At 68.3% G+C, this 53,872-nt stretch carries 62 protein-coding genes, 1 tRNA gene and 2 pseudogenes (1 of these 65 running past the window's edge); 48 read left to right on the top strand and 17 right to left on the bottom strand.

The features are described from left to right. Window positions 1-261: the end of an NAD-binding protein gene (locus GQS65_RS11445; RefSeq protein WP_158204780.1), read on the top strand. Its footprint begins 918 nt before the window's first position; the window shows 261 of its 1,179 coding nt (coding positions 919-1,179); its start codon lies off the left edge, out of view; the stop codon is at window positions 259-261. Window positions 262-583: 322 nt separating this feature from the next. Here the strand turns inward: GQS65_RS11445 and GQS65_RS11450 are convergent, their stop codons facing one another. After that, entirely contained in the window at window positions 584-2,041 is a 1,458-nt protein-coding gene (locus GQS65_RS11450) for an HPP family protein (RefSeq protein WP_158204781.1), read from the bottom strand. A gap of 94 nt (window positions 2,042-2,135) precedes the next feature. On the opposite strand from GQS65_RS11450, the gene GQS65_RS11455 reads away from it, so the two are divergent. Next, window positions 2,136-2,579, top strand: a complete 444-nt coding sequence (locus tag GQS65_RS11455) for a hypothetical protein (RefSeq protein WP_158204782.1) — start codon at window positions 2,136-2,138, stop codon at window positions 2,577-2,579. Between the two features lie 12 nt (window positions 2,580-2,591). Here GQS65_RS11455 and GQS65_RS11460 read toward each other — a convergent pair whose 3' ends face one another. The 4 genes from GQS65_RS11460 to GQS65_RS11475 all read right to left on the bottom strand — a co-directional run bounded on the left by GQS65_RS11460 (window position 2,592) and on the right by GQS65_RS11475 (window position 5,517). Beyond that, entirely contained in the window at window positions 2,592-3,317 is a 726-nt protein-coding gene (locus GQS65_RS11460; RefSeq protein WP_158204783.1) for a nucleoside phosphorylase, read from the bottom strand. 71 nt (window positions 3,318-3,388) lie between these two features. Beyond that, window positions 3,389-4,048: an HAD family hydrolase gene (locus GQS65_RS11465; protein WP_158204784.1), complete on the bottom strand. Its 660-nt coding sequence runs from the start codon at window positions 4,046-4,048 to the stop codon at window positions 3,389-3,391. 60 nt (window positions 4,049-4,108) lie between these two features. After that, the gene (locus GQS65_RS11470) at window positions 4,109-4,627 is read right to left on the bottom strand and encodes a hypothetical protein (RefSeq protein ID WP_158204785.1); all 519 of its coding nucleotides are present in this window, start codon (window positions 4,625-4,627) and stop codon (window positions 4,109-4,111) included. After that, window positions 4,624-5,517: a DUF63 family protein gene (locus tag GQS65_RS11475; protein ID WP_158204786.1), complete on the bottom strand. Its 894-nt coding sequence runs from the start codon at window positions 5,515-5,517 to the stop codon at window positions 4,624-4,626. Before GQS65_RS11475 ends, GQS65_RS11470 begins: the two co-directional genes overlap by 4 nt. Window positions 5,518-5,587: 70 nt before the next feature. On the opposite strand from GQS65_RS11475, the gene deoC reads away from it, so the two are divergent. The 3 genes from deoC to GQS65_RS11490 all read left to right on the top strand — a co-directional run bounded on the left by deoC (window position 5,588) and on the right by GQS65_RS11490 (window position 8,673). Beyond that, the gene (gene deoC, locus GQS65_RS11480) at window positions 5,588-6,217 is read left to right on the top strand and encodes a deoxyribose-phosphate aldolase (protein WP_158204787.1); all 630 of its coding nucleotides are present in this window, start codon (window positions 5,588-5,590) and stop codon (window positions 6,215-6,217) included. Window positions 6,218-6,289: 72 nt separating this feature from the next. Then, window positions 6,290-7,540 (top strand): tRNA (N(6)-L-threonylcarbamoyladenosine(37)-C(2))-methylthiotransferase, encoded by a 1,251-nt coding sequence (locus GQS65_RS11485; RefSeq protein ID WP_158204788.1) that lies wholly within the window; start codon window positions 6,290-6,292, stop codon window positions 7,538-7,540. A 203-nt stretch (window positions 7,541-7,743) separates the two neighbouring features. Next, window positions 7,744-8,673, top strand: a complete 930-nt coding sequence (locus GQS65_RS11490) for a hypothetical protein (RefSeq protein WP_158204789.1) — start codon at window positions 7,744-7,746, stop codon at window positions 8,671-8,673. Window positions 8,674-8,695: 22 nt separating this feature from the next. Here the strand turns inward: GQS65_RS11490 and GQS65_RS11495 are convergent, their stop codons facing one another. Beyond that, window positions 8,696-9,640 carry a cation diffusion facilitator family transporter gene (locus tag GQS65_RS11495; protein WP_158204790.1) on the bottom strand — a complete coding sequence of 315 codons (945 nt, stop codon included), beginning with the start codon at window positions 9,638-9,640 and terminating at the stop codon, window positions 8,696-8,698. A gap of 98 nt (window positions 9,641-9,738) precedes the next feature. After that, a pseudogene (locus GQS65_RS11500) lies at window positions 9,739-10,271 on the bottom strand (HIT family protein). A gap of 246 nt (window positions 10,272-10,517) precedes the next feature. On the opposite strand from GQS65_RS11500, the gene GQS65_RS11505 reads away from it, so the two are divergent. After that, complete coding sequence (locus GQS65_RS11505) at window positions 10,518-10,718, top strand: DUF7835 family putative zinc beta-ribbon protein (protein ID WP_158204791.1); 201 nt, start codon at window positions 10,518-10,520, stop codon at window positions 10,716-10,718. 167 nt (window positions 10,719-10,885) lie between these two features. Here GQS65_RS11505 and map read toward each other — a convergent pair whose 3' ends face one another. Both map and GQS65_RS11515 read right to left on the bottom strand, forming a co-directional pair. Beyond that, the gene (gene map / locus GQS65_RS11510; RefSeq protein WP_158204792.1) at window positions 10,886-11,779 is read right to left on the bottom strand and encodes a type II methionyl aminopeptidase; all 894 of its coding nucleotides are present in this window, start codon (window positions 11,777-11,779) and stop codon (window positions 10,886-10,888) included. A gap of 344 nt (window positions 11,780-12,123) precedes the next feature. Continuing rightward, a complete protein-coding gene (locus tag GQS65_RS11515; RefSeq protein ID WP_158204793.1) occupies window positions 12,124-13,047 on the bottom strand; it encodes an isoaspartyl peptidase/L-asparaginase in 924 nt (307 codons plus the stop codon). Window positions 13,048-13,233: 186 nt separating this feature from the next. On the opposite strand from GQS65_RS11515, the gene GQS65_RS11520 reads away from it, so the two are divergent. Both GQS65_RS11520 and icd read left to right on the top strand, forming a co-directional pair. Beyond that, window positions 13,234-13,935, top strand: coding sequence for a hypothetical protein (locus tag GQS65_RS11520; RefSeq protein WP_158204794.1), 702 nt, complete (start codon window positions 13,234-13,236; stop codon window positions 13,933-13,935). A 105-nt stretch (window positions 13,936-14,040) separates the two neighbouring features. Beyond that, on the top strand, window positions 14,041-15,300 hold the full coding sequence (icd, locus tag GQS65_RS11525; RefSeq protein ID WP_158204795.1) for an isocitrate dehydrogenase (NADP(+)): 1,260 nt from the start codon (window positions 14,041-14,043) through the stop codon (window positions 15,298-15,300). Here icd and GQS65_RS11530 read toward each other — a convergent pair. Further along, complete coding sequence (locus GQS65_RS11530) at window positions 15,203-16,237, bottom strand: hypothetical protein (RefSeq protein WP_158204796.1); 1,035 nt, start codon at window positions 16,235-16,237, stop codon at window positions 15,203-15,205. The genes icd and GQS65_RS11530 overlap by 98 nt on opposite strands. Before the next feature lie 83 nt (window positions 16,238-16,320). Next, entirely contained in the window at window positions 16,321-16,659 is a 339-nt protein-coding gene (locus GQS65_RS11535; RefSeq protein ID WP_158204797.1) for a cupin domain-containing protein, read from the bottom strand. A 70-nt stretch (window positions 16,660-16,729) separates the two neighbouring features. On the opposite strand from GQS65_RS11535, the gene GQS65_RS11540 reads away from it, so the two are divergent. From GQS65_RS11540 to GQS65_RS11560, 5 genes are read left to right on the top strand one after another with little or no spacing between them, the layout of a single operon-like run. Continuing rightward, entirely contained in the window at window positions 16,730-17,257 is a 528-nt protein-coding gene (locus GQS65_RS11540; RefSeq protein ID WP_158204798.1) for a DUF5817 domain-containing protein, read from the top strand. Between the two features lies 1 nt (window position 17,258). Beyond that, window positions 17,259-17,717, top strand: a complete 459-nt coding sequence (locus GQS65_RS11545) for a hypothetical protein (protein ID WP_233265116.1) — start codon at window positions 17,259-17,261, stop codon at window positions 17,715-17,717. Between the two features lie 38 nt (window positions 17,718-17,755). Then, complete coding sequence (locus GQS65_RS11550) at window positions 17,756-17,926, top strand: hypothetical protein (protein ID WP_158204799.1); 171 nt, start codon at window positions 17,756-17,758, stop codon at window positions 17,924-17,926. 30 nt (window positions 17,927-17,956) lie between these two features. Next, on the top strand, window positions 17,957-18,163 hold the full coding sequence (locus GQS65_RS11555; RefSeq protein ID WP_158204800.1) for a hypothetical protein: 207 nt from the start codon (window positions 17,957-17,959) through the stop codon (window positions 18,161-18,163). Between the two features lie 27 nt (window positions 18,164-18,190). Beyond that, window positions 18,191-18,562, top strand: a complete 372-nt coding sequence (locus GQS65_RS11560) for a hypothetical protein (RefSeq protein ID WP_158204801.1) — start codon at window positions 18,191-18,193, stop codon at window positions 18,560-18,562. Between the two features lie 246 nt (window positions 18,563-18,808). On the opposite strand, the gene hmgA is transcribed toward GQS65_RS11560, so the two are convergent. Continuing rightward, a complete protein-coding gene (hmgA, locus tag GQS65_RS11565) occupies window positions 18,809-20,059 on the bottom strand; it encodes a hydroxymethylglutaryl-CoA reductase (NADPH) (RefSeq protein WP_158204802.1) in 1,251 nt (416 codons plus the stop codon). Between the two features lie 144 nt (window positions 20,060-20,203). Next, a complete protein-coding gene (locus GQS65_RS11570; RefSeq protein ID WP_233265117.1) occupies window positions 20,204-20,794 on the bottom strand; it encodes a GNAT family N-acetyltransferase in 591 nt (196 codons plus the stop codon). Window positions 20,795-20,878: 84 nt separating this feature from the next. On the opposite strand from GQS65_RS11570, the gene GQS65_RS11575 reads away from it, so the two are divergent. The 6 genes from GQS65_RS11575 to nadC all read left to right on the top strand — a co-directional run bounded on the left by GQS65_RS11575 (window position 20,879) and on the right by nadC (window position 29,099). After that, complete coding sequence (locus GQS65_RS11575) at window positions 20,879-21,724, top strand: formate/nitrite transporter family protein (protein WP_158204803.1); 846 nt, start codon at window positions 20,879-20,881, stop codon at window positions 21,722-21,724. Window positions 21,725-21,873: 149 nt separating this feature from the next. Next, complete coding sequence (locus GQS65_RS11580; protein WP_158204804.1) at window positions 21,874-23,490, top strand: amidohydrolase; 1,617 nt, start codon at window positions 21,874-21,876, stop codon at window positions 23,488-23,490. A 213-nt stretch (window positions 23,491-23,703) separates the two neighbouring features. Further along, a complete protein-coding gene (locus GQS65_RS11585; protein ID WP_158204805.1) occupies window positions 23,704-25,290 on the top strand; it encodes a CHRD domain-containing protein in 1,587 nt (528 codons plus the stop codon). A 366-nt stretch (window positions 25,291-25,656) separates the two neighbouring features. Next, a complete protein-coding gene (nadA, locus tag GQS65_RS11590; protein ID WP_158204806.1) occupies window positions 25,657-26,787 on the top strand; it encodes a quinolinate synthase NadA in 1,131 nt (376 codons plus the stop codon). A gap of 1 nt (window position 26,788) precedes the next feature. After that, on the top strand, window positions 26,789-28,297 hold the full coding sequence (locus tag GQS65_RS11595) for an L-aspartate oxidase (RefSeq protein ID WP_158204807.1): 1,509 nt from the start codon (window positions 26,789-26,791) through the stop codon (window positions 28,295-28,297). Next, window positions 28,287-29,099: a carboxylating nicotinate-nucleotide diphosphorylase gene (gene nadC / locus GQS65_RS11600; protein ID WP_158204808.1), complete on the top strand. Its 813-nt coding sequence runs from the start codon at window positions 28,287-28,289 to the stop codon at window positions 29,097-29,099. The genes GQS65_RS11595 and nadC overlap by 11 nt, the downstream gene beginning before the upstream one ends. Before the next feature lie 30 nt (window positions 29,100-29,129). On the opposite strand, the gene gpmI is transcribed toward nadC, so the two are convergent. Next, the gene (gpmI, locus tag GQS65_RS11605; RefSeq protein ID WP_158204809.1) at window positions 29,130-30,680 is read right to left on the bottom strand and encodes a 2,3-bisphosphoglycerate-independent phosphoglycerate mutase; all 1,551 of its coding nucleotides are present in this window, start codon (window positions 30,678-30,680) and stop codon (window positions 29,130-29,132) included. A gap of 94 nt (window positions 30,681-30,774) precedes the next feature. Further along, window positions 30,775-31,086, bottom strand: coding sequence for a thiamine-binding protein (locus GQS65_RS11610; RefSeq protein ID WP_158204810.1), 312 nt, complete (start codon window positions 31,084-31,086; stop codon window positions 30,775-30,777). A 154-nt stretch (window positions 31,087-31,240) separates the two neighbouring features. Here GQS65_RS11610 and GQS65_RS11615 point away from each other — a divergent pair, with 154 nt between their 5' ends. Together GQS65_RS11615 and GQS65_RS11620 are read left to right on the top strand one after the other, a co-directional pair. Continuing rightward, window positions 31,241-32,164 (top strand): DUF4349 domain-containing protein, encoded by a 924-nt coding sequence (locus GQS65_RS11615; protein WP_158204811.1) that lies wholly within the window; start codon window positions 31,241-31,243, stop codon window positions 32,162-32,164. 60 nt (window positions 32,165-32,224) lie between these two features. Beyond that, window positions 32,225-33,298 carry a YihY/virulence factor BrkB family protein gene (locus GQS65_RS11620; RefSeq protein WP_158204812.1) on the top strand — a complete coding sequence of 358 codons (1,074 nt, stop codon included), beginning with the start codon at window positions 32,225-32,227 and terminating at the stop codon, window positions 33,296-33,298. Here the strand turns inward: GQS65_RS11620 and GQS65_RS11625 are convergent. Continuing rightward, the gene (locus GQS65_RS11625) at window positions 33,194-34,309 is read right to left on the bottom strand and encodes an orotate phosphoribosyltransferase (RefSeq protein WP_158204813.1); all 1,116 of its coding nucleotides are present in this window, start codon (window positions 34,307-34,309) and stop codon (window positions 33,194-33,196) included. The genes GQS65_RS11620 and GQS65_RS11625 overlap by 105 nt on opposite strands. A gap of 442 nt (window positions 34,310-34,751) precedes the next feature. After that, a tRNA-Gly gene (locus tag GQS65_RS11630) sits at window positions 34,752-34,822 on the bottom strand. 201 nt (window positions 34,823-35,023) lie between these two features. On the opposite strand from GQS65_RS11630, the gene GQS65_RS11635 reads away from it, so the two are divergent. The 27 genes and pseudogenes from GQS65_RS11635 (at window position 35,024) to GQS65_RS11765 (ending at window position 53,829) form a co-directional block, all read left to right on the top strand. Continuing rightward, complete coding sequence (locus GQS65_RS11635; RefSeq protein WP_158204814.1) at window positions 35,024-35,920, top strand: putative RNA uridine N3 methyltransferase; 897 nt, start codon at window positions 35,024-35,026, stop codon at window positions 35,918-35,920. Between the two features lie 5 nt (window positions 35,921-35,925). Further along, entirely contained in the window at window positions 35,926-36,927 is a 1,002-nt protein-coding gene (locus tag GQS65_RS11640; protein ID WP_158204815.1) for a 50S ribosomal protein L3, read from the top strand. Further along, the gene (gene rpl4p, locus GQS65_RS11645; protein WP_158204816.1) at window positions 36,924-37,679 is read left to right on the top strand and encodes a 50S ribosomal protein L4; all 756 of its coding nucleotides are present in this window, start codon (window positions 36,924-36,926) and stop codon (window positions 37,677-37,679) included. The genes GQS65_RS11640 and rpl4p overlap by 4 nt, the downstream gene beginning before the upstream one ends. Further along, the gene (locus GQS65_RS11650; protein WP_158204817.1) at window positions 37,676-37,927 is read left to right on the top strand and encodes a 50S ribosomal protein L23; all 252 of its coding nucleotides are present in this window, start codon (window positions 37,676-37,678) and stop codon (window positions 37,925-37,927) included. The genes rpl4p and GQS65_RS11650 overlap by 4 nt, the downstream gene beginning before the upstream one ends. Window position 37,928: 1 nt before the next feature. Next, window positions 37,929-38,663, top strand: coding sequence for a 50S ribosomal protein L2 (locus GQS65_RS11655; protein ID WP_158204818.1), 735 nt, complete (start codon window positions 37,929-37,931; stop codon window positions 38,661-38,663). Continuing rightward, on the top strand, window positions 38,660-39,088 hold the full coding sequence (locus GQS65_RS11660) for a 30S ribosomal protein S19 (RefSeq protein WP_158204819.1): 429 nt from the start codon (window positions 38,660-38,662) through the stop codon (window positions 39,086-39,088). The genes GQS65_RS11655 and GQS65_RS11660 overlap by 4 nt, the downstream gene beginning before the upstream one ends. Before the next feature lie 2 nt (window positions 39,089-39,090). After that, window positions 39,091-39,552 carry a 50S ribosomal protein L22 gene (locus GQS65_RS11665; RefSeq protein WP_158204820.1) on the top strand — a complete coding sequence of 154 codons (462 nt, stop codon included), beginning with the start codon at window positions 39,091-39,093 and terminating at the stop codon, window positions 39,550-39,552. After that, window positions 39,552-40,631, top strand: a complete 1,080-nt coding sequence (locus GQS65_RS11670; RefSeq protein ID WP_158204821.1) for a 30S ribosomal protein S3 — start codon at window positions 39,552-39,554, stop codon at window positions 40,629-40,631. Before GQS65_RS11665 ends, GQS65_RS11670 begins: the two co-directional genes overlap by 1 nt. Next, window positions 40,631-40,851, top strand: a pseudogene (gene rpmC, locus GQS65_RS11675) (50S ribosomal protein L29). Before GQS65_RS11670 ends, rpmC begins: the two are co-directional and overlap by 1 nt. After that, a complete protein-coding gene (locus GQS65_RS11680) occupies window positions 40,852-41,196 on the top strand; it encodes a ribonuclease P protein component 1 (RefSeq protein WP_158204822.1) in 345 nt (114 codons plus the stop codon). Continuing rightward, entirely contained in the window at window positions 41,187-41,615 is a 429-nt protein-coding gene (locus tag GQS65_RS11685; RefSeq protein WP_158204823.1) for a 30S ribosomal protein S17, read from the top strand. Before GQS65_RS11680 ends, GQS65_RS11685 begins: the two co-directional genes overlap by 10 nt. Next, window positions 41,615-42,013: a 50S ribosomal protein L14 gene (locus GQS65_RS11690; RefSeq protein WP_158204824.1), complete on the top strand. Its 399-nt coding sequence runs from the start codon at window positions 41,615-41,617 to the stop codon at window positions 42,011-42,013. Before GQS65_RS11685 ends, GQS65_RS11690 begins: the two co-directional genes overlap by 1 nt. 2 nt (window positions 42,014-42,015) lie before the next feature. Next, entirely contained in the window at window positions 42,016-42,372 is a 357-nt protein-coding gene (gene rplX, locus GQS65_RS11695; protein WP_158204825.1) for a 50S ribosomal protein L24, read from the top strand. Further along, window positions 42,369-43,160 (top strand): 30S ribosomal protein S4e, encoded by a 792-nt coding sequence (locus GQS65_RS11700; RefSeq protein ID WP_158204826.1) that lies wholly within the window; start codon window positions 42,369-42,371, stop codon window positions 43,158-43,160. Before rplX ends, GQS65_RS11700 begins: the two co-directional genes overlap by 4 nt. Next, complete coding sequence (locus tag GQS65_RS11705; RefSeq protein WP_158204827.1) at window positions 43,157-43,675, top strand: 50S ribosomal protein L5; 519 nt, start codon at window positions 43,157-43,159, stop codon at window positions 43,673-43,675. The genes GQS65_RS11700 and GQS65_RS11705 overlap by 4 nt, the downstream gene beginning before the upstream one ends. A gap of 1 nt (window position 43,676) precedes the next feature. Continuing rightward, on the top strand, window positions 43,677-43,847 hold the full coding sequence (locus tag GQS65_RS11710; RefSeq protein ID WP_158204828.1) for a 30S ribosomal protein S14: 171 nt from the start codon (window positions 43,677-43,679) through the stop codon (window positions 43,845-43,847). Beyond that, a complete protein-coding gene (locus GQS65_RS11715) occupies window positions 43,847-44,239 on the top strand; it encodes a 30S ribosomal protein S8 (RefSeq protein WP_158204829.1) in 393 nt (130 codons plus the stop codon). The genes GQS65_RS11710 and GQS65_RS11715 overlap by 1 nt, the downstream gene beginning before the upstream one ends. After that, window positions 44,236-44,814, top strand: coding sequence for a 50S ribosomal protein L6 (locus tag GQS65_RS11720; protein WP_158204865.1), 579 nt, complete (start codon window positions 44,236-44,238; stop codon window positions 44,812-44,814). The genes GQS65_RS11715 and GQS65_RS11720 overlap by 4 nt, the downstream gene beginning before the upstream one ends. Next, window positions 44,814-45,773 (top strand): 50S ribosomal protein L32e, encoded by a 960-nt coding sequence (locus GQS65_RS11725; protein ID WP_158204830.1) that lies wholly within the window; start codon window positions 44,814-44,816, stop codon window positions 45,771-45,773. Before GQS65_RS11720 ends, GQS65_RS11725 begins: the two co-directional genes overlap by 1 nt. Then, the gene (locus GQS65_RS11730; protein WP_158204831.1) at window positions 45,766-46,212 is read left to right on the top strand and encodes a 50S ribosomal protein L19e; all 447 of its coding nucleotides are present in this window, start codon (window positions 45,766-45,768) and stop codon (window positions 46,210-46,212) included. Before GQS65_RS11725 ends, GQS65_RS11730 begins: the two co-directional genes overlap by 8 nt. A gap of 1 nt (window position 46,213) precedes the next feature. After that, window positions 46,214-46,768 carry a 50S ribosomal protein L18 gene (locus GQS65_RS11735; protein ID WP_158204832.1) on the top strand — a complete coding sequence of 185 codons (555 nt, stop codon included), beginning with the start codon at window positions 46,214-46,216 and terminating at the stop codon, window positions 46,766-46,768. After that, window positions 46,765-47,397, top strand: coding sequence for a 30S ribosomal protein S5 (locus GQS65_RS11740; RefSeq protein ID WP_158204833.1), 633 nt, complete (start codon window positions 46,765-46,767; stop codon window positions 47,395-47,397). Before GQS65_RS11735 ends, GQS65_RS11740 begins: the two co-directional genes overlap by 4 nt. Beyond that, a complete protein-coding gene (gene rpmD, locus GQS65_RS11745; RefSeq protein ID WP_158204834.1) occupies window positions 47,394-47,858 on the top strand; it encodes a 50S ribosomal protein L30 in 465 nt (154 codons plus the stop codon). Before GQS65_RS11740 ends, rpmD begins: the two co-directional genes overlap by 4 nt. Further along, entirely contained in the window at window positions 47,855-48,346 is a 492-nt protein-coding gene (locus tag GQS65_RS11750) for an uL15m family ribosomal protein (RefSeq protein ID WP_158204835.1), read from the top strand. Before rpmD ends, GQS65_RS11750 begins: the two co-directional genes overlap by 4 nt. A gap of 215 nt (window positions 48,347-48,561) precedes the next feature. Continuing rightward, window positions 48,562-50,040 (top strand): preprotein translocase subunit SecY, encoded by a 1,479-nt coding sequence (gene secY / locus GQS65_RS11755; RefSeq protein WP_158204836.1) that lies wholly within the window; start codon window positions 48,562-48,564, stop codon window positions 50,038-50,040. A gap of 151 nt (window positions 50,041-50,191) precedes the next feature. Beyond that, window positions 50,192-52,429 (top strand): N-6 DNA methylase, encoded by a 2,238-nt coding sequence (locus tag GQS65_RS11760; protein WP_158204837.1) that lies wholly within the window; start codon window positions 50,192-50,194, stop codon window positions 52,427-52,429. Between the two features lie 155 nt (window positions 52,430-52,584). Further along, complete coding sequence (locus GQS65_RS11765; RefSeq protein ID WP_158204838.1) at window positions 52,585-53,829, top strand: AI-2E family transporter; 1,245 nt, start codon at window positions 52,585-52,587, stop codon at window positions 53,827-53,829. The last annotated feature ends 43 nt before the right edge of the window (window positions 53,830-53,872 follow it).

Raw genomic sequence — 53,872 nt, forward strand, 5'->3', positions numbered from 1 at the left:
GGCATCGAGCGCGCACAGGCGCTCATCACCGCCACGGAGGACGACGCACAGGACGCGCTCGCGGTACTCACCGCGCGGGAACTCAACCCCGACATCCGTATCGTCGCCGCGGCGTCGGACGCGAGCAACCAGCGAAAGCTCAAACGGGCGGGCGCGGACACCGTCATCAGTCCCGCCGTCCTCGGCGGCCACCTGCTCGCGCTCTCGGCGTCGGGGGGTACCGACGCCGAACAGATCGCGGCACGCGTCCTCAGGGAGTGAGCGGCCGGTCGAGTCCCTCGACCGTCAACACCGCGTCGACGAGCAGCGCCAGTCCCGTCGAGTAGTCGTCGGTCGTCCCGACCGTCCGGACGGTCCGCCACGCTCGCCGTGCTCGTTCCGGTCGTCGTCGGTCCGCTCGCGTGTGCGCGGTGGACCTCCACGACGTACCGGCGGTGGCCGTCGTTCTCGTCGGGGACCATCGCCACCTCCACCGCCTCGGGAGTGTCGACCCCGACGAACGTCGTGTTCGTCGAACAGGTGGGGCCGTGTACAACGGTCCTCGCGGGCGTTCGGAGGTGTCGAAACTGTGGGTGGATGTCGGTCAGAACCGGAAGTTCCGGTCGACGATGACCACGTCACAGTCGAGGTCACGGACGCGCTCGAAGGTGGGACGGGAGACGAACCGGGAGGCGGCCGACCGGTCCTGGCTCGCGCCCATGATGACGAGGTCGTAGCTCGGTGCGTTCGCCTCGAGGAAGGTGGTGATGTCCGACCGGGAGATACGCGTCTCGACGGCGGCGGTGGTCGTCTCGACGAGGTCACGGAGCATCGTCTCGGCGTGGCGACGGCTCTCCTCGCTCTCGATGCAGTGACAGAGCGCGACCCGGCCGGTGTGACCGGAGAGTCTGCCCGCGAAGTCCAGCATCTCGTGGGCGACGTCGCCCGCCTTCCGAACGGGGACCATGACGTGTTTCCAGCGCGTCCGGCCGTCACACGAGCGGTGGACCACGACGTCCACGTCGCCACGGAGCAGGTCCCGGACGAACGGCGAGAGGGACCCTCGACTGGTCTCGTAGGGCGCGGCGATGAGGTCGCAGTTGGTGTCGTGGGCCGTCCGGACGACCGTCGAGGCGGGGTTCTGCCCCTCGCTGGCGACGACCACCTCACACGGGACGCCCACCTGCGTTCGGATGGCGGCCGCGCGGCCTTCGAGGTCCGTCGCCGCTCGTGCGACCGCCCGGTCCTCGGCACGCTGTGTGCCCTCGGCCGTCGACGACCGCCCACCGTCGGCCGCCGTCCGCTTCCCGTCGGAGGCGTCGGCGGACGCGTCCACCGACTCTTCGTCGACGAGGTCCAGCAGGACGACCTTCCCCGCGTCGTGGGCGGCGGCCAACCGCGCGCCGAGCATCGCCGTCGCGCCCGGTTCGTGGCCGCGCATCGGGACGAGAACGTGGTCGTCGCCTTTCGTCGACTGGTAGAGGTAGCGAGCGCGTTCGGCGTACACGTGCCGCCGCCAGAGGACGAAGACGGTGGCGACGACGGCCGAGGAGACGGCGATGCTCAGCACGTAGAGCACGCGCGACCCCGGCACGCCGTCGGTGACCAGCACGAGCAACGCCGAGGAGAACGCCGCCGGGACCTCCACGTCGAGCAGCCACGTCACCAGTCCAGTCAGGAACACCGCGAGCGCCGCGCTCCCGGCACCGACGGTCGTCGGTTCGGTCGCGTAGAACAGTTCGCCGACCCGGTACGCCACCAGGCCACAGACGGCCCCGAGCGTCAGGCCGGCGACGAACCGGACCGGCGAGGAGTGTCGCCCGGTCGGGTCGGCGAACAGCGTGTACGCTCCCGCGGCCAGCGGCGGGAACAGCAGGAACGAGAACGCCGGCACCGCGTTGGAGACGCCGGTGACCAGCGCCAGGACGAGCGGGACGAACAGGAGCGCCGAGAGACGGATGAGGTTGCGCGTCGTCTCCAGCCACACCCGAAGCTCCCTGAGCTCTCGACGTTCGACGCGCCTGAGTCGTCGCACGGCCTCGCGGAGCCGCTCGCCTCGCATGGTGGGTGTGCGACGGCCACCGATGATGTGCGTTTCGCCCGACGTGGCCGGCTCTCACCCGAAAGCGTATGCTGGCAGACACGAGTGTCCGAGTATGCGTGCCCTCCCCGTACTGCTCGTCTGCTGTGTCCTGCTCGCCGGCTGTGTCTCTGGACTCACGTTGCCCGGTGAGTCACCGAACACCGAGACCGACAACGGAACCGTCTACGTGGTCGAATCGGGCGAGACGGTCCGCGTCGGCGTCGGGTTCGACGGGGTTCGTGAACTCCACCCCGAGTCCACCGACAGCGAGGCCATCGCGTTCGAGTCGGCGTCGTTCTCGCCTGGCTCCTCCTCGGTCGCGCAGTCGCTTCCGCCGTACTACGTGTGGGATGCCCGGACCGACGTGGAGGGTATCGTCGAATATTCGGTCGCCGAGGACGCCGAATCGGGCGACTATCCGGTGACGGTCACCGCGTGGTCGGACGGGGACCACAGCCACGAGAACGGAACGACAGAGCGAATCGTGATTCGCGTCGTCGAGAACGAGAGCGGCTGAGAACGGGCGAACTTACAGCTGTGTCGTCGCCGTCAGCGCGATACCGATGGCGCGTTCGACGTTGTTCTTCGCCTTCTCGGGGAGTTCCTCGCCCTCCGTCTCGCCTTTCTGCGTGCCCTCGACGAGGTTCCCGTCCACCGTACAGATAGCGCCGGCGCGCAGGCCCTTCCGGCGAGCGAGCGTGAACACCGTCGCGGCCTCCATCTCGACGCTCAGGATGCCCGCCTTCTCCCACTCGGTGACGTACTCGTCGGTCTCGGCGTAGAACGCGTCGTCGGAGGCGATGGGGCCGACGTGGACTTCCTCGTCGTTGGCTTCCGAAGCGTCCACGAGTTCGGTGAGGACGTCGTAGTCCGGGACCGCAGGGTACTCGACGGACTCGTAGCGTTTCGAGGTGCCCTCGTTCTTCGCCGCGCCGGTGGCGACGACCATGTCGCCGATGTCGATGTGGCTCTGGAGCGCTCCGGTGGTCCCGACGCGGATGAACGTCTCGACGCCGATTCGAGAGAGTTCCTCGACGGCGATGGCGGCGGAGGGACAGCCGATACCGGTCGAGCAGATGGTGAGTTCGCGGCCCTCGAACTCGGCGTTGACGAGTTTGTACTCGCGGTTCTCCGCGACCGTCTCGACGTTCTCACAGTGGCCTGCGATGCGGTCGACGCGGCCGGGGTCGCCGGGGATGAGCGCGATGTCGGTCACGTCGCCCGCCTCGGCGAGGATGTGGGGTTGTTTGGCCATGGTCGGTCGTTCTCGCCGTGCGGGAAAAGTACGCCGGGTTCCGGTAGCGCCGACGGCCTCCGGGGGACGACTCAGTCGGACCCGAACAGGTCGCGCAGACGGGGGACCTCGGCGGGTGCGTCGAGCGTGTAGGTCGCTCGCCCGTCCTCGCTCCCGACCAGCACCGTCTCGAAACCCAGTTCCAGCGCCGGTTCGAGGTCACCGTCGACGCTGTCACCGACGACGACGTAGCGCTCGCCGGGGAGCGTTCGCGCCGCGAGACGGAGCAGGGCGGTGTCGGGTTTGAACGCCCGTGCTTCGACCGGCGAGACGAGCAGGTCGACGCTCGACGAGAGGCCCGCCCGGTCGACCTTGCGGCGCTGGACGGGGCCGTGCCCGCCGGTGACGACGGCGACCGGCGCGTCACGCGAGAGAGCGGCGAGCGTCTCGCGGACGCCGTCGGGGACGGACATCGCGTCGAGTTCGGCCCGGAGGAGCGCACGCGTGAACCGCTCGGGGTCGACCGACAGACCGTGAACCGAGACGAGGTCACGGGTCGCCGCGAGGAACGGGTCGTGGTGGAACGCGGTCGCGTGCTCGCGGATGGCCTCGCCGAACGTCGCCAGCAGGTCGTCGCCCGGTTCGACGCCGTGGTCGACACAGACCGCCGCGAAGATGCCCGGCGGTCGCGGGTCGTAGGTGACGAGCGTCTCGTCGAGGTCGAACAGGAAGACGATGGGAGTGTCGGACATGCTGACGACCGTCGTCACGGGGTAGCCACGAGAGCGAGATACGTCCGCCGGTTCCCGTCTTCAGGCGAGCAGGAACGAGAACGCCGGGACGAACAGGAGGAGTGCGACGACGAAGACGCCGACGGAGACGGCCCACGAGCGCCGGACCGTCGCGGCGACCGCTCGCTTCCCGCCGCCGTAGCGCGGGAGCACGCCCCGAGCGAAGAAACTGTAGAGAAACAGGCCGACGAACGCTCCGGCGAGCAGGTGGGAAACGAGCGGGACCTCGGCGACGGTGACCACCGCCGGGACGACGGCGTCGAGGACCAGCGCAACGAGCGCGTAGAGCACGCCGGCGAGGATGCCCGCAGTGTAGTGGACCGAGCGGGCCTGCTCCGGTCGTAACGAGTTCGGTGGCTCGTCGTAGAGGACGCCCGCGGCGACGAGCGGCGGCGTCGACCCCTCGTCGAGGCGGCCCATCGGCAGGTCCATCACGAGTGCGGCGAAGAACCCCCCGAGCATGGCGACCGGAACCCACAGCGTCGGCGAGATGGCTATCGGCACCGCGAGAGCCGAAGCCGGGAGTGTCCCGGCCGTCATGGCAGCGAAATCGGGCAGGCAGCCGTGAGCGAGGCGGCGAGCGGGGCGACCGCCGCGGTCGTCGGCTGGGCCGGCGAGATACTGAACAGGACGATGTTGTGGACTCCCGGCCCGAGACCGACCGCCGCGACGGCCGCCAGCAGGAGGTAGCCCTCGCTCGGGACCTCCTCGACGTAGTCCGCGACGAAGACGACGATGGCGGCCGCGAGGGCGAGTTTCAGCAGGACGAACAGCCACGCCGTCCCGAGAAACGGTTCCGTCGGCAGCCCTTCGCCCAGGGTGATGATGGCTGCCGACAGCGGCGTCTGCTCGCCGAAGCCCAACTGGTCGACGCCGACGGCCGTCGACAGCCCGTCGAGGACGTGTGCGAAGACGACGAGGACGCCCGCCCACCCGGTGATTCGGGTGGCGTCGGGGGCCAGTCGACCCAGCGCCCCCCACGTGAGGGCGGTCAGCACGACGGCACCGACGAGCGCGGCCCCCGGCCAGGCGATGTCGAGCGTCGTGCGCGTGATGCCGACGACGAGCGCCAGGCCGAGCACCGCGAGCACCAGCCCCGCCCCGGAGACGACCAGGACCATCGAGGCGAGTTCCCGGCCGCCGAGCAGCGACGACAGACCCCAGACGAACCCGAGGAGCGCGAACACGGTCAGGTAGACGATCGGCGACCCGAAGAACGGCGCGACGACGTCCGGAAAGACGTCGACCTGGTAGAGTGCGTACAGTCCCGCACCGACGACCATCCACGGCGTGAGCGCCAGCACCGTCACCTCCCGGACGGAGGGGCGTGCCAACCCGAGCGCCAACAGCGCCAGTGCGACCCCGCCGGCGACGACGAGGAGATATTGCACCGGCGGGAGCGAGAACCCCGACGGCAACAGTTGTAGCATACCGACCACTCTGTGGACACCTCCGAAAGGTTTGTGAATCGCTTTTGTACGGCGAGTCGCAGGTGGGGGTATGGACTACGACGAGTTCGCGGCCAGTATCGACCACACCGTGCTCGGTCCGGAGACGACCCTCAACGACGTGGAGACGCTCGTCGCCGAGGCCGAGGAACACGGCACCAACGTCTGCATCCCGCCGTGTTACGTCGCCGACGTGGACACCGACGTCACCGTCGCCACCGTCGTCGGGTTCCCCCACGGACAGCACGCGACCGGCGCGAAACACGACGAGGCCGAGCGGGCGTGGCGCGACGGCGCGGACGAACTCGACCTCGTCATCAATATCGGCCGACTGAAAGCCGGCGACGACGAGGCCGTCCAGGAGGACGTCGAGGAGGTCGTCGCCGCCACCCCGCTGCCGGTGAAGGTCATCATCGAGACGGCGCTGCTCACCGACGACGAGAAGCGCCGCGCGTGCCAGGCCGCGAAGGACGCCGACGCCACCATGGTCAAGACGTCGACCGGGTTCGCCGAGGGCGGTGCGACCATCGCGGACGTGGAACTGATGAGCGAGTACCTGCCCGTCAAGGCCTCGGGCGGGGTCGGAAGCTACGAGGAGGCGATGGCGATGCTCGACGCCGGTGCCGTTCGTATCGGTGCGTCGTCGGGCGTCGACATCGTCACCGGTCACCCGGACGCCTGAGTCGGGTCCCGTTCGCGGGGGACGGTCGCGGAACGTCGCGTTTTTGCCCGCGCGGACCGCATCCCCGCCAAGATGGCCCGCTACCACATCGAGACCTACGGCTGTACCGCCAATCGCGGGGAGAGCCGCCACATCGAGGCGGCCCTCCGCGACGGCGGCCACCACCGTGCGTCCGGCCCCGAGGAGGCCGACGTCGCCATCCTCAACACCTGTACGGTCGTCGAGAAGACCGAACGCAACATGCTGACGCGGGCCAAGGAACTCGAGGACGTCACGAAAGACCTCATCGTCACCGGCTGTATGGCGCTCGCACAGGGTGAGGAGTTCCGCGAGGCCGGCGTCGACGCACAGGTCGTCCACTGGGACGACGTGCCGAGCGCCGCACTCAACGGTGAGTGCCCGACGCTCACGCCCGACACCGAACCCGTCCTCGACGGCGTCGTCGGCATCCTCCCCATCGCTCGCGGCTGTATGAGCGACTGTTCGTACTGCATCACCAAGCAGGCGACGGGCCGCATCGACAGCCCCAGCGTCGAGGCGAACGTCGAGAAGGCGCGCGCGCTCGTCCACGCAGGTGCGAAGGAGATTCGCGTCACGGGACAGGACACCGGCGTCTACGGCTGGGACCAGGGCGAGCGCCAACTCCACACGCTCCTCGACCGTATCTGCGACATCGACGGCGAGTTCCGCGTTCGAGTGGGTATGGCGAACCCGAAGGGTGTCCACGGCATCCGCGAGGAACTCGCGGGGGTGTTCGCCGACAACGAGAAACTCTACAACTTCCTGCACATCCCCGTCCAGTCGGGGAGCGACGACGTACTCGGCGACATGCGCCGCCAGCACCAGGTTCGGGAGTTCGAGGAGGTCGTCGAGACGTTCGACCGCCACCTCGACCACTGGACCTGCTCGACGGACTTCATCGTCGGCTTCCCCACCGAGACGGACGCGGACCACCGACAGAGTCTCGACCTGTTCGAGCGCGTCCGTCCCGAGAAGGTCAACGTGACGCGCTTCTCGAAGCGGCCCGGCACCGACGCCGCCGACATGAAGGGTCTCGGTGGGACGCTGAAGAAGGAACGCTCGAAGGAGATGGTCGAACTGAAGATGGGCCTCCTCCGGGAGGTCCACGAGTCGATGGTCGGCGAGCGCCACGAGGTGCTCTGTGTCGAACAGGGCACCGGCGACTCGGTGAAGTGCTACGACGAGGCCTACCGGCAGGTCATCGTCACGGACGCGGAGGCGAGGGGTGTCGAACCGGGTGACCTCTTGGAGGTCGAAATCACGAGCGCACAGAACGTTTACTGCTTCGGCGAACCGCTGTAGACGCCTCCGCTCGCCGACCGGTTCTCGACGCTACTCCTCGTCCCGAGCGGCCGCACTCGGGCGTTCGCTCGACGCCCCGTGGCACCACGCCACACTTCACCACGCAACGTGTGCCGTGATCGCATCGGCCGTGAGAACGGTCCGGTAAAGCGACGTTTTCACTCTACGCAACGGGCATGCCCCCGACGTCGGAAGGTGAATCGATGAGTCTCCGACGACGTGACATTCTGACGATCGGAAGCGCTTCGGCCGTCGCAGCGCTGGCTGGCTGTCTCGGTTCGACCGACGACGACACCTCCGGAAACGACAGTACGAACGACAGCGCGAACGACTCCTCGGCGGGGAGCAACCAGTCGGTCGACGAGTTCGAGACGACGGACCTCGGCCAGGACGTCTCCGTCGACGGCACCTCCGTCGCCGTCAGCGCCCCCGACGTCCGTACCTCGCTCGTCTCCGAGACGGGCCGCAAGGAGTTCGCCCTGACCAACAGCGTCGGGAGCCACTACCTCCTCGTCCGCGTCGACGCCGGCGAGGGTGGTCCCGCTCCCGAGACGTTCACACTGGTGACCGAGTCCAGCGGCAACTACGACCCCTCGACGCCGACGAACGGCAACCCGCTCGCCGAGCGCGGTGCCGCGTACGACCCCGAGAACGGCGTCTCGGGTGGCTGGCTCGCGTTCACCGTCCCCGGCGGTATCGACTACTCGTCGGCCGCCGTCGCCGTCGACGGTACCGAGACCGGGTGGGCGCTGGGCGAGGCGGTCGTCTCCTCGCTCTCCGAGGCCGTCCCGTCGTTCACCCTGGAGAGCGTCGACGCCCCCGAATCCGTCTCGGCGGGCACGCAGTTCGACGTGACCGTGACGGTCGCAAACGGGTCGTCGACCGACGGTACGCTCCGCGGACTGGTCGACATGTCCACACCGAACTCGACGGTCAAGCCGTTCAGCGTCGACGTCGCCGGCGGTGAGACCGCGACCTACACCGAGCAGTTCTTCGCGCCGACGACGGCCGAAGAAGTCGCGTTCACGCTCCGAACCGACGGCGGGAACCAGTCCGTGAGCATCGCCATCGAGGGCGGTGGGGCGAACGGGACGAACGCGTCCGGGAACGCGACGAACAGCACCGGTAACTGAAACCCGCGACGCTCGCGGCCGCTCACTGCCGGTCAGACCCCAACCGTCGTGCGGGCGGCGTGTCCTCGGCGGTGATTCGCTCGCCGTCCTCTTCTTTCCACTCCCCGAGCTCTCGCGGGTCGAGGTGGACGAACACGTCGTCGACGGCGTCGACGGCGCGTATCTCCCGGACGACCGCCGTCTCGATGTCGTGGGCCTCGCCGAGCGTCAGGTCGCCTTCGATTTCGAGGTGGAGGCTGACGTCGACCTCCGGGCCGACGTGGTGGGCGACCACGTCGTGGACGCCGTGGACGTCCGGGTGGGTGAGTGCCCGCTCGATGATGTCCTCGTGGAGTTCCTCGTCGGGGGCCCGACCGACGAGGTAGCCGACGTTGTCCCGGCCGATCTCGTAGCCCGTGTAGAGGATGCCCAGCGCGACCACGCCGCCCGCGAGCGGGTCGAACACCGGGTAGCCGAGCGCCGCCCCGAGCACGCCGACCAGCGCAGCGCTCGCGGTGAGGATGTCCGCCCGGTTGTCGAGAGCGGTCGCCCGGAGCGCCGGCGAGCGATGGGTGTCGGCCATCCGAGCGCAGTACCGATAGAGGAGGTACTTCACGACCGCACTGGCCGCGAGGACGCCGGCGGCCAGCGGCCCGGCGACGGCCGTCCCGCCCGCGAGAACCGACTGGACGGCCTGCCAGAGCACGCCGACGCCGGCGACGGCGATGCCGATGGCGACGACCAGCGAGACGAACGGTTCGATGCGCTCGTGCCCGTGTGGATGCCCGTCGTCGGCCGGTTGGGTCGTCAGGTAGAGGCCGGCGACGATGACGAGACTGTACGCGGTGTCGGCGAGGCTGTTGATGGCTTCCCCACCCACCGCGAGACTGTCCGTCGAGAGGTAGACCGCGCCCTTCGCGAGCGCCAGCAGGAGGTTGACGCCGAGGACGAGCACTCCGACCCGTCTGAGCGCCGTGACGCGGTCCATATCGCCCCGTTAGACACTCCGAGGTAAAGGCGCTGTGGGCTGTGCCGGACGAATCCCGGAGTTAGACGGGTCGAAACTTCGACCCGGAGGCGGGGTGCTCACCGGAGTCTGACCGCGCCCGAGTCACCGACCGTCGCCCCCTCCTGGGCGGCGAACGCCTCGTGGAGACGGTCGTAGGTGTCCTCGACGGCCTCGACGATGACCTTCGTCCCGCCGACGACGGGCATGAAGTTGGTGTCGCCGTCCCAGCGCGGGACGACGTGGGTGTGGAGGTGGTCTTCGATGGACCCGCCGGCGGCCCGCCGAGGTTCAACCCCGCGTTGAACGCCTGTGGCGAGAGCGCCGTCTCCAGTGCGTCGAACGTCCGCTGTTTGAGGCGGGCGTGGTCGAGCAGTTGCTCGTCGGAGAGGCCCCGGTAGTCCCCGCCGTGGTCGTAGGGGATGACCATCGCGTGGCCGGGGTTGTACGGGTAGTTGTTGAGCAGGACGAAGCTGTGGTCGCTGCGGGCGACGATGCGGTGTTCCCGGTCGGTCCCGTCTCCGGGTAACGAACAGAACACACAGCCGTCGTCCTCGCCCGCCTCGTCGCGTTCGACCCACTCGATGCGCCACGGCGCGAACAACTGGTCCATACCACACACCCTCTTTGGGGTATCCTAAGCGTGTCCCTCGGCGGTGAATCGGGGGTCTGGGCTCCGTTTAGCTCTTGTGGCTGTACTCGCCGAAACGACCGTAGAACGGTGGAAAAACAGTTGTGAACGGTTCCACCTCGACCGTGGCGAACCGAGTGAAAACCGCACGACTGCGGACGGTTTCGTCGATGAACGGCCTCCAACGGTTTGCTCCCTTTATACCACCCCAGTCAGTACGCCAGAGCGATGGCAGCGACACAGAACAGTCGGAACGACATGACCGAAGAGTGCGCCGAGTGCGAGTCGGAGACGGCTCACTCCGTCTCGCTCCAGATTCGCACCGAGAGCACGAAGGCAGAGAACGCCCAGTTCTCCCGCGAACCCTACCGCGTCAGCACCTGTCTCGTCTGCGGTCACGAGGCGGCCCTGCGTATGAACAACGCGTAAGCGCCGTCCGTTCCGTCCGCCGCCCACACCGCTCGGTGGTCCACACCGTGAGGACTCCGTTGGCGACCCACTCCTCCCGACCCGTCCCCGTTCTCGCGTCGGCCCGTCACCTCGACGTGCGCGACCCTACGGAGCGAACGCTTCGGAGGACGTGCGTTCGAGGGCGACTACCGCGAGCGAGTCGTCACCTCACAGCCGTCCTCGGTGACGATGACGGTGTGTTCTTTCTGACTGACGAGACGGCCCTCGGCCTCCTGGAGGACGGGGTAGCCGTGGACGATGCCCTGCTGTTTCAGCCGTCGGAGCGCCATCTCCGCACGGTCGGTGTCCAGCCACCGCGTCGCAAACGGGAGCGTCCGGAACTCCTCGGTCACCTGCTCGACGACCTGCCGTGCCTGCCGGTTGCGGACGCTGCGCTCGTGTTCGAGCGCGAAGATCTCCTCGGTGGAGCCTTCGCCGACCTTCCCGGACCCGTCGGTGGCGAACGGTTCGACGGCGACGACGTCGCCCGCCTCCAGTTCGACGCCCGTGTCGACGGCCCGGTTGGGGATGTTCGGCGGGATGTGCTGTTGCCAGTGGCCCAGTCCGTGCCCGGTGAGGTTGACGACCGGGTTGAACCCGTAGCCGTCGATGGTCTCTTCGATGGCCGCCCCGAGTTCGCCGGTGTGGACGCCCGGTTCGACGAGGTCGAGCGCCGCGTCGAGCGCCTCCTCGCTCGCCGTCGCCAGGTCGTCGTTGCCCGAGAGGTCGACGGTGATGGCGGTGTCGGCCAGCCAGCCGTCGACGTGGACGCCGATGTCGAGGTTCACCATCTCCTCGCCGAACGTCGTCTCGTCGTCGACACCGGGCGTCGCGTGCGCGGCCTCGTGGTCGATGCTGATGTTGACCGGGAACGCCGGCTTCCCGCCGAGTTCTCGAATCCGGTCTTCGGCCCACTCCGCGACGTCGAGGTGCCTCGTACCGACATCGACGCGCTCTGCGGCCTCGTCGCGTACCTCCGCGAGAATCTCGCCCGCCTCGCGGTGTTTCTCGTACTGCTCCGTCGAAAGATCGACGCTCATACTCGGCGTTCCTCGCTCCGAGCAAAAGAGGTTGTGCTGTCCACCCGTTCCGGGTCGCTACGCGGCGGTGTGCGAGTCGCTCGCCGACGAAGGTCTATATAGTCCACTTGGGGAGGACGTACTCCGGCGACGCCGTACAGCGACCCGGACGGTCGACGCTACCGGAACGACGGTCGGACGCGACGGTCGGGGCGTTCTCGTTCGCCCTCCCTCGAACGCGCAACCGACGTCCGTGTACGGCTTCGGTCCGGGGGTCGCCCCGTACCACCACGTCGAGCGTGTCCACGGCGTCGAGTGCATCGAGCACTCGGGACTGGACGGTCTTGCTGGTCCTCGGCCGGTTACTACTCCTCGTTCGCGTGGCGACCCGTCTGCATCGCGTCGGAGTTGAACGCGCTCCCCGCTCGTCCCTCGGCGTCCATCACGACGACGCCCGCGCTGCTCTCGGTGATGTCCTCGAACTCCTCGATAGCGAGTTCCGCCGCCTGCTGTGGGTTCCGTCCCAGTTCGAGGTGGTCGACCGCACGGCGCGCGAGCGTGACACGGACGATGTCCTCGCCCGCGCCCGTCGAACTCGCGCCGCCGGCGTGGGTGCAGAAGAACCCCGACCCGACCTGCGGGACGTCGCCGACGCGACCCGCCAGCGCCCGCCAACGTCCGCCCGTCGAGGTGAGCGCGGCCACCGTCTCGCCGTCCGACGCGACGGCACCGACCGTATCCGACTCGTGGTGGGCGTCGCTCCCGGCGCTCGCACCGTCGCCCGGCGAGTCGTCGCCCTCGGGTGCGCCCCCGAAGTCGTCACGGAGCCATCGCAACTGCGCGAGGACGTCGTCGTTCGCCGGCGGTTCCTCGTCGGCCCACTGCTCGCGGGTCCGGTCGCTCCAGAGGTCGGTCTCCACTTCGATGTCCGAAGCGGCCGCGAGGTCGACGGCGTGGACGCCCGAGACGCAGACGTGTGGCGTCTCCTCCATGACGAGGCGAGCGACCTCTGAGGCGTGTTCGACGCCGGGCATCGAGGCCGCCGCGCCGACCTCCCGGTCGCTGGTCATCACGCCCGCGTCGGTGCGGACGACGCCGTCGGACTGGACCGACCCGCCGACGCCCGCGTTGAATCGCGGCGACGACTCCAGCACTCGGACCGTCTCGACGACGGCGTCGAGCGGCGTCTCGGCGTCGCGGCCGGCGGCGACGGCCTCGTCGAGCACCGCCTGTCGTGGCCCCGGTTCCTCGATGGCGCTCCCCGCTCCGCCGTGTGCGATGACGTACATGCCCCCGCTGGCGGTGGGAGCGGCTTAACTCCCGGCGACTCGCCGCCGGTCGGTCGCGCGACGACGACCGGTTCCGGGCCGACGACGGTGAGCCGACGGAGAGAACGTCACAACGGGCAGAGAGTGGCCGCGCTCGGACACGGTCGGACGCGAACCCTTTTTCGACGCGCCGCGAGTGCGGCCTGCATGGCGTTCGACCGCAGTCCCCCGAGCGACGTCACCGTCGTCGACCGCTTCGACGGCGGCGTCGGCTGGCGGGTCCACCCCGAGGAACGCGCCGCCCGCACGAGTCACGCGTTCGTCGCGGACGAGGAGGTGTGGGTCGTCGACCCGCTCGACGCACCGGGCGTCGACGACCTACTGACCGAGTACGGCGAGGTGGCCGGCGTCGCGGTCCTCTCGACCCTCCACACGCGCGACGCGGCGGCGTTCGCCCGCCGTCACGACGTTCCCGTCTCGCTCCCGCCGAACAGTGAGCGAGTCGCCGAGCGACTCGACGCGCCCACCCGACGACTCCGGAACGGCGACGGCGGGTTCACCTACCGACAGACGACGCCGCTCCCGTCGTGGCGCGAGACGGTGGCGTATCGGGCGTCCGACGGGACGCTGTACGCCGCCGACAGCCTCGGGACCGTCGCCGGGTGGGTCACGGGGGAGGAACGACTCGGCGTCTACCTGTTCTGCCGGCCGGTTCCGCCTCGTCGGCTGTTCGCGGGCTACGCCCCCGACCGGGTGCTGGTCGGGCACGGCGACGGGGTGTTCGACGAGGCGAGCGTGGCGCTCGACGACGCGCTGGCCGGCGCACGACGACGGTTCCCGCGGGCGCTGGCCGAGGACGGCGGGGCACAGCTTCGAGCGCTCGCGGACGCGCTCTCCGCGTCGGCGTGAGGGCGGTGTCGGGCGACACGAGCGGACTCCAACGAGACGCGACACCACGCCCGTTCTCGTCTGATAACGGCAGACCTTTTACCGCGACGTGTGGAGTTGCCGCCAATGTCTTACGAGAAGGTCGACGTGCCCGAGGAGGGCGAGCCGATTACGGTAGCGGACGACGGCGACGAACTCGACGTGCCCGAGAACCCCATCATCCCCATCATCTACGGGGACGGTATCGGACAGGACGTCGGTCCCGCCGCACAGACCGTGCTCGACGCCGCCGCGGAGGCGACCGGCCGGGACATCAGCTGGATGCGACTCTACGCCGGCGAGTCCGCCCGCGAGAAGTACGACGAGAACCTCCCGGACGACACCGTCGACGCCATCCGCGAGTTCCGCGTCGCCATCAAGGGCCCGCTGACGACACCCGTCGGTGCCGGCTTCCGTTCGCTGAACGTCGCGCTCCGGAAGAAACTCGACCTCTATGCGAACATGCGCCCGACGTTCCACCTCGACGGCGTCCCCTCGCCGATGAAGAACCCCGAGGCCATGGACATGGTCAACTTCCGTGAGAACACGGAGGACGTCTACGCCGGCATCGAGTGGGAGGCCGGCAGCGACGAGGTCCAGGAGGTCAAGGAGTTCGTCGAGGAGCAGATGGGCTTCGACTCGACCATCCACGACGGTCCGGTCGGCATCGGTGTCAAACCCATCACCGAGTTCGGGACGAAGCGACTGGTTCGCAAGGCCATCGACTACGCACTGGAGAACGACCGCGACTCGGTCACGCTCGTCCACAAGGGGAACATCATGAAGTTCACCGAGGGCGCGTTCCGTGACTGGGGCTACGAGGTCGCAGAGGAGGAGTACGGCGACGAAGTCATCACCGAGGACACGCTCTGGGAGGAGAACGACGGTGACGCCCCCGAGGACGTCGTCGTCGTCAACGACCGCATCGCCGACAACATGCTCCAGCAGATCATGACGCGCACCGAGCAGTACGACGTGCTCGCCATGCCGAACCTCAACGGCGACTACCTCTCGGACGCCGCCGGCGCACAGATCGGCGGTCTCGGCATCGCGCCCGGCGCGAACATCGGCGACGGCCGCATGCTCGCCGAACCCGTCCACGGCTCGGCACCCAAGTACGCCGGTCAGGACAAGGTCAACCCCTCGGCGCTCATCCTCTCGGGCCGCATCATGCTCGAGTACCTCGGCTGGACCGACGCCGCGGACCTGCTCCGCGACGCCATCGAGGAGACCATCTCCGCCGGCGAGGTCACCTACGACATCGAGCGTCAGATCGACGGCGGCGAGAAACTCGCCACCAGCGAGTTCGCAGAGCGCGTCGCAGAGCGCATCCGCGACAAGGCGTAAGCGACCGACACCGCTCTCGTTTCTCTCGATACTCTCGCTCCGAGCGCCGCCACCGGGTCAGAGTCGTCTGTTCGGCTCCGGGGCGTCCACGCCGCCGCTGCCGTTCTCGACGGCCAGTCGATACCACGGGGGGGCGCTCGATGCGCGTCCGGCCGATGTCCGAGAGCTGCATCGTCTCGACGACGGTGAGGGTACGGTCGTCGAGCGTCACGTCGTAGACCAGTCGGTACGACCGGACCAGTCCCGACTCGGTGAGCAGCATCGTCAGCGTCGCGTTCCGGACGCCGCTCGTGAGCGTCGGCGGGTCGAGCGCACTCGGTCGCTTCAGCGTCTCGCCGACGAGCAGGACGGTTCCCGGGGCCGGCCCGTCCCTGACCTCGAAGTCGAACGCGCTCGTGAGTGCACTCACCCGTTCGTTCCCGGTGATGCCGACGATGATGGGCGAGAACTGCTCGGTCGGAGCGAGTCGATAGCTGACCGCGCCGTCGTCTTCGAACCGTGCGACGGTGGTCGAGCCGTTGCTGTAGAGGTCGATACGAGTGGCGAACGACCGAACCGGATACTCCCGCGAGACGTTCTGGACCTGCGAGTAACGGAACTCGACGCGGTAGGGTGCGGCCTCGTAGGTCCGGTCGGTTCGGCTGAGGGTCGTCTCGTCCCCTTCGATGAGCCGGGTCGTCTCCCGGGTGAACGACGCCCCGAGCAGTGCCTCGCGGTGGGCTTCGGCGAGCGCGACCGGGTCGACGGCCCCGGAGAGTGCGACTCCCGGTGCGATGCCGTCGGCGGCGTCGGGCGTCGATGTCGGGGCGTCGGTCGGGACCGCCGCTGGCGTGACGGTCACCTGCCCGTCGGGGGCGGCAGGGCTACTCTGCTGGAAGCCACACCCCGCGAGCGGAACGACGAGGAGTACCGCGACGACCACCGCCACCCGACGCATACCTCTCGTTCGACCGCCCGAGACCTAAGCGTTCGCCACCGGACGGGGATGTCCCCGTGTCACGGGCGGTCGGCCCGTTCGCCTCACTTCGCCCACGGGACGTCGCGGCGTGGCGGCGCGAACACCTCGACGCCGGTCACCGTCTCGTCGCCGTCGTTGCGGGCGGCGTGGGGTTCGTCGCTCGGGATGTCGTAGCCGTCGCCCGGTTCGACGGTCAGTTCCTCGCCATCGACGACGAACGTGAGCGTCCCCTCGACGACGTAGCCCGTCTGCTCGTGCGGGTGGCTGTGCTCGGGGACGGTCGCGCCCGGTTCGATGTGGAAGTACTGCAGGCTCACCGCCTCGCCGCCGACGACCTGTCCCAACTCGACACCCTCGACGGCCTCGACCAGGTCCCAGTCGTCCGGAGTCGCTATCTCCATGCACACCACTCGTCGCCCACCCAACTAACCCTTCGGAGGGTTTTCGACGGTTCGGGCGATACGTCGGTGTATGTACTCGGTCGTGGGATGCCCGGACTGTCGCGCCCTGAAGATCGTCGACGGCCGCCCCGAGACGACGAAGTGCCAGCGGTGTGGCCGCACCTCCCAGTTCTCGAAACTCCGGACGTTCTACCAGAACGAGGACGTCGACGCCGCCCGCGAGATTCGCGCCCGGTTGCTCGCCGAGCGCTCTGGCCACGGCGACGCCTACGACGACCTCGGGACGTTCGCCGACCTCGAAGAGGACGCCGACAGCGCGGGGATGAGCGCCGAGGAGTTCCTCGAACGGTCGGGCCTCGACACGGCGGCCGTCGCCGCCGCCGGCGAACGGGCCGACGGTGGGAGCGGCGGGTCGTCGCCGAGTCGCAAGGAGACGGTCGAGACGGCGCTGGCCGACCTCGACCGCCCCACCGAGGACGAGGTGGTCGCGTACGCCGCCGACCACGGCGTCCCCGCCGACTACGTCCGGTCCGCACTCGACCGTCTCACCCGCCGTGGGGACGTGACCGAAACGAACGGCAGGTACCGCCTGCTCTGACGTGCGGAGCGACACACCGGAGACGGACACCGACCACACCGACGACTCCGTGGACTGGCGCGACGACGAGTTCGCGGACCCGGACGGCCTGTTCGAGGCCGGCGACACCGGCCGCGACGGTCTCGACCCGATGCCGCTGGTCGTCGGCGTGTTCGTCGCCGTCGCGGGCGTCCTGCTGTTGATTCAGCCGGCCGTCCGCTCCGTGACCGTCTTCGGCGTCGAAGCGCCGCCGTTCGTCCTCGCGCCGGCCCCGCTCTCGCTCGGTCTCGCTATCGGGACGGTCGGGTTCTTCCGGCGCGGCGAGCGAACGGTGGCGCTCGCTCACGGTATCGGTGCGGTCGGGTTCGGCGCGATGTTCCTGGCGACGGGTATCGGTGGTCCCACCGTCCTCTGGTTCGGCATCGCCGTCGTCCTCGGCGGCGCCGTCTTCCTCGTCGTCGACGTGCTCCGGCCGGACTGACCCCTCGGTTGATGTGTCCGGCACCCGAACGGTCGACGATGCCCTCCATCGGCGGCCGACCCAGTCCCGGTGACTTCGAGGAGCGCCGCCCCGACCAATCAGGAGACGGTCCGCCGGTCGGGTTCGGAACCGACCGGCTCTCGAAACTCGCACTGGTGGCGACGTTTCCCCTCTTCTGGCTGGTCCGGAGTGGCGACCTCTCGGTCTGACTCGCCGCCGCGTTCGGCGGCCTCTACCTCTTGGTCACGGCGAGCGCGCTGTCCCACGGCCGCCCGCTTGCCGCGTTCGGCTGGGCGCTCTCCCTCCCGGCACTCGTGTTCGCGACGGCGCTCGTCCCCCCGTCGGCCGGGGTCCTCGTCGCCGGCCCGCTCGTGGTCCTCGGACTCGTCACGGTGGCGTACGCGGACCACCGATACCGTCGCCGGCGCGACGAAGCGACACGCTGAAGCGCCGGGTGGGAGAACCTCGGGACGATGGACGTCGAGCGGACGACGACGATGGCACAGGCTGTGGGACTACTGGTCGGTGGCGGCCTCGCGCTCGCCGGGACGTTCGTCGACGCCGCTGTCGGCGACCTGACGCTGACCGCGCTGGGCGTGGGCATCGTCGCCGCCGGGTTCGTCGTCGCCGCTATCGGGTCGTTCGTCGTCTCCTCGCGGGTCTCGGACCCCGACGTCGCCGGGGACATGCGCGTCCAGGCCGGCCTCCAGGGACTCGCAGCGGTCGGGTTCGCCGTGGTGTTCGTCGCGTCGGCCGCGAACCTCGGTCTCGCCGTGTTGCTCGTCGGTGCGGTGTTCGTCCTCGCCGCCGTCGCCTCGCGTTCGCTCCTCGAACGTCGGCGCTGACGCCGCGTCGCACGTGACCCTCGTCAGTTCTCGTCCACGGCCACGAGCGTCCCCGTGCCGTAAGCGACGCCGACGACCACCGGGAGCGCGAACGCCGCGCCGCCACGGAGTCCGAGTTCGTGAACCCGCGACTCCGACGACGACGAGCGGGACCGACGAGTGCCAGCACACCGATACGTCGCGTCTCGTTCACGTGTCGTGGTCGTCCCCTCCTCGTTCAAAACCTCCGCCCGCGGACTCTCCCGGTCAGCGGCCCAGTTGCTCGTGTGCGCTGGCGAGGTGGGAGGCCGCGAGCGCGCCGAGCAGGGAGAGTTCGCCGGCGAGCGTCGCCACCGCGACGACCTCCGCGAGCGCGTCCGCGTTCGTCCCCGCCGGGTCGCCCCCACCGCGGACGCCGACCACGTCCAGCCCTTCGGCCTGTGTCGGGAGTTTCGTCCCACCGCCGACCGTCCCCAACTCCAGTGAGGCGAGCGTGACGCTGGCGTACAGCGACCGGTTGCCCGCCTCGTCGACGCGCACGTCGGCGGTGGTGATGACGTTCGACCCCTCGACGACCTGCGCGGGGTCCTGCCCGGTGGCGAGGAACGCCGCGGCGACGACGTTCGCGGCCTGTGCGTTGAACCCGAGCGACCCCGCCTTCGCCGACCCGACGTGGTTCTTCCGGGTGTTGACCTCCGCGATGGCCGCCGGCGTGGTCTTGAGCACCGACTCGACCGTCTCGGCGGATATCTCGACGTCCGCGGAGACGGTGCGCCCTCGGCCCTCGACGGCGTTGATGGCGGCTGGTTTCTTGTCCGTACAGAGGTTGCCCGACAGCGCCACGAGCGAGGCGGGCGTCTCCGCGTCGACCAACTCACAGGCCTCCTGTGTGGCGATGGTGGCCATGTTCATCCCCATCGCGTCCTTCGAGTCGTAGCCGAAGCGCAGGAAGACGTTGTCGCCCACGACGTACGGCGTCAACTCGACGAGTTCGCCGTGACTCGTCGTCGACTCCGCGGCCTCCCGAATCCGGTCCTCGTTCGCTCGAACCCACGAGACCACCTCGCTGGCCGCCGCGACGTCCTCGACACGGAAGACGGGCGCGCGGGTCATCTTCGACTTCAGCACGCGAGCGGTCGCCCCGCCGCTCTCCCGAATCGTCGCACAGCCACGGTTGACCGAGGCGAGCAGTGCGCCCTCCGTGGTCGCCAGCGGGAGGTAGTGTTCGTCGGCCGCGGCCTCACCGTCGAGGCGGACGGGGCCGACCACGCCGACGGGCACCTGCACCGCACCGGTCATGTTCTCGATGTTCGTCCCGCTGGCCTCGCTCGCGTCGAACGAGTAGTCCCCGACCGTCGAGAGGTCGGCGTCCGTCTCGCGTTCGAGGAGGAGTCGCCGGGCCATCGCGGCGGTGTCGGCGTCCGTGTGGTCTTCGAGTTCGTACAGTCGCAACTCCCCGTCTCGAACTCGCTCTGCGAGGTCGGCGGCGACCTCTTCGTCGGCGTCAGCAGCGGTCATACGGGGCTCTCGTACGGGGGGAGGCTAAGGATTCGGATTCTGGGCTACGGTTTCACGATAGCGTCTTCGACGAGTACGGAACTGTGACCGCCTCTTTCGATGCGTTCACGACTCCGTCACTGGCTCATCGAATACCCCACCCACCTAGCGCCACTCGCGGGCCAGTAGTCCGTAGCGATGCACGTCGACGAACTCCCCGTCGGCGAACCGTTCCTCGCGGTGGACGCCCTCCTCGGTGAAGCCGAGCGACTCCATCAGCGCCATCGACGCCTCGTTGAACGCGAAGACGTTCGCGGCGACCTTGTGGTAGCCGTGCTGGTCGAACGCCCACTCGAAGGCGAGTTCGCTGGCGGCGGTGGCGTAGCCACGCCCCTGTGCGTCGGGTGTGATCCACACGCCGTAGGTGGCGACGCGACCCTGAAACCCGTCCTCGCGGAGCGTGACGAGGCCGACGTACCCACCCTCCGCACAGACGACGAACCCGGTGTTGTCGTCGTTGCGAAGCCACTCGACGAACTCCGCGACGGCGTCGGCGTCGGTGGGGCCGGTCGGGCCACCGCCGGGGACGCGCAGGTCCGGGTGGTTCATGTCGCGGGCGATAGCGTCGTGGTCCTCCTCGGCGACGGGCCGGAGGTCGACGCGGCCGTCGGAGGCGAACAGCGGGCCGGGCATCACCTGCAGTTCGGGGGAGACGACAATGAACGGTTCGACCCGGTCGTCGCTGGGGCGTCCCAATGCCCCCGGTCCTGGCAGACACAGGTGGTTTACGTCCCCCTTTCGTGGAGTGGCCACGATGAACACCGAGAGGAGAGTCCGGCGATGAGCCCCGACGAGGACGACGGGCCGACGGGAGCGACGCTCGACTACCGCAACATCCTCGAACGGGAGATGGAGAGCGCGCTCAAGGAGATACACCGCCCGCCGAAGGGGGTGTTTCTCTCGGGGCTGGCGGCGGGTCTCAACCTCAGTTTCGGCGCGCTGTTCATGGCGATGGTGCTGACGTTCTCCGGCGGGTTCGAGTCGACGCTCACCCAACAGACCGCACTCGCCGGCGTCTCAGCCATCGCGTTCCTGTTCGTCGTCATCGGGCAGACCGAACTGTTCACCGCCCACACGACGATGGCTATCCTCCCGCTGGTCGACGGCCGGGCGACCCTCCGGGAGGTCGGTCGCCTCTGGGGTATCGTCTACGTCGCCAACCTGCTGGGGTGCGTGCTGTTCGTCGGACTGATCGCCGTCGTCGGCCAGCCCATGGGCATCGCCGAGCCGTCGGCGTTTCGCTCGCTCGCCGACTCGCTGCTCGGTCTCCCGCCGCTGGTCGTCGTCATGTCGGGCGTCGTCGCCGGCTGGCTGATGGGGCTCGCGACGTGGCTGTCGGCTGCCAGCCGCGACACCATCGGTCGGCTCGTGTTCGTGTTGCTCATCACGGCGTCGATCGGGTTCGGGCCGTTCCACCACGCCATCCTCGGGACGACCGAGGTCGTCGCGGCGATGGTGCTGACCGAGAGCGTCACCCTGGGACAGTTCGGCGGCTTCTTGCTGTTCACGACGCTGGGCAACGTCGTCGGTGGCGGCGTCTTCGTCGGGCTGCTCAACTACGGGCACGTCGCGCTGGCGGGCGAACAGCAGGACGTCGAGTTCGAGACCCGCGACGTCGAGCGCTGAGCCGGCCGCTCGGACGGATCGCGTCTCTATCGAGACGGTGAGTCGCTACTCCCGCCGAGCACGCCGCGACATCCTGTGACGGCCCCGGTACGACGGCATCGGCGGCCCGCGTCGGTCATCCTTATGTCCCGTCGCCGCGCGGACGGCGTATGACCGGTCCAGCGGACCTGGTGCTCACGAACGCCGAGGTCCACACGCTCGACTCGCCCGCCGAGACCCACGAGGCGCTGGCCGTCCGCGACGGCGAGATCGTCCGTCTCGGCGACGCCTACGAGGTCGACTTCCTCGTCGGCGCGGCCACCGACGTGCTCGACTGCGAGGGTCGCGTCGTCCTGCCGGGGTTCGTCGACGCCCACACCCACCTCCCGATGGTCGGGCGACGACTCGTCCACGCCGACCTCTCGGCGGCCGACTCGCCCGCCGACGCGACCGACCTGCTCCGCGAGCGAGCGGCCGAGACCGAAGACGACGCGGCCGTCGACGGGACGGCCGAGTGGGTCCAGGGGTTCGGCTACGACGAGAGCACGTGGACCGATTCGCGGTATCTGACCCGCGTGGACCTCGACGCGGTGAGCGAGACCCGACCCGTCGTCGCGTTCCGCGAGGACATGCACACCGCGGGGCTGAACAGCGTCGCGCTGGACCGCCTCGCCGCCGACATGCCCACGGGAGACGTCCGGCACGAGGGTGGCGACCCGACCGGTGTCGTCGTCGAGGAGGCCGTCGACGCCGTCTGGGAGGCCGTCGACCCCGGCGTCGAGGAGACACGCGAGTTGGTCCGGGCGGCCCGTGACTTCGCGCACGCTCACGGCGTCACCGGCGTCCACGACATGGTCCGGAACAGCGAGGCCCCGCGAGTGTACCGCGAACTCGACGCTGCCGACGAACTCGACCTGCGAGTGCGTATCAACTACTGGACCGACCACCTCGACTCGCTCGTGGACCTCGGTGCGCGGACGAACCACGGGAGCGAGTTCGTCCGGGTCGGCGGGGTCAAGAGCTTCACCGACGGGAGTTTCGGCGGTCGGACGGCGAAGCTCTCCGAACCGTACGCCGACGCGCCGGCCGGTGGCGGGGCAGGAGACGGCGACTCCGACCGGACCGACGCCGACGCCACCGGTCAGTGGGTCGTCACGCCCGAAGCCCTGACCGAGTACGTCGAACGCGCCGACGCCGCCGGCCTCCAGTTCACCGCCCACGCCATCGGCGACGAGGCCATCGAGGCCGTCCTCGACGCCTACGCCGGCGTCTCGGCCCCCGCCGAGTTACGTCACCGGGTCGAACACGCCGAACTGCTGACGGACGAACTCGTCTCCCGGTTCGCCGAACTGGGTGTCGTCGCGTCGGTCCAGCCGAACTTCCTCAAGTGGGCGCGGCCGGGCGGTCTCTACGACACCCGCCTCGGCGAGGACCGGGCACGCTCGACGAACCGCTACCGTGACCTGCTCGACGCCGGCGTCCGACTGGCGTTCGGGAGCGACTGCATGCCACTCGGCCCGCTGTTCGGCGTCCAGCAGGCCGTCACCGCGCCTGCCGACGGCCAGCGGCTCACCGTCACCGAGGCGCTCCGGGCGTACACCAGCGGCGCGGCCTACGCCGGGTTCGACGAGGACCGTCTGGGGACCGTGAGAGTCGGGAAACGGGCGGACCTCGTCGTCCTTGAGGAGTCACCGTGGACGGTGGCTCCCGACAGTATCGGTGACGTCGAGGTGACCCACACCGTCGTCGATGGCGACGTCGTCTTCCGACGAACGGACGACGCGTAGTCGGTCGTTTCGGCCTTCGACGACTCCTCTCGACCGGAACCGTGGGGTATCGGTTTCGCTCGGTCCGTCCGTCCGCCCCGTCGCTGTCTTCCGCGGACACGGACCTGCCGTGGGACGGACCCGCTCGGTTCCCCGACTGACTCGGGAAATAGACCGTTATCCAGTACTATCGCTGACATAACTATCCCGGACGGGTCGTCACCTGCTCCTGCAATGTCATCTCACGACGACTCGGATATCGTCTCGCAGCGACGGCGGCGAGTGTTGCAGGCCATCGGCGCGGGGGCGCTCGTCACCGCGGTAGGGGCGAGCGGGACGGTCGGTGCGCAGTCCAGCGAGGGCGACCCCATCGACCCGAACCTCGGCTACACCGTGCTGTCGCCCGAGGAGGACCTGCCGGTCGAACCGGACCACGAGGTCCAGTTGCTCATCAACCCGCCGAGCGACCCCTCGAACCCGATTCCGCAGTTCTACTACCAGCCGACTGGTCTCGCCGTCGAGACGGGCGACGTCGTCGCGTTCCGGTTCACGACGCCGGGCCACACCGTCTCGTCGTACCACTCGTACGCCGGCCGCCAACAGCGCGTTCCCGACCCGGAGAGCGGTGGTCTCGGGTTCTTCTCGTCGCCGTATCTCGGCGCGGGTGCGACCTGGCTCTACCGCTTCGACACGCCCGGCGTCTACGACTACTACTGTGCACCCCACGAGATATTCGGCCACGTCGGGCGCATCGTCGTCGGTGGTGTCACCGAGACGCCGTCCGTCCCCGACCCGTGTGCACCGCCGGCGGAAGGTGCCGAGAGCGAGCAGAGCGAGGGACCGGAACTCCGCCCGCCGGGGTTCACCGCCGGACTCGTCCTGCGCGACCCCGCGCTCGCCCCCGAGAACATCCTGGCGTCGGGTGCGGTCCCGTGGGAGGCCGTCGCCGACGAGCACAAACAGCTGTTCTTCCAGCTCAGACCCCCCGAGGTCTGTGGCCTCCCCACCGACGGCGAGGAGCCGACGCCCGAGGCGACGGCCTACCAGGTCGACCTCGTCGTCGGCGACCCCGAGGCGGTCCTCGGCGAGGACCCGGAGGACTTCTACGGCCGTCAGGGCCGACTGCTCCGATACCTCCACGGATCGACCGACGAGCCGACCATCCGCCGGGGTACCGGGAGCGTGCTGAGCGAGAACGCACGCTGTCTCCAGACTCGACCTGTCACCGTCGAGGACGGCGTCGCAACCGTCTCGTTCCGGGTCAAGCAGGGCTGTACCGAGCGCGTGAGCCTCGTGAGCTACGTCAACGGGGCCGGACCGGGCGTCTTCGACCGGAGCGTCGAGCAGGTGCGCTACGACGCTGCCACCGCGGAGTACGGTCCCGGCCGGCACACGCTGACGGTCGCGCTCCCCGTCGCTCCCGTCGTCGCGGACCTGGCCGGCGAGAACGAGGTGCCGCCGGTCGACTCGGCCGGGTCGGGTGTCGCGCAGTTCACGCCCACCGACGAGGGAACCTGGGAGTACGACCTGCTCGTCCGTGACGTCGACGGTGTCACGCAGGCGCACATCCACGAGGGCGGTCCCGACGAGAACGGTCCCGTCGTCGCCCTCCTGGCGACGTTCACCGAGAGCGTCGACGGCACCGGCGGCGGGTCGCCGGTGGACGCGACGGCCGGCGACCCGGTGCTCGAATCGGGCGTCGTCGAGGACACCGCGCTCGTCGAGGAGATGACCGCCAACCCCGAGAACTACTACGTCAACGTCCACAGCACGGGCAACCCCGCCGGCGAGATTCGCGGCCAACTCTCGTTCCGTTCCTGACGTCGGTCGGTCGTCGAAGCGGCTAACACGTCGCGGCGACGACACGTCGTCAGGTCCCTCTCCAGGCGGCCTTCGGCGTCGTCTTCGTCCTCTCTCTCGCGCTCGCGCTGTACGCCCTCGTCCGGTCGGAACACGACCGGCGAACCGAGATGACACGGTCGGAGGGCGAACGTGTCGAACACCGTGACTCTCGTGACGAACGTCGCTGAACGGCGGCTCTCTCGGCCTCCGAGTTTCGATACTCGACATACTCGGTCACTACTGTACTCGATAACCAGTCCGGTGCCTACCAGACGACGATATGCAGGACCGAAGAAAAAATTTATTCGATAGCCCGTATTGGTGTCTTTCGAACGAGGATTACCGATGCCGGAGATGGAAACTGCCGAGTTCGAGACGGACCTGAGCCTGTTCAAGTACGACAACCTCGAACGGTTGCCCGAGCGGTACCGGGGGCTGGACGAGGCCGAACGGACCGCGCGCATCGCCGCCGCGCGCGAGACACTGGGCGACGACGTGGTGGTGCTCGGTCACAACTACCAGCGCCGCGAGATCGTGGAGGCCGCCGACTTCGTGGGCGACTCCTACCAGTTGAGCGTCGAGGCGGCGAACGCCGACGCGAAGTACGTCGTGTTCTGCGGGGTGACGTTCATGGCCGAGTCCGCGGACATCATCACCGACGACGACCAGACCGTCGTCCTGCCGTCGATGGAGGCCTCCTGCCCGATGGCTGGGATGGCCGAAGCGTTGCAGGTCGACTCGGCGTGGGCCGAGATCGACGCCGCGACGGGCGACCGGACGGTGATTCCCATCACCTACATGAACAGCTACGCCGACCTGAAGGCGTTCTGTGCCGAACAGGGTGGACTGGTCTGTACCTCCTCGAACGCCGCCGACGCGTTCGAGTGGGCGTTCGAGCGCGGGGACGTCGTCCTCTTTCTCCCCGACAAACACCTCGGGGAGAACACGGCCCACGACATGGGTATCGACGACCGGGCGGTCGAGTGGGACCCGTGGGACCCGAACCGTGACACCGAGGCCGCGGCCGACGCCGACGTGGTGCTCTGGGACGGCTACTGCCAGGTCCACGAGCGGTTCCGCGTCGACCACGTCGAGGGGGTCCGAGCGGAGCATCCCGACGCGAACGTCGTCGTCCACCCCGAGTGTCGCCGCGAGGTCTGTGCGGCGGCGGACGTCGTCGGCAGCACGGCGACCATCTGCGAGACCGTCGCCGACGCCGACCCCGGCGAGACGTGGGCCATCGGGACCGAGATTCACCTCGCCCGGCACCTCGCACGGTGGCACCCCGAGGTGAACGTCGTCCCGCTCTGTGGCGACGCCTGTATGGACTGCAACGCGATGCGCCAGGTCGACCCGAACTACCTGACGTGGGTGCTCGAAGCACTGGCCGACGGGAACGAACGCAACGTCGTCGAGGTCGCACCCGACGAGAAACGACTGGCGAAGGTCGCGCTCGACCGCATGCTGGAGGTCTGAGATGCGCGAGAGAGAGACCGACGTGCTCGTCGTGGGGAGCGGCGTGGCTGGCTGTTCGACGGCGCTCGCGGCCGCCCGCACGGGAGCCTCGGTGACCGTCGTGACGAAAGCCACCGCCCCCGAGGACTCGTCGACGTGGTGGGCCCAAGGCGGCATCGCCGTCACCGGCGACGACCCCGAGACGTTCGTCGCGGACATCGTGGCCGCGAGCGACGGCACCGCCGACGAGGCTGCCGTCGAGTCGCTCGTCACCGACGCCCGCGACGCCGTCGAGGACGTCCTGGTCGAGACGCTCGACGTGCCGTTCGACACCGAGGGGGGCGACGCATCCGACGACTACGACCTCGCGCGCGAGGCGGCCCACTCCGAACGGCGCATCCTGCACGTCGACGCCTCGACCGGCCGACACCTGCTCGGGCCGTTCCTCGCACACCTCGCCGGCCACGAGTCGGTGACGGTGCTGGAGGACACGATGGCGCTCGACCTGCTGACGGCGGAGGGCCGAGTCCACGGTGCGTTGCTCGAACGCGACGACGAGGTCGCACCCTGTTTCGCCGGGGCGACCGTCCTCGCCACCGGCGGTGTCGGCGCGTGCTACGAGCGCTCGACGAACCCCGAGGCGGCGACGGGCGACGGTGTCGCCATGGCCGCCCTCGCCGGAGCGGAGACGCGGGACCTGGAGTACGTCCAGTTCCACCCGACCGCCTACGCCGGCGAGGAGCGCGAGGATACCTTCCTCCTCAGCGAGGCGCTCCGCGGTGAAGGGGCGGTGCTCCGGAACGCCGAGGGAGAGCGGTTCATGCCCGACTACCACGCGGACGCCGACCTCGCCCCGCGTGACGTGGTCGCGCGTGCGGTGGCGACCGAAGCCGAGCGGACCGGGACGGTGACCCTCGACGTGAGCGAACTCGGCTTCGCCGAGGAGTTCCCGGACCTCGCGGCACTGTGCGAGGAGCGAGGGGTCGAGTGGGCCGACGGCATCCCCATCGCGCCCGCCGAGCACTTCCTCTGTGGCGGCGTCGACGTGGACCTGCACGGACGGACGAGCCTCGACCGCCTGTTCGCGGTCGGCGAGTGCGCCCGGACGGGCGTCCACGGCGCGAACCGCCTCGCCTCGACGAGCCTCCTCGAAGGGCTGGTATGGGGAGTTCGCGCCGGCGAGGCCGCGGCGGGACACGACACCGAACGCGTCGACGCGCCCCTCCCGGACGACTCGGACCCCGCGCTCCCGCCGGGGTTCTGTGTCGACAAACGTCGTCGCCTCCAGCGCGTGATGGACGAACACGTCGGCCTCGAACGCGACGCGGCGGGGCTTCGACGGGCACGCGCCGGCCTCCGCCGCCTGAAGGGTGAGGTCGACGCCTACACCCGGACCCGGACCGCCCGTGACCTCTACGAACTCCGGAACGCGACGGTGACGGCGCTGCTCGTCGCCCGTGCCGCCGCCGAGAACACCGAGTCGCGGGGCTGTCACTTCCTGACGCCCGCCCCCGAGGTCGATGCTGACTGACGCGCAGGTCGAGTCGTGGCTGGTCGAGGACATCGGCCACCACGACGTGACCAACCACGTTCCGGGGGAGACGTCGGGTCACCTCGTTGCGAAGGAGGCCGGCGTCGTCGCCGGACTCGACGCTGCCCGAGCGGTGTTCGACTACCTCGGCGTCGAGTTCGAGGCGCTCGTTCCCGACGGCACGCGCGTCGAGGTCGGTGACACCGTGTTCCGCGTCGAGGGGGCCGCACGCGACGTCCTCCGCGGTGAGCGCGTCGCAGTCAACGTCGTCGGCCACGCCTCCGGCGTCGCCACCCGAACCCGGCAGGCGGTGGACGCCGCCCGCGAGGTGGACGACACCGTCCGGGTCGCCTGCACGCGGAAGACGACGCCCGGCCTGCGCGGCATCGAGAAACGCGCCGTCGTCGCCGGCGGCGGCGACACCCACCGTCTGGACCTCTCACACATGGTGATGGTGAAGGACAACCACGTCGCGGAGATGGGTCTCGCGGCGGCCGTCGCCCACTTCCGCGAACGCGTCTCGTTCACGACGAAGGTCGAGGTCGAGGTCGAGTCGCCCGACGACGCGCCGAAGGCGGCCGCTGCGGGCGCGGACGTCGTCCTGCTCGACAACATGCCTCCGAAGAACGTCGAGCAGGGCGTGCTGGCGCTCCCCGAGGACGTCCTCGCCGAGGCGTCGGGGGGCATCACGCTCGACACCGTCCCCGACTACGCGGCGACGGGCGTCGACGTCGTCTCGATGGGGTCACTGACCCACAGCGCACCCGCACTGGACTGCTCGTTCCGGACCGGCGGCGACTGACTCGGCGGCCGCCGTCTCGACTCCACGGGGTTACTCCAGCAGCGACTCGCCGGTCATCTCGTCGGGTTGGTCCAGTCCTACCAGTTCCAGCAGCGTCGGCGAGAGCGCGGCCAGTCCGGCGTCCTCTCGAATCGAGTAGCCGCCGTCACCCGGTACCCCACTGCCGTCGCCGGGCGTCAACAGGACGACGGGGACCGGGTTGAGCGTGTGGGCGGTGTGGGGATTCTCGGCGGTGCCCATGTCGTCGGCGTTGCCGTGGTCGGCGGTGAGGAGTACGCTCGCGCCGGCGTCGAGGAGCGCGGGGACGAGACGGCCGACCTGCTCGTCGACGGCCTCGCAAGCGGTCGTCGCGGCGTCGAAGTCGCCGGTGTGGCCGACCATGTCCGGGTTCGCGTAGTTGAGGACGAGCAGGTCCGGGTCCGACGCCTCGACCATCGCCAGCGCCGCGTCGGTCACCTCGGGAGCGCTCATCGCCGGTGTCTCGTCGTACGTCGGCACGTCGGGACTGGGGACGATGTCCCGCATCTCGCCGTCGAACTCGACCTCCCGGCCGCCGTTGAGGAAGTAGGTGACGTGGGCGTACTTCTCCGTCTCCGCGAGGCGGCCCTGTGTCCACCCCTCGTCCGCGACGATTTCGCCGAGCGTGTGTTTCGGCCGACGTGGCGGGAAGGCGACGGGCAGGTCGAACGTCTCGTCGTACTCGGTCATCGTCACCAGTCGCGTCTCCGGGGGAGTGGTCTCCCCGTCCCAGTCGGGACGGATGTCCGCGAGCATGCGGACGAGCTGTCGGGCGCGGTCGGCCCGGAAGTTGACGAACAGTACCGAATCGCGGTCTTCGAGTGCCGACCCGCCGTCGACCAGCGTCGGTTCGACGAACTCGTCGGTCTCGCCCCGTTCGTAGGCGGCTTCGGCCGCCTCGACGGCGCTGTCGGCCTCGTGGGGGGCTTCCCGGTCGACGATGGCGTCGTAGGCCCGCCTCGTCCGCTCCCAGTTCTCGTCGCGGTCCATCGCGTAGTACCGCCCGGTGACGGTGGCGACGTGGCCCGTCCCCGCGTCCTCGGCGACGGTTTCGAGTTCGCGGAGGTAGCCCGTGCCGCCCGTCGGCGGGGTGTCCCGGCCGTCCGTGAACGCGTGGGTGACCGCCTCGACGTCGGCGTCGGCCGCGGCCCGGACGAGCGCGTGGAGGTGGGTCTGCATCGAGTGGACCCCGCCGTCGCTGACGAGACCCACCACGTGGACGCGACCACCGTTCTCGCGGGCGTGCTCGAACGCCCCTGCGATGGTCTCGTTCGCGCCGAGGCCGTCGCCCGCGACGGCGGCGTCGATTCTGGTGGCGTCCTGCTCGACGGTTCGGCCCGCGCCGATGGTGAGGTGGCCGACCTCGCTGTTGCCCATCTGTCCGTCGGGCAGACCGACCCACTCGCCGTGCGTGCCGAGCGTGCCGAACGCGCCACGCTCACGGTAGCCGTCGACGACGGGCGTGTCGGCCGCCGCGACGGCGTCCCGGCCGCCCTCGTCCGGTCCGTGTTCGTCTCCCACGCCGAGGCCCCAGCCGTCGAGAATCACGAGCGCCGCTCTCATTGGCCGAGTGCACTCCACGGCGGGTAAAGAGCGTTCGGAGGTCGGTGTCGACGAGAGCGCTCCCGGCCGGTCGTCACCCCCGGCCGCCTCCGACTCAGCGCTCCTTGCGGGCCTCGTGGCCGAGGTGCTCCTCGACGGCGTCGACCTTCTCGCTGGCGTGCCCGTCGCTGGCCCGCTTGTCGTCTATCTTCAGGAACGTGCTCACCCGGTCGCCGTCGACGGCGGTGTGAGCCGCCTCGACGGCGTCGAGTAGCACGTCGATGCTGTCGGCCTCGATGGTCGTCCCCATCGGGGTGGTCTCGTAGGCCACGTCGAAGTCGTCGAGCGCGGCGACGGCGTTCGCCACCTCCTCTCCCATCGAGCCCTCCTTGACGGGGGCGACACTCAGGAATCCGATGACGGTCATGGTCACCCCATCGACGACCGGTACCCTCGAAAGTCTGGCGACGGGACGGTCGGCGCGTCCACGACCGGACGTGGTTCGTGTGACCGGGTCGGATGGCTCAAACGGTCGTTTTCGCCTCCGGACCGGTTAGGTATCATCCAGACAGACAGTCAGTATGGGTTCCAGACGACGGTCGCTCGCGGTCTGTTGTGTGCTCGTGCTCGTCGTGCTCGCCGGCTGTGGTGCGGGTGGCGACGGTGCCGAGGGCGGCGGGGCCGGCGACGTGAACTACCAGGACGCGGGGACGGCCGCCGACGGTGGCGGGGGCGGCGAGAGCGGGAGTGCGAGCGGGGGTGGTGACTCGGCGGCACAGCGCGAGTCGAGCGACGACGGTTCGGCCACGGGGAGCCAGTCTGCTGCCCGCGCGCTGGTCAGGACCGGTCAACTGCGCCTCGAAGTCGACGACTACGACGCCACCCAGGCGACCCTCACCGCGGCCGTCGAGGCACGTGGTGGCTACGTCGCCGACTCCGCCGAGGAGGTCCGGGAGGTCGGTAACGAGACGTTCACGACCGGTCGCGTCGTCTTCCGCGTCCCCTCGGAGAACTTCTCGGGGTTCGTCGACAGCGTCGAGGCCGAGGGCGAGACGCTCTCCTCGGAGACGAACACACGGGACGTCACCGACCAACTCGTCGACCTCCGGGCGCGACTCGACAACGCGAGAGCCGAGCGGGACCGTCTCCGGACGCTCTACGAGTCGGCCAACGAGACCGAGGACGTGCTGGCCGTGAGCGAGGAGTTGAGCGCCGCCCAGGAGCGTGTCGAGCGACTCGAAGCCCAACTCGCGTCGCTGGAGGGTCGAGTCGCCATGTCGACGGTGACCGTCGAACTACGGGAACCACGACCGGAGTCGACGACCACCGAGACGGAGACACCGTTCGCCGACCGTGACCCCGTCGGAGCGTTCCTCGGGTCGGTCGACGGCGTCGTCGTTCTCGGACGCTCGCTCGTCGTCGGCGGCGCGTACGCGCTCCCGTACCTGCTCGTGGTGGGAGTGCCGGTGGGAGTCGCCGCGGTGGTGTACCGGCGCGTCGGCTGAAGGGCTCGAACCGGGGAGTCAGCCCAGCGGTTATTTGCTCCCCGGTCGCGTCCGGCGAGTATGGGTGGCGTCTCCGAGACAATCGAGCGACACGAGGGGCGACTGGCCCGAACCGAGGAGGTCCTCAGGGCCATCGTCCGTGAAGCACGCGTGGAGAAACTCACGTTCATGGCCGGGTCCATCGCGTACCACGCGTTCGTCTCGCTACTCCCGGCGCTGGTGTTGCTGTACGCCGTCGCCTCGCCGCTCGGAATCGACCCCGAGAGCGGTATCAGGGGAATCGCCTCGGCACTTCTCTCACAGAACGTCTCGGACCAGATCGTCACCGAGATCACCGACTCCGAGCGGTCGACCGGCCTCTCCATCGTCGGACTCGCCGTGTTGATATGGGGGAGTCTCCGTATCTTTCGGGGACTCGACACCGCCTTCTCGGACATCTACGAGTCCGAGGCGGCGAACACGTTCGCCGACCAGTTGACCGACGGCGTCATCGTCCTCGTGACGTTCGCCGCCGCCGTCTTCGCGGCCATCTACGTCGGCGGACGGTTCCCCATCACGGGCGGTGGTCCCGTCGTCGCGGTGGTCGGTGCGCTCGCTACGGTCGTCGGTCTCACCGTCGCCTTCCTCCCGATGTACTACGTCTTCCCCGACGCGGACGTGAGCGTGGTCGAGGTGCTCCCCGGCGTCGTCGTCGCCTCGGTGGGTCTGGCGCTGTTCGCCTCGCTGTTCAGACTCTACGTCATGGAGACCGGAAAGGCGGACTCGGGGAGCTTCGTCGCCGCCGTCATCCTCCTGTTGACGTGGCTCTACTTCAGTAGCCTCGTCATCCTGCTCGGCGTCGCGGTCAACGCCGTGCTCTCGAACCGCTCGCGTGACGTGAGCATCGACCCCGTCGTCGGCGGCGTCGAGCGTGGCGAGCGGCGCTCGCTCGCCGAACGCGAGGAACTCGTCGCGGAGTTGGAGGAACTCGCGGACAGGCTCGACGCCGACCCCGAGACGTTCGTCGCCCGCATCGACGACGAGGAGGTGTCACTCCACCCACCACAGTCCATCACCCTCGACACCGACCCCGACTTCGGGTTCGGTGACGACTCCGTGGCACTGGAGTTGCGCTGGACGCCACGCGAGGAGTAGGGAATCGGGTCGAAAAGTCGGGACCAGGCCGCGTGGGCGGGACGCTCCGTGGCGTCGACTCAGCGGAGGAGGCCGGCGGTCCGACTGACCGTCCGAACGCCCTTCGCCGCCGCGTACCGGCCCGCCGCCAGCAGGAACGACCGCGGGTCCTCGGCCAGTCGGACGAGATACGGGTCGTGGCCGTACTCGGCGGCGGCTTCGCCGGGGGGGAATCATCCGGTTGTCGTCGACGCAGTAGACCGGTCGCTCCGTCTCGCGGGCGATGACGACCGCCTGCTGCCGTGAGCTCTCGACGAACAGTTCCGCGTCGGTCCGCTCGTACACACGCGCTTTGTATCGGCCGTGACCACCTCGTTCGTCTCGTACCGCCTTGCTCGGCAGGTCCCACATCACGAGTTCGTCGTACTCCACGCCGTGGTCGGCCAGCCACTGCTCGGTCTCGGGCCGATACCGCTCCAGTCGGCAGGTGACGAGCCACCCGACACGCTCGTCGGGGAGGTACTTCGGCTCGACGGTCCGCAGGAACTCGCGGTAGCGCGGTCCGTCGTCGTTCTCTTCTGGTGTCGGGTCCCGACAGAGCACGCCGTCGATGTCCATACAGGTCGACCCGAAGCGGGCGGGGTGGAGTGCCCGCCACTCGAACGAACAGGGCGGCTCGACGACGTCACACCAGTAGTCCAGCCCCTCGCACGCCCGCTCGGTGGCGTACACCGCACCGCAGTGGACCGTGAGATCACTTCGCGCCGCTAGCTCCCGCCGCTGGTCGTCGAGCGCGGTGTCGGTCTCCGCCCAGTCGGTCAGGAGCAACACCGTCTCGCCGTCGAACCGGTCGCTCTCGTCACCGGTCAGGGCTGCGAAGTCCGCGACGGGGTGGCCCGTCGTCTGCTGGAGCAGGTCCACGGCCAGCACGGCACTCCGCGACACGCCCACCACGCGGTCGACGTCGTGTGGCAGGTCCCACGCCAACCGCCGAACGTCCGCGTTCAGGTCGGCGACACTGCGGTAGTCCATCGTCTGTCGTCACAGTGGCTGGACGGATTAATTCACCGAGGGGAGAACGATATAGTGTCATTCACCACATCATTGCTAAACAGTGTCATGCGGAGGCCGCCGGTGGCTCGTTCGAGTTCCGAACGCGCTGTAGACCGACGAACCGATCTCTTTCGTGGGACTCTCCGCTCGCCGGACACGTCTTCTTCACCGACGCCTGACATACTGGTCGACGGTCGGTTCCGTCGGCCGTGGACCACGGCGTCTCGGGTGTGGCGACGACCTGGACCCGTCGCTGTATCGTGTGGATTCGAGAGAACTGTACCGACCGGGATTCGAACCACGGTCGCTCCACTCGCTGACGCTCGTTTCGCTCCCTGCTTCAAATCCCAGTGTTGTCCACACACCGATTTCGCGAGTTCGCGCAGAGCCGAGCCTCTGCGCGGTATCGAAATCGGAGAACTGCACTGACTGGGATTTGAACCCAGGTTGTGACCATGGCAAGGTCACGTGATACCACTACACTATCAGTGCTCGTCTGCACCCGAATCTGGGAGAGGGTAAGATAAAAACCCACCGAAGTACCCCGCCCAGTGACCGCCTCTGTCATGAGACTCTCTCCCACCGAAAACGGTCGTGTGGGAGCTTCACAGGGCCGTAGAGAAACGCTACCCTTTTAGGACCACACTGGGTACGACTGGAATAGTCTCGTGTACAGCGAGGAAGCGCATCGGCATGACACGCACCGTACTCGTGCCGTCGTCGCTGGTTCGAGAGTCCCGTGACAAACGGGAGGCGACCCGAAAACTCGGGTACGTCGCCCGTGCGGCCACGGTCTTCCGAATCGACCGCCTGCTCGTCTTCCCGGACAGGGAAGGCGAGCGGCGTTGGGACGACGGGTTCGTTCGCACCGTGCTGGCCTACGCGGCCACACCTCCGTACCTCCGAAAGGAGGCGTGGGGACGGCGCGAGGAACTGGAGTGCGTCGGCGTGCTGCCGCCGCTCCGCGCTGTCGCGCAGACCGGCTCCGAATCTGACGGTTCGGGGTCGTTAAGACAAGGAATCGTGACCGAGGTCGGACCTGACGGGCGCGTTCGGGTCAATTGCGGACTGCAACACCCAGCCTCCCTCCTCGTGCCGCCGGGAATGGCGGTCGAAGAGGGGGAACGCGTGACCATCAGGGTCTCTTCGCGACGGCCGCTCCGGGCCCGCATCGTCGACGAGTCCCCGCCGGGACTCTCGGTGTGGGCCGAGGAGCTGGAGACGGCACTCTCCCGGGACGACGCCGGCGTTCGAATCGCCGCGTCGCGCCACGGGGAGGAACTCGACGCCACACGGCTGGGCGAACTCGCCCCGCGTGTGCGCGATGGGTTCACCGCCGTGTTCGGCTCGCCGGAACGCGGCCTCCCGGAGATTCTTGGTGTCCACCCGCCGCGGGTGGACCCACGCGACGAGCAGTGGTCGCCCGAGAGCGACCACGAGTCCCCGGGGGACGCCCCCGACGGGACGCGGTCTCACGAACCGGCAGCCCGGTTCGACCTCTGGTTGAACACGGTTCCGCACCAGGGCAGCGAGGTGGTCCGAACGGAGGAGGCTCTGTTCGCCACGCTCGCCTGCCTCAACCTGAGGTAACACCAATGCCACAACCAAGCAGACCACGAAAAGGCTCGATGGGCTTCGGCCCGCGTGTCCGTGCGTCCAGCGAGGTGCCGCGTCTCAAGACGTGGCCCGAGGACGACGGGCAGCCGGGGCTTCAGGGCTTCGCTGGCTACAAGGCCGGCATGTCCCACGTCGTGATGGTCAACGACGAGCCCAACTCCCCCCGCGAGGGCCAGGAGGAGACCGTCCCCGTGACGGTCGTCGAGACGCCGCCCATGCGTGCGGTGGCGCTCCGAGCCTACGAAGACACGCCGTACGGCCTGCGACCGATGACGGAGGTCTGGACCGACGAGTTCCACGAGGACCTCGGTCGGGCACTCGACCTCCCCGAGTCGGCAGGTCAGGAACAGCTCGTTCGGGACGCGCTCGAAGCCGGCGAACTGGGCGACGTGCGGATGATCACGCACACCGTCCCCGGCGCGACGAGCGTCCCGAAGAAGAAACCCGACGTGATGGAGACGCGAGTCGGCGGTGGCTCGCTCGACGAGCGCGTGGAGTTCGCGCTTGACCTCATCGAGGACGGCGGCGAGCACTCGGTCTCGGACGTGTTCCGAGCCGGCGAGTTCGCCGACATCTCGGGCATCACGAAGGGGAAGGGCACCCAGGGCCCGGTCAAGCGCTGGGGCGTCCAGAAGCGCAAAGGGAAACACGCCCGCCAGGGGTGGCGCCGACGTATCGGCAACCTCGGCCCGTGGAACCCCTCGCGCGTGCGCTCGACGGTCCCCCAGCAGGGGCAGACCGGCTACCACCAGCGCACCGAACTGAACAAGCGCCTCATCGCCCTCGGCGACGAGGAGGTCACTCCGAACGGTGGCTTCGTCAACTACGGCGAGGTCGACGGCGAGTACGCACTCGTCAAGGGGTCGGTTCCGGGTCCGAACAAGCGCGTCGTGCGCTTCCGCCCGGCCGTCCGACCGTCCGAGCAACCGCGCCTCGACCCCGAGGTGCGCTACGTCTCTACGGAGAGTAACCAAGGATGACTGTCGTATTCGACCTGGAGGGCGAGGAAGCGGGGGAGGTCGACCTCCCCGAGGTCTTCGAGACGACGTACCGTCCGGACCTCATCCGCCGCTCCGTTCGCGCCGCCCAGGCCAACCGCAAGCAGGACTACGGTGCGGACCCCTTCGCGGGGATGCGCACCCCGGCCGAATCGTTCGGTAGCGGTCGCGGCATGGCTCACGTCCCCCGGCAGAACGGACAGGGTCGCCGCGTCCCGCAGACGGTCGGTGGCCGCAAGGCCCACCCACCGAAAGCGGAGAAAGACCGCACCGAGAAGGTGAACAAGAAGGAGCGACAGCTCGCCGTCCGCTCGGCGCTCGCCGCGACGACGGACCCCGAACTCGTGGCCGAACGCGGCCACCAGTTCGACGCGGACGCACTGGACGAGGACTCGCTCCCACTCGTCGTCTCCGACGAGTTCGAGGACCTCGTGAAGACGAAGGAGGTCGTCGCGCTGCTCGAAGCGCTCGGTGTCTACACCGACGTGCAGCGTGCGGACGAGGGCAAGAAGGTCAAAGGTGGCCGCGGGACGACCCGTGGCCGCAAGTACCGCCGCCCGAGTTCCATCCTCTTCGTCACGACCGACGAGCCATCGACGGCCGCCCGCAACCTCGCGGGCGTCACCGTCGCCACCGCCCGTGAGGTCAACGCGGAGGACCTCGCACCGGGTGGCCAGGCCGGTCGACTCACGGTCTTCACCGAGTCCGCACTGGAGGAGGTTGCCACACGATGAGCATCATCAAACACCCGAACGTCACAGAGAAGGCCATGAACGAGATGGACTTCCAGAACAAGCTCCAGTTCGTCGTCGACGCCGACGCGAGCAAGCCGGAGATCCGTGACGCACTGCAGGAACAGTTCGACATCTCCATCGACAGCGTGAACACGCAGATCACGCCGGAGGGCACCAAGAAGGCGACCGTGCGTCTGTCCGACGACGACGACGCACAGGAAGTCGCCTCGCGGATCGGGGTGTTCTGAGATGGGACGACGAATCCAGGGCCAGCGCCGTGGCCGCGGGACGCCGACGTTCCGTGCACCGAGCCACCGCTACAAGGCCGACCTCGACCACCGGACCGTCGAGACGGACGTCGTCCGCGGCGAGGTCGTCGGCATCGAGCACGACCCCGCACGCAGCGCACCCGTCGCGGCCGTCGAGTTCGAGGACGGCGACCAGCGTCTCGTCCTCGCGCCCGAGGGCATCGCGGTCGGCGACGACGTCCAGGTGGGCGTCAGCGCCGAGATCGCGCCCGGGAACACGCTCCCGCTGCGCGAGATCCCCGAGGGGGTCCCCGTCTGCAACGTCGAGCGACAGGCCGGTGACGGCGGGAAGTTCGCCCGCTCGTCCGGTGTGAGCGCGACGCTGCTGACCCACGACCGCAAGGCTGCCATCGTGCAGCTCCCGAGCGGCGAGATTCGCCGTCTCAGCCCGGACTGCCGGGCGACCATCGGCGTCGTCGCCGGTGGCGGTCGAACCGAGAAACCGTTCGTGAAAGCTGGGAACAAACACCACAAGATGCGCGCCCGCGGGACGAAGTGGCCGCGCGTCCGTGGTGTGGCGATGAACGCCGTCGACCACCCGTTCGGTGGCGGCGGCCGCCAGCACCCCGGTCGACCGAAGAGCGTCTCCCGCGACGCGCCGCCGGGCCGGAAGGTCGGTGACATCGCGTCCCGCCGGACGGGCCGTGGCGGCAAAGGAGGGCGAGACAAGAAATGAGTTCAGACTACCAGATCGGCCGCGACAAGGACGAGGAGTTCACGTACCGCGGTCACACGCTGGAGGAACTCCGCGAGATGGACCTCGAGGAGTTCGCGGAACTGCTACCCGCACGGAAGCGGCGAACCATCGAGCGCGGCCTGACCGAGGAGCACCAGAAGCTGCTCGCGAAAGCCGACAAGCGCGACGCCGAGACGTCCGCGAACAACCCGCTCCGAACCCACCTGCGCGACATGCCTATCGTGCCGGCGTTCGTCGGCAAGACGTTCGCGGTCTACAGCGGCCAGGAGTTCGAGCGCGTCGAGATAGAACCCGAGATGCTCGGGCACTACCTCGGCGAGTTCGTCCTCACGCGCTCGTCGGTCACGCACGGTCAGGCGGGTATCGGGGCGACGCGCTCCTCGAAGTTCGTCCCCCTCAAGTGACCATGGGAATCAGCTACAGCGTCGACGCCGACCCGGAGACCACGGCGAAAGCCATGCTCCGAGAGCGTCACATGTCCCACAAGCACAGCAAAGAGATCGCGCGCGCCATCAAGGGCGAGACCGCCGGCGACGCCGTCGAGTACCTCGAACAGGTCCTCGCGGGCGAGCGCTCGGTCCCGTTCAAGTCCCACAACTCCGGCGTCGGACACCGCTCCGACATCGACGGCTGGGACGCCGGCCGGTACCCGGAGAAGGCGACCGAGGCGTTCCTCGACCTCTTGGAGAACGTCGTCGGCAACGCCGACCACCAGGGCTTCGACGGCGAGAGCATGCGCATCATGCACGTCGCCGCCCACAAGGTCGGCGAGTCCCCCGGCCGCAAGCCGCGGGCGTTCGGTCGTGCCACCTCGTGGAACACCCCGCAGGTGGACGTCGAACTCATCCTCGAAGAGGTGGATAACTGATGGCAGACGAACACGAATTCATCGAGAACGGGCTGCAGCGCACCCAGATCGACGAGTTCTTCGGTGAAGAGCTCGCTCGCGCCGGCTACGGCGGCATGGAAGTCGCCAAGACGCCGATGGGCGTCCAGATCGTCCTTCGGGCCGAGAAGCCCGGGATGGTCATCGGCAAGGGCGGGAAGAACATCCGCAAGATCACGAGCGAACTAGAGACGCGCTTCGACCTCGACGACCCGCAGATCGACGTGCAGGAGGTCGACGAACCGGACCTCAACGCACAGATCGTCGCGGACCGTCTCGCGAACGCGCTCGAACGTGGCTGGTACTTCCGCAAGGCGGGCCACACCACCATCGACCGCATCATGGACGCCGGCGCACTCGGTGCCGAGATCGTCCTCAGCGGGAAGGTGACGGGCGCACGCTCGCGCGTCGAGAAGTTCAACCGCGGCTACATCAAGCACAACGGCGAACCGGCCGAGTCCATCGTCGACGAGGGCCAGGGCGTCGCCGTGATGAAGCTCGGGACCATCGGTGTCACGGTCAAGATTATCCCGCCCGGCGCGCAGCTCCCCGACGACTTCCAGGTCGTCGAGGAGGCCGACGTCTCCGAGTGGGTCGTCGAACCCGAAGCGGACGAGGAGGGTGTCGAGGAACTGCTCGACCGCGACCCCGACGAGACCGCCGACGCGGGTACCGAACCCGTCACCGAGTCCGAGGCGGACGACGGCAGCGCGCCGACCGCCGACGAGGAGGTCGTCGAGGAGGAGGTCCTCGACGAGGAACAGGAGGTCGCCACGCCCGAGGAGGGTGACATCGAGGAGGAACTCGACGACCTCGAAGAGGCCGTCGAGGGCGAACTCTCCGAGGACAGCGAGGCCGAAGCGGAGGACCTGCTCGACGAGATGGAAGCACAGGACACCGCCGAGGCGGACGTCGAAGAGACCGTCGAGGGTGAGGACAGCGAGGCCGCTGCCTCGGAGGACGGCGAGACCGCTGCCTCGGAAGACGAGGCCGGCGGTGCCGACGAGGCATCCGACGCGCCCGCGACGGACGACTCGGACGACGAGGAGGGCGAGAACTGATGGCCATCCTCTACACCGAAGAGATCCGCGACATGACGCCTGCCGAACGGCAGTCGGAACTCGAGGAACTCGAGACGGAACTGCTCAACGCCAACGCCGTGCAGGCCGCTGGTGGCGCACCGGACAACCCCGGTCGCATCAGCGAGCTTCGCCGCACCATGCCCGGATCAAGACGATTCAGGGCGAGGAAGGCGACGGCGACGGCGAGGAGGCCGAATAGATGTTGACCGCCGAGACCCTGCCACGCCACGAACTCGTCGGCTTGCATGTGCGAGTCGCCGACTCGTCGGACCCGACGCTCGTCGGGTGTGAGGGGGAGGTCGTCAGCGAGACGACCAACACCCTGGTACTCGAGAGCGTTGCGCGCACCAGCGGGCAACGTCAGGGGTCTCGGTCCGTGCGGGTGCCGAAGGCGGTTGCGACGTTCGAGTTCCGCCTCGACGACGTGGAGCGACGTTCCACGACCGACGACTCCGACGCGGAGTACGTCGTCGTCGACGGCGAGCGACTCGTCGCGCGGCCGGCCCGACGCACCGAACGCACAGGTGATTCACGATGGCAATAGGACTGAACGTACCAGAGCCAGAGGAGACCTGCTCCGACCCGAACTGCCCGTTCCACGGCGAACTCGCCGTGCGCGGTCAGACGATCGAAGCAGCGGTCGCCTCCACGGCGATGGACAAGACCGTCGTCGTCGAGCGAGAGTACGACGTGCGCGTGCCCAAGTACGACCGGTACATGAAGCGCCGGTCGCGCATCCCGGCACACCACCCCGCATGTCTCGACCTCTCGTCCGGCGACATCGTACGTATCGCAGAGACTCGACCGCTGTCGAAGACGAAATCCCACGTCGTAGTGGAGATCGTCGAGGCGGCCGAGGAGTCGGGCGGCATCACTGCCCCCGCGACCGAAAGCACCGAAGACACCGCCGGTGACGTCACCGAGGGTGCTTCGGCGGACCGCTCGCCCGAGGGTGAGGACTGATGCAGGCACTCAACGCCGACGTGACCCAGGGCCTCGAGAAAGGCTCGCTCGTCACGTGCGCGGACAACACCGGTGCCCGCGAACTGAAGGTCATCAGCGTCTCGGGCTACCACGGAACGAAGAACCGCCACCCCAAGGCCGGCGTCGGTGACAAGGTCACCGTCTCGGTCACGAAGGGGACGCCGGAGATGCGACGACAGGTGCTCGAAGCCGTCGTCGTCCGCCAGCGCAAGTCCATCCGTCGACCCGACGGCGTCCGCGTCAAGTTCGAGGACAACGCGGCCGTCATCGTCGACGAGAACGAGGACCCCCGCGGCACGGAGATCAAGGGGCCCATCGCGCAGGAGGTCGGCGAGCGGTTCGGCAGCATCGCCAGCACGGCGACCATGATGTACTAACGATGACGAAACAACCACGCAAACAACGCAACCGACGTGCCAACGCGCCGCTCCACGAGCGCCACAAGCAGGTCCGTGCGACGCTGACCGGTGACCTCCGCGAGGAGTACGGCCAGCGCTCGGTCCGCGTCAACGCCGGGGACACCGTCGAGGTGCTCCGCGGTGACGGTGCCGGCACCGAAGGCGAGGTCCAGACGGTGGACCTCAAGGACGCGACCATCCACGTCGAGGGCGTCACGATCAAGAAGGCCGACGGCGAGGACGTTCCGCGGGCGCTCGACGCCTCGAACGTTCGCGTCACGGACCTCGACCTCGAGGACGGCAACCGCGAGGCACGATTAGAGAGTGATGACGAATGAGTGACCACCAGAAACGACTGTCGGCACCGACGTCGTGGCCGGTCGCACGCAAGACGAAGAAGTACACCGTCAAGGCGGGCGCAGGCCCCCACGGTCAGGAAGGGGTGCCGCTCCTCATCCTGCTTCGTGACGTGCTCGGCTACGTCGACTCGAAGAAGGAAGCGCGCTACGCGCTCGACCAGGGCAGCATCGTCGTCAACGGTCAGGCGGCCCGCGACGAGCGCCGCCCCATCGGGATGTTCGACATCCTGGGCTTCGTCGAGCGCGGGGAGTTCTACCGCGTGTTCCCCGACGAGGGCGGTCGGCTGGCGCTGACCCCCATCGACGCCGACAGCGCCGACTCGAAACTCGGGAAGGTCGCCGGCAAGCAGACGGTCGCCGGCGGCCAGACCCAGTTGACGCTCCACGACGGTCAGACGCTCCTCGTCGAGGACGACTCCATCGGCGGCGGCGACTCCGTCGTCGTCGACAACGAGGACAAGAGCGTCGTCGCACACTTCCCCTACGAGGAGGGTGCGCTCGTGACGGCCGTTCGCGGCCAGCACGCCGGTCAGATCGGTACGATCGGCGAAATCGCCATCACGGCCGGGTCCGGCCCGAACAACGTCACCGTCGAACAGGACGGGGACGCCGGCTTCGAGACCATCGCGGACTACGTCGTCGTCATCGACGAGAACTTCGTCGAGGGTGACGGTGAGAGCGCCGACGCTCCCGAGGACGTGACCGAGGAGGCCTCCTCGGAGGTCGAGGCCGACACGAGTGACGACGACGAGGTGAGCGACGAATGAGTCAGAGTGAAGGGCTCCACGAGATGCGCTCGCCGGTCGTCGAGAAGGTCGTCGTCCACATGGGTATCGGTGAGGGTGGGCAGCCGCTCGCCAACGCCGAGGAGATCCTCGAGGAGATCACGGGCCAGGAGTCGGTCCGGACCGTCGCCAAGCGCACGGTCCCCGAGTTCAACATCCGCGAGGGCGACCCCATCGGCGCGAAGGTCACGCTCCGTGGCGACCTCGCCTACGAGTTCCTCGACACCGCGCTCCCACTGGTCGACATCAGCGGGAACCAGTTCGACCAGACCGGGAACTTCAGCTTCGGTGTCGACGAACACACCGAGTTCCCGAGTCAGGAGTACGACCCGAGCATCGGTATCTACGGGCTGGACGTGACGGTCAACCTCGTCCGCCCCGGCTACCGTGTGCGCAAGCGCGACGTCGCGACCCAGCAGATTCCGTCGCGCCACCGCCTGAACGTCGAGGACGCCGCGCGGTTCCTCGAATCGGAGTTCGACGTGGGGATCAACTGAAATGAGCGAAAGCGAAACAGAAGAGTCGGGAGACTCTCACCGCACCGGCCAGCTCGAAGCGTGTCAACGCTGCGGCCGAAAACAGGGCCTCGTCGGCAAGTACGACGTCTGGCTCTGTCGCCAGTGCTTCCGAGAGATCGCCCGCAGCATGGGATTCAAGAAGTACAGCTAATGACGGGGAATGATCCACTGGCGGCCGCGCTGTCGGAGCTCAACAACGCCGAGAGCGTCGGTCACCTCAACCAGACGGTCCAGCCCGCCTCGAACATCATCGGCTCCATCCTCGAGGTCTTCTACGACCGAGGATACGTCGACGGCTTCCAGTTCGTCGACGACGGCAAAGCGGGTCGATTCGAGGTCGAACTGAAAGGTGCCATCAACGAGTGTGGCCCCGTGAAGCCGCGCTACTCCGCGAAGGCGGACGGCTACGAGAAGTGGGAGAAGCGGTTCCTCCCAGCGCGCGACTACGGGACGCTCATCGTCTCCACTTCGGAGGGCATCATGAGCCACTACGAGGCCCGCGAGGCGGGCGTCGGTGGCCAAGTAATCGCCTACGTGTACTGATGAGAACGCAAATCGAACTTCCGGACGACGTGGACGCGTCGCTCGACCACCTCGACCTGACCGTCGAGGGTCCCAACGGGTCGGTGACGCGCAAGCTGTGGTTCCCGGACGTGACGGTCTCCGCCGAGGAGATCACCGTCGAAGGCGGTGAGGACGAAGACGACCGACAGGTCGACGGCGTCGTCATCGAGAGCCCGGAGGAGGACCGCAAGACGGTCGCCACGATGGGCACCTTCGAGAGCCACGTGCGGAACATGGTGTACGGCGTGACCGACGGGTGGGAGTACCAGATGGAGGTCTTCTACTCGCACTTCCCGATGCAGGTCGAGGTTCAGGGTGGCGACGTCGTCATCTCGAACTTCCTCGGGGAGAAGTCGCCCCGCCGGACCACCATCCACGGTGACACAGAGGTACAGGTCGACGGCGAGGAACTGACCCTCTCGGGTCCCGACATCGAGGCCGTCGGGCAGACCGCCGCCGACATCGAACAGCTCACGCGCGTGAACGACAAGGACACCCGCGTGTTCCAGGACGGCGTGTACATCACGCAGAAACCCAGCCGAGGTGAGGCCTGATGGCGACTCCCGAAACCCTCGAAGACATCGACGGCGTCGGTGACGCCAAAGCAGAGTCGCTCCGCGAGGCCGGCTTCGAGTCCGTCGAGGACGTGCAGGCCGCGACTGCGGAGGAACTGACTTCGGTCGACGGCATCAGCGAGTCGCTCGCAGAGCGCATCCTCGCCGACGTCTCCGAAATCGACGAGGACAGCGAGGTCGCTGCCTCGAAGGACGAGGAGGAGACCGTCGAAGTCGACGACGACGAATCGGAGGGGCCCGCGGACATCGAGGACATCTCCGGTGTCGGCCCGTCGAAGGCCGACGCGCTCCGTGACGCCGGCTACGATGCGGTCGACGACATCCGCGCCGCCAGCCAGTCCGACCTCGCGGAGGTCGAGGGCATCGGCAACGCGCTCGCCGCGCGTATCAAGGCCGACGTCGGCGGCCTCGAAATCCGCGAGGAAGACGAGACCGAGGCGGAGGTCGAAGACGAGGGCGAACCCGAGGACGAGCCCGCCGAGGACGTGGAGACGGAGCTCCAGGCTCGCGGCCTCGCCGAGAAGACGCCCGAACTCTCCGACGAAGAAGAGCGACTCCTGACCCAGCGCAAACGCGAGGGCAAACCCGCGTTCCGCCGGCAGGACTACCACAAGAAGAAGCGCACGCCCGAGTCGTGGCGACGCCCCCGGGGCCAGCTTTCGAAACAGCGCCGCGGTCAGAAGGGCAAGGGGCCGAAGGTCGCCTCCGGCTTCCGAACGCCGAAGGAGGTCCGCGGTCTGCACCCGAGTGGTTTCGAGGAGGTCCACGTCGAGAACGTGACCGACCTCGAGGGTGTCGACGGCGACAGCCAGGCCGTGCGCATCGCCTCCACCGTCGGCGCTCGCAAGCGCGAGCGTATCGAGGAGGAGGCCGAGGAGAGCGAGATTCGCGTCCTCAACCCGACGTACGTCGAAGTCGAGGTGAACGGAAATGAGTGATCTGAGCACCCAGAAACGGCTGGCAGCAGACGAACTCGACGTCGGGAAGAACCGTGTCTGGTTCGACCCCGACGCCGGCAGCGACATCGCCGACGCCATCACGCGCGAGGACATCCGCGAACTCATCGCGGACGGCTCCATCGACACGAAGCGTGAGGCGCGTGGCAACTCCCGCGGCCGTGCCCGTGAGCGCAACGAGAAACGCGCCTACGGCCACCGCAAGGGCCCCGGCTCCCGCAAGGGACGCAAGGGCGCACGCGACGGGAAGAAAGACCAGTGGATGCGACGCATCCGCGCACAGCGTCGTCGCCTGCGCGAACTCCGCGACGAGGAAGAGCGACTCGACCGCTCGGAGTACCGTGAAGTGTACGGTATGGCCTCGGGTGGGGAGTTCGACAGCGTGAACGACCTGGAACGATACGTGGAGAACAACTACTGACATGGCAACCGGACCACGCTACAAAGTGCCGATGCGGCGACGCCGCGAGGCACGTACGGACTACCATCAGCGGTTGCGCCTGTTGAAATCCGGTCGGGCACGTCTCGTTGCTCGCTCGAGCAACAAGCACATCAGGGCGCAGCTGGTGACTACAGGAGACCAGGGAGACAGAACGCTCGCGGCCGCACACTCCGCGGACCTCGCCGAGTTCGGCTGGGAGGCACCGACGGGCAACCTGCCCGCCGCGTACCTCACCGGCTTCCTCGCGGGCAAGCGCGCGCTCGCCGAGGGTATCGAGGACGCCGTCCTCGACATCGGGCTGAACACCGCGACGCCCGGCAGCAAGGTGTTCGCCGTGCAGGAGGGGGCCATCGACGCCGGCCTCCAGGTCCCGCACAACGACGACGTGTTCGCCGACTGGGAACGGACCCGTGGCGACCACATCGCCGAGTACGCGGAGCAGTTGGACGACCCGCTCTACAGCGGCGACTTCGACGCGACCGACCTACCGGACCACTTCGATGAAGTACGAGAACGCATGGAGGACGAACTATGAGTAACGGCTGGGAACCGAAGACACGACTCGGACGCCAGGTGCTCGACGGCGACATCACGACGATGCGCGAGGCCCTCGACTCGGGCCTCCCGCTCCGTGAGGCCGAAGTCGTCGACCGCCTGCTGCCGGACCTCGAGGACAACGTCCTCGACATCAACATGGTCCAGCGCATGACCGACTCCGGCCGCCGGGTGAAGTTCCGGTGTTCGGTCGTCGTGGGCAACCGCGACGGCTTCGTCGGCTACGCCGAGGGTCGTGACGACCAGGTCGGTGGCGCCATCCAGAAGGCCATCGGCATCGCGAAGCTCAACATCATCGACGTCTCCCGTGGCTGTGGCTCGTGGGAGTGTGGCTGTGGGCGACCCCACACCGTCGCACTGCGCACGACCGGCAAGGCCGGGAGCGTCGAGGTCGAACTCCAGCCCGCACCACGTGGGCTGGGGCTGGCGGGCGGGGAGACCGTCCGCTCGGTGCTCGAACTCGCCGGTATCGAGGACATCTGGACCCGCTCGTCGGGGCAGACCCGGACGACGGTCAACTTCGCCAAGGCGACGTTCAACGCGCTCCGGAACACGGCCGAAGCCCGTGTCCCCCAGCGCGCCGCCGAGAAGCGTGAGGTGATCGAATGAGGGCGCTCGTGCAGGTTCGCGGCGAGGTCGACATGAGCTACGAGGTGCAAGACACCATCGACATGCTCAACCTCGGTCGCGTCAACCACTGCGTCCTCGTCCCGGACACCGACACGTACCGCGGCATGGTCACGAAGGTCAACGACTGGGTCGCTCACGGCGAGCCCAGCGAGGACGTCGTGGCGACGCTCATCGAGACGCGCGCCGAACCCGCCAAGGGTGACGGCGACATCACCGACGAGTGGGTCGCGGAGAACACCGACTACGACAGCATCGACGCGCTGGCAGCGGCGCTCGTGAGCGAGGAGACGACCCTGCGAGAGCAGGGCCTCTCGCCCACGCTCCGTCTGCACCCGCCTCGTGGCGGTCACGACGGCATCAAACACCCCACGAAGGAGGGTGGCCAGCTCGGCAAACACAGCACCGAGGAGATAGACAGCCTCCTCACCCAGATGCGATGACGAGCAAGAAACGACGACAGCGTGGCTCGCGCACGCACGGCGGCGGCACCCACAAGAACCGGCGCGGAGCCGGGAACCGCGGTGGCCGTGGTCGCGCCGGTCGCGCCAAACACGAGTTCCACAACTACGAACCGCTCGGCAAACACGGGTTCGACCGCCCGGAGAAGGCCAAGGAGTCGGTCGCGACCATCTCCCTGCAGAAACTCGACGAGGACATCGCCCTATTCGCCGCCGAGGGCCTCGCCGAGGAGACCGACGACGGCTACACGCTCGACGCACGTGACGTCGTCGACCCGGCCGCGGAGGTCGACTACGTGAAGGTGCTGGGCGCGAACCAGCTCCACAGCACGCTCGACGTGACGGCCGACGCGTTCTCCGAGAGCGCCGTCGACCTCATCGAGTCCGAGGGTGGCGAAGCGGTCCTCACCGAGCGTGGCGAGGAGCGACTCGCCGAGATGGAAGACGACGACGACGAAGACGACGACTGAGTCGTCCGCTCGACCCGATTCGCTTTCTTCGGCCATCGACCGGGGAGCGACGGCGCTGGACCGTCGTTCACCGCCGGGCCGTCCGTCCACACTGAGTGATACGTCCTCGCACACCCGCCGGTCCAGAACTGCACGACGGCGGGGCGACGAGGCGTGACATGGCTACGAAGTGAGTCGAAGGACATACATGGGCCCAAAGGTTAGCCTGCGTCAGAATGAGTTGGAAGGAGACCGCCGCACCCGTACTCACGCGGATGCCCACCGTGTCCCGCCCGGAGGGTCACGTCCCGTTCAGGCGCAAACTGACCTGGACGGGGGGCGTCCTCGTGCTGTACTTTTTCCTGACGAACGTCGTCGTCTTCGGGTTACAGGGTGTCGGTACCGACGCTTTCGGGCAGTTCAGAACTATCCTCGCCGGCGGGCAGGGGAGCATCCTCCAGTTGGGTATCGGTCCCATCGTCACCGCGAGCATCGTCCTCCAGTTGCTCGGCGGGGCGGACCTCCTCGGTCTCGACACGAACGACCCGCGTGACCAGGCGCTGTATCAGGGCCTCCAGAAGCTCCTGGTCGTCGTGATGATCTTCCTGACGGGGATCCCGCTGGTGTTCTTCGGGAACTTCCTACCCGCGAGCCCGCAGCTCGCCCAGCAGCTCGGCGTCCCGCTCGTCGGCGTCAGCTGGCTCATCTTCGCGCAGATCGCTATCGGCGGTATCCTCATCCTCTTCATGGACGAGGTCATCTCGAAGTGGGGGGTCGGCTCCGGTGTCGGCCTGTTCATCGTCGCGGGCGTGAGCCAGCGACTCATCGGCGGGTTCTTCGGCTGGTCGGGTCTCACGAACCGCACCGGCTTCTTCGAGGCGTGGGCCAACATCCTCATGGGGAACACCGAGACGCCGGCGCTGTTCAGCTTCGAGGGACTGCAGTTCATCTTCGGCTCCGGCGGTGGCCAGCTGCTCGCGCTCATCACGACGCTGCTCATCTTCGGTATCGTCGTCTACGCCGAGTCCGTCCGCGTCGAGATTCCGCTCAGCCACGCGAAGGTCCGTGGCGCACGCGGACGCTTCCCCGTGAAGCTCATCTACGCGAGCGTCCTGCCGATGATTCTCGTCCGCGCGCTGCAGGCGAACATCCAGTTCCTCGGACGCATCCTCCGGTCGCAACTCGGGTCGGGGATGCCCAACTGGCTCGGTGAGTACCAGCAGACCCAGCAAGGGTTCGTCCCGACGGATGGACTGTTCTACTACTTCGCACCCATCTACACGCCACAGGACTGGGTCGGGGCCATCGGGACGGACACCCTCGACATCCTGCTCCGTATCGGCGTCGACCTGACGTTCATGGTCATCGGCGGGGCCATCTTCGCGGTGTTCTGGGTCGAGACCTCCGGCATGGGACCGGACGCCACCGCCCAGCAGATACAGAACTCCGGGATGCAGATCCCCGGCTTCCGGAAGAACCCGCAGGTCATGGAGAAGGTGCTCGCCCGATACATCCCGCAGGTGACGGTCATCGGCGGTGCGCTCGTCGGTCTGCTCGCCGTCGCGGCGAACATGCTCGGCACCATCGGCACCGTCTCCGGGACGGGCCTGCTGCTGACGGTCTCCATCACGTACAAACTGTACGAGGAGATCGCCGAGGAGCAGTTGATGGAGATGCACCCGATGATGCGACAGGTGTTCGGCAGCGCCGACTGACGTCCCGTCGGCACTCGTCTCGCATCGACTCGTCGACCGACCGTTCTCGGTCGGCCGGTCGCGCGGTGAGTTCCGTCCGTGCGAACGGGTTCTCGAAAGAGTATAGCCGGGGCGGGGGAAAGCAGGTGCAACGACCCACGACAGTCACGATATGAACGAACACGTATCCGTCTTCGACAGGTGGGGGAGAGAGAGTCACCACTACGAGCGGTACACGTCGAACGCGGTCGACCGGCTAGCGGACGACGACGACGTCCAGGCGGCGAAAGCGGAGTGGGAAGCTTTCTTCGTCGGGAGTCACGGTGACGTCTTCGACGGACTCGCGGTCGAGGACCCGCGCACTCGCCTGTTCGTCGACGCGCTCTACTACGACTTCGTCGTCGACGGTATCGTCGAGTTCGCCGAACGCGAGTTCGACTTCGAACTCGTCAATCGGGAGGCGAACTACAACACGGACGCCCTCTCCGTCGACTTCCAGCAGCTTCACCGGGCGGTCGTCGACGTCGACGCCACCGAGTGGGACGTCGGTGCGTCTCTCACGCGTGCGGACCTGCTGACCGGGGACGTCGAGTTCCTCCGGCGACTCTACGAACGCATCGTCCCCCGCGACCTGCGCCTGCAACTCGGCGAGTACTACACGCCACGGGGGGTGGCCGAACTGTCCGTGGCCGAACTCGACGTCGCCGACTACCGGTCGGAGACGTTCTTCGACCCCGGATGCGGTTCGGGCGTCTTCCTCGCCACGTGTATCGACGCGAAACGCGACGCGCTCGGCGGAACGCTCGGTCCGGAGGCGCTCGTGGACGTCGTCACGAACACGGTGTTCGGTGTCGACCTGAACCCCGTCGCCGTCAAGAGCGCCAAACTCGGCTACCTCCTCTCGTTGCTGCCGGTGCTCGACGAGGCGGACGTCGACCGACTGGAGCTCCCGGTGTTCCTCACCGACTCGCTCGGACTGATGAGAGACGACGAGATTCGGTTCGGCGGCGAGACGCTCGACCTGCGCGTCGACCACCTGGTCGGGAACCCGCCGTGGCTCACGTGGGGGAACCTCTCCGAATCGGTTCGAGACGCCTGGCGCGAGCGGTACGTCGACCGGTTGAACCTGCTCCCACACGACGGGGCCGAAGCCAGACTGGGATACGCCAACGACGACGTCTCCGTCCCGTTCGTCTGGGTCTGCATCCACCGCTATCTCGCCGAGGACGGCGACGCGAGTTTCGTCCTGAAACGCGACATCGTGAAGGGGCCAGCCGGGCGACTGCTCAGGAGCCAGCGAGTGAACTCGCGTCCGGTCGCGGTGACGCACATCCACGACTTCACCGACCTGCGCCCCTTCGGCGACGAAGTGGGTGCGCACGCGTCGGTCTACACTCTGCGTGCCGACACCGCCCCCACGTTCCCCATCGACGCCGACACGTGGCGACGAGCGGACGGCGACCCGGAGTTCTCCTCGGCCGCCGCGATGCGAGAGACGCTGCCCCACGAGGAGACGCCGATGGTCCCGGTCGAGGCCGACGACCCGTCGTCCCCGTGGCTCAGGGCGGACGCCGAACGACGGGCGCTCGGGGAGTGTGCTCACGACATTCGACACGGGCTGAAAGACGACGCGAAGGACGTCTACAGCCTCGACCGGAGCCGCCTCGACGAACTGGAACACGACCACGTCTACCCGTATCTACGGTCGAAACACGTCGTGAAGTACGGGCTGTTCGGCCACGACCTCCACCTCGTCCCGATGGCGAAGGCCAACGAGGACAACGAGGCCGAACTCCGAAACGGCTGCCCGAAGACCTACGAGTATCTCGACTCGCGTCGGGAGGCCCTCGAAGACCGGGCGTCGACGTGGCTACAGAGCGGGACGTTCTACAACGTGTTCGGACTGGGCGAGTACACCTGGTCGGACTACAAGGTGGTCTGGTGTCGGCTCGGGTTCAAGCCGCACTTCGCCGTCGTCGGCACCGTCGACGACGAGACGCTCGGGGAGAAACCGGTCGTCCCCGGCGACCACTTCATGTTCATCTCGACGGACGACGAGTACGAGGCACACTTCCTCTGTGGCCTGCTCAACTCGGCCGTCTACCAGCGGTCGCTTCGCGGTATCGCCTCCCGAGGAAAGGCTAGCCTCTCGAAGACCGTCGTCTCCAGGCTCGAACTCCCGGCCTACGAGGAGACCGAGGAGAGTCGACGACTCGCCGAACTCTCGATGGCGGCTCACGACATCGTCCCGCGATACATCGACGTCAGCAAACGGGCGTACAACGAGCGGACTGTCGAGGAGTTAGCGACGGTTCAGGCCGACATCGACGAACTGGTCGAGTCGATGCTGTCGGAGGGGTCGTCGGGTCCCGCGACCGGACGCCGTCCCCTCGCCTCCATCGACCCGTAACCGGGCCACGTCCGGGTCCGGCGGCGGCACGAACCGGCGGCGTGTCCGACCGGACGAACACGACCTTGCTGGTGGCGGCAGGTCACGGGGGGTGACACTCCCGAGACCGGACGGCAGCGCGACAGGATTATCGTTCGGGAACGGCCAGTAGAGACATGAGTGGGCGAATACGAACTATCGACGGCGTCTCCGGCCGTATCGACCGCGAGCGACTGACCCTCTGGGTCGTCGCCGTGGTGCTCGCCGTCTCGCTCGCGTTCGTCGCCTGGCGCTACGTCGGGACATTCGTCTTCGGACTGTTCGTCTACTACGCGACACGACCGGTGATGGAGCGGGTGTGTGAGTACGTCGCCTCGCGGACCGTCGCCGCTGCCGTCGCCCTGCTTGTGTTCGTCGTCCCGTCGCTGCTGCTGTTCGCGTACACGCTCGCCGTCGCGTTGATGGAGCTATCGACGTTCCTGACCTCCGACCGGACCAGCGCTGCCCTCTCGTTTCTCGAACCGTACCTCCCCGTCTCGCTGGTCGCCGGCGGCGTCGAGGCGTTCGTGACCGTCGTCGTCGCCGACCCCAGCAGACTGGAGGAGTTGACGACCAACGGGACGCTCGGCGGTGTCGTCGACGCCACGCTCGGGTCGCTCGGTCTGCTGGGGAACGCCGGCCTCCACGCGTTCGTCGTCGTCGTGCTCTCTTTCTACCTGCTGCGTGATGACTACCGCATCGTGGCGTGGGCACGGGGGACGTTCGTCCGCGAGGACAGCGTCGTCGAGCGGTACGTCGCCGTCGTCGACGAGGACCTGCGGAGCATCTACTTCGGGAACATCGTCAACGCGGCGTTCACGGGCCTGCTCGCGGCGGTCGTGTTCAACCTGCTCAACCTCGTCGCGCCGGCGGGCGTGACGATTCCACAGCCGACGCTGTTCGGCCTGCTCGCGGGCGTCGCCAGCCTCATCCCCGTCGTCGGTATCAAACTCGTCTGGGTGCCCCTCGCACTCGTACTGGCGGTCGTCTCCGTGACGACGGCTCCGACGACGCTCTGGTTCGTCGCGGTGTTCTCGCTGGTCTCAGTCGTCGTCGTCGACTGGATTCCCGACCAGTTGCTCCGGCCGTTCGTCAGCGGGCGGAACGTCCACATCGGGGCCATCATGCTCGCGTACATCTTCGGTCCGCTGCTGTTCGGCTGGTACGGCATCTTCCTCGGCCCGCTCGTCCTCGTCCTCGGCTTCGAGTTCGCCCGCGTCGTCGCGCCGTGGCTGGCCGACCCGACGTGGACCGGCCCCGGACGCGTCGACCGCTCGTCTTCGCCGCCTCCCGACGAGCCGACGGTCCACGTCGACCCCGAGGCGACCGGGCCGAGGACCGCTCCCGACGACCCGGTCGGTCCCGACACCTCCGAGTCCTGAGTGGAATCCCGCCGACCGGTCGTGACGTACCGGGCCGTCGTCG

Source organism: Halomarina oriensis (assembly GCF_009791395.1).
In the GTDB taxonomy this organism is placed as follows: domain Archaea; phylum Halobacteriota; class Halobacteria; order Halobacteriales; family Haloarculaceae; genus Halomarina; species Halomarina oriensis.

Bases quoted from the DNA above. Each gene is read 5' to 3' on its own strand.
- GQS65_RS11450 (WP_158204781.1), bottom strand. From the start codon at position 2,041: ATGCGAGGCGAGCGGCTCCGCGAGGCCGTGCGACGACTCAGGCGCGTC.
- GQS65_RS11455 (WP_158204782.1), top strand. From the start codon at position 2,136: ATGCGTGCCCTCCCCGTACTGCTCGTCTGCTGTGTCCTGCTCGCCGGC.
- GQS65_RS11460 (WP_158204783.1), bottom strand. From the start codon at position 3,317: ATGGCCAAACAACCCCACATCCTCGCCGAGGCGGGCGACGTGACCGAC.
- GQS65_RS11465 (WP_158204784.1), bottom strand. From the start codon at position 4,048: ATGTCCGACACTCCCATCGTCTTCCTGTTCGACCTCGACGAGACGCTC.
- GQS65_RS11470 (WP_158204785.1), bottom strand. From the start codon at position 4,627: ATGACGGCCGGGACACTCCCGGCTTCGGCTCTCGCGGTGCCGATAGCC.
- GQS65_RS11475 (WP_158204786.1), bottom strand. From the start codon at position 5,517: ATGCTACAACTGTTGCCGTCGGGGTTCTCGCTCCCGCCGGTGCAATAT.
- deoC (WP_158204787.1), top strand. From the start codon at position 5,588: ATGGACTACGACGAGTTCGCGGCCAGTATCGACCACACCGTGCTCGGT.
- GQS65_RS11485 (WP_158204788.1), top strand. From the start codon at position 6,290: ATGGCCCGCTACCACATCGAGACCTACGGCTGTACCGCCAATCGCGGG.
- GQS65_RS11490 (WP_158204789.1), top strand. From the start codon at position 7,744: ATGAGTCTCCGACGACGTGACATTCTGACGATCGGAAGCGCTTCGGCC.
- GQS65_RS11495 (WP_158204790.1), bottom strand. From the start codon at position 9,640: ATGGACCGCGTCACGGCGCTCAGACGGGTCGGAGTGCTCGTCCTCGGC.
- GQS65_RS11505 (WP_158204791.1), top strand. From the start codon at position 10,518: ATGGCAGCGACACAGAACAGTCGGAACGACATGACCGAAGAGTGCGCC.
- map (WP_158204792.1), bottom strand. From the start codon at position 11,779: ATGAGCGTCGATCTTTCGACGGAGCAGTACGAGAAACACCGCGAGGCG.
- GQS65_RS11515 (WP_158204793.1), bottom strand. From the start codon at position 13,047: ATGTACGTCATCGCACACGGCGGAGCGGGGAGCGCCATCGAGGAACCG.
- GQS65_RS11520 (WP_158204794.1), top strand. From the start codon at position 13,234: ATGGCGTTCGACCGCAGTCCCCCGAGCGACGTCACCGTCGTCGACCGC.
- icd (WP_158204795.1), top strand. From the start codon at position 14,041: ATGTCTTACGAGAAGGTCGACGTGCCCGAGGAGGGCGAGCCGATTACG.
- GQS65_RS11530 (WP_158204796.1), bottom strand. From the start codon at position 16,237: ATGCGTCGGGTGGCGGTGGTCGTCGCGGTACTCCTCGTCGTTCCGCTC.
- GQS65_RS11535 (WP_158204797.1), bottom strand. From the start codon at position 16,659: ATGGAGATAGCGACTCCGGACGACTGGGACCTGGTCGAGGCCGTCGAG.
- GQS65_RS11540 (WP_158204798.1), top strand. From the start codon at position 16,730: ATGTACTCGGTCGTGGGATGCCCGGACTGTCGCGCCCTGAAGATCGTC.
- GQS65_RS11550 (WP_158204799.1), top strand. From the start codon at position 17,756: ATGCCCTCCATCGGCGGCCGACCCAGTCCCGGTGACTTCGAGGAGCGC.
- GQS65_RS11560 (WP_158204801.1), top strand. From the start codon at position 18,191: ATGGACGTCGAGCGGACGACGACGATGGCACAGGCTGTGGGACTACTG.
- hmgA (WP_158204802.1), bottom strand. From the start codon at position 20,059: ATGACCGCTGCTGACGCCGACGAAGAGGTCGCCGCCGACCTCGCAGAG.
- GQS65_RS11575 (WP_158204803.1), top strand. From the start codon at position 20,879: ATGAGCCCCGACGAGGACGACGGGCCGACGGGAGCGACGCTCGACTAC.
- GQS65_RS11580 (WP_158204804.1), top strand. From the start codon at position 21,874: ATGACCGGTCCAGCGGACCTGGTGCTCACGAACGCCGAGGTCCACACG.
- GQS65_RS11585 (WP_158204805.1), top strand. From the start codon at position 23,704: ATGTCATCTCACGACGACTCGGATATCGTCTCGCAGCGACGGCGGCGA.
- nadA (WP_158204806.1), top strand. From the start codon at position 25,657: ATGCCGGAGATGGAAACTGCCGAGTTCGAGACGGACCTGAGCCTGTTC.
- GQS65_RS11595 (WP_158204807.1), top strand. From the start codon at position 26,789: ATGCGCGAGAGAGAGACCGACGTGCTCGTCGTGGGGAGCGGCGTGGCT.
- nadC (WP_158204808.1), top strand. From the start codon at position 28,287: ATGCTGACTGACGCGCAGGTCGAGTCGTGGCTGGTCGAGGACATCGGC.
- gpmI (WP_158204809.1), bottom strand. From the start codon at position 30,680: ATGAGAGCGGCGCTCGTGATTCTCGACGGCTGGGGCCTCGGCGTGGGA.
- GQS65_RS11610 (WP_158204810.1), bottom strand. From the start codon at position 31,086: ATGACCGTCATCGGATTCCTGAGTGTCGCCCCCGTCAAGGAGGGCTCG.
- GQS65_RS11615 (WP_158204811.1), top strand. From the start codon at position 31,241: ATGGGTTCCAGACGACGGTCGCTCGCGGTCTGTTGTGTGCTCGTGCTC.
- GQS65_RS11620 (WP_158204812.1), top strand. From the start codon at position 32,225: ATGGGTGGCGTCTCCGAGACAATCGAGCGACACGAGGGGCGACTGGCC.
- GQS65_RS11625 (WP_158204813.1), bottom strand. From the start codon at position 34,309: ATGGACTACCGCAGTGTCGCCGACCTGAACGCGGACGTTCGGCGGTTG.
- GQS65_RS11635 (WP_158204814.1), top strand. From the start codon at position 35,024: ATGACACGCACCGTACTCGTGCCGTCGTCGCTGGTTCGAGAGTCCCGT.
- GQS65_RS11640 (WP_158204815.1), top strand. From the start codon at position 35,926: ATGCCACAACCAAGCAGACCACGAAAAGGCTCGATGGGCTTCGGCCCG.
- rpl4p (WP_158204816.1), top strand. From the start codon at position 36,924: ATGACTGTCGTATTCGACCTGGAGGGCGAGGAAGCGGGGGAGGTCGAC.
- GQS65_RS11650 (WP_158204817.1), top strand. From the start codon at position 37,676: ATGAGCATCATCAAACACCCGAACGTCACAGAGAAGGCCATGAACGAG.
- GQS65_RS11655 (WP_158204818.1), top strand. From the start codon at position 37,929: ATGGGACGACGAATCCAGGGCCAGCGCCGTGGCCGCGGGACGCCGACG.
- GQS65_RS11660 (WP_158204819.1), top strand. From the start codon at position 38,660: ATGAGTTCAGACTACCAGATCGGCCGCGACAAGGACGAGGAGTTCACG.
- GQS65_RS11665 (WP_158204820.1), top strand. From the start codon at position 39,091: ATGGGAATCAGCTACAGCGTCGACGCCGACCCGGAGACCACGGCGAAA.
- GQS65_RS11670 (WP_158204821.1), top strand. From the start codon at position 39,552: ATGGCAGACGAACACGAATTCATCGAGAACGGGCTGCAGCGCACCCAG.
- GQS65_RS11680 (WP_158204822.1), top strand. From the start codon at position 40,852: ATGTTGACCGCCGAGACCCTGCCACGCCACGAACTCGTCGGCTTGCAT.
- GQS65_RS11685 (WP_158204823.1), top strand. From the start codon at position 41,187: ATGGCAATAGGACTGAACGTACCAGAGCCAGAGGAGACCTGCTCCGAC.
- GQS65_RS11690 (WP_158204824.1), top strand. From the start codon at position 41,615: ATGCAGGCACTCAACGCCGACGTGACCCAGGGCCTCGAGAAAGGCTCG.
- rplX (WP_158204825.1), top strand. From the start codon at position 42,016: ATGACGAAACAACCACGCAAACAACGCAACCGACGTGCCAACGCGCCG.
- GQS65_RS11700 (WP_158204826.1), top strand. From the start codon at position 42,369: ATGAGTGACCACCAGAAACGACTGTCGGCACCGACGTCGTGGCCGGTC.
- GQS65_RS11705 (WP_158204827.1), top strand. From the start codon at position 43,157: ATGAGTCAGAGTGAAGGGCTCCACGAGATGCGCTCGCCGGTCGTCGAG.
- GQS65_RS11710 (WP_158204828.1), top strand. From the start codon at position 43,677: ATGAGCGAAAGCGAAACAGAAGAGTCGGGAGACTCTCACCGCACCGGC.
- GQS65_RS11715 (WP_158204829.1), top strand. From the start codon at position 43,847: ATGACGGGGAATGATCCACTGGCGGCCGCGCTGTCGGAGCTCAACAAC.
- GQS65_RS11725 (WP_158204830.1), top strand. From the start codon at position 44,814: ATGGCGACTCCCGAAACCCTCGAAGACATCGACGGCGTCGGTGACGCC.
- GQS65_RS11730 (WP_158204831.1), top strand. From the start codon at position 45,766: ATGAGTGATCTGAGCACCCAGAAACGGCTGGCAGCAGACGAACTCGAC.
- GQS65_RS11735 (WP_158204832.1), top strand. From the start codon at position 46,214: ATGGCAACCGGACCACGCTACAAAGTGCCGATGCGGCGACGCCGCGAG.
- GQS65_RS11740 (WP_158204833.1), top strand. From the start codon at position 46,765: ATGAGTAACGGCTGGGAACCGAAGACACGACTCGGACGCCAGGTGCTC.
- rpmD (WP_158204834.1), top strand. From the start codon at position 47,394: ATGAGGGCGCTCGTGCAGGTTCGCGGCGAGGTCGACATGAGCTACGAG.
- GQS65_RS11750 (WP_158204835.1), top strand. From the start codon at position 47,855: ATGACGAGCAAGAAACGACGACAGCGTGGCTCGCGCACGCACGGCGGC.
- secY (WP_158204836.1), top strand. From the start codon at position 48,562: ATGAGTTGGAAGGAGACCGCCGCACCCGTACTCACGCGGATGCCCACC.
- GQS65_RS11760 (WP_158204837.1), top strand. From the start codon at position 50,192: ATGAACGAACACGTATCCGTCTTCGACAGGTGGGGGAGAGAGAGTCAC.
- GQS65_RS11765 (WP_158204838.1), top strand. From the start codon at position 52,585: ATGAGTGGGCGAATACGAACTATCGACGGCGTCTCCGGCCGTATCGAC.